Annotated in this window: 59 protein-coding genes, 1 other RNA gene, 1 pseudogene and 1 other annotated feature (2 of these 62 cut by a window edge); of the genes and pseudogenes, 10 read left to right on the plus strand and 51 right to left on the minus strand. The window is 37.0% G+C overall.

From position 1 onward, the window contains the following. Positions 1-7 carry the 5' end (the start) of a YrdB family protein gene (locus tag RV15_RS03845; RefSeq protein ID WP_071876738.1) on the minus strand. It extends 335 nt beyond the left edge of the window, so the window shows 7 of its 342 coding nt (coding positions 1-7); its start codon is at positions 5-7; its stop codon lies beyond the left edge, outside the window. A gap of 531 nt (positions 8-538) precedes the next feature. On the opposite strand from RV15_RS03845, the gene RV15_RS03850 reads away from it, so the two are divergent. Beyond that, positions 539-901: a winged helix-turn-helix transcriptional regulator gene (locus RV15_RS03850; RefSeq protein ID WP_071876739.1), complete on the plus strand. Its 363-nt coding sequence runs from the start codon at positions 539-541 to the stop codon at positions 899-901. A 103-nt stretch (positions 902-1,004) separates the two neighbouring features. Here RV15_RS03850 and RV15_RS03855 read toward each other — a convergent pair whose 3' ends face one another. The 6 genes from RV15_RS03855 to RV15_RS03880 form a co-directional block, all read right to left on the minus strand. After that, positions 1,005-1,253, minus strand: coding sequence for an SHOCT domain-containing protein (locus tag RV15_RS03855; protein WP_245791230.1), 249 nt, complete (start codon positions 1,251-1,253; stop codon positions 1,005-1,007). A gap of 120 nt (positions 1,254-1,373) precedes the next feature. Continuing rightward, complete coding sequence (locus RV15_RS03860) at positions 1,374-2,426, minus strand: hypothetical protein (protein WP_071876741.1); 1,053 nt, start codon at positions 2,424-2,426, stop codon at positions 1,374-1,376. Between the two features lie 24 nt (positions 2,427-2,450). Beyond that, positions 2,451-3,152, minus strand: a complete 702-nt coding sequence (locus RV15_RS03865) for a response regulator transcription factor (RefSeq protein WP_071876742.1) — start codon at positions 3,150-3,152, stop codon at positions 2,451-2,453. 13 nt (positions 3,153-3,165) lie between these two features. Beyond that, positions 3,166-4,629 carry a sensor histidine kinase gene (locus RV15_RS03870; protein ID WP_071876743.1) on the minus strand — a complete coding sequence of 488 codons (1,464 nt, stop codon included), beginning with the start codon at positions 4,627-4,629 and terminating at the stop codon, positions 3,166-3,168. A 55-nt stretch (positions 4,630-4,684) separates the two neighbouring features. Beyond that, the gene (locus RV15_RS03875) at positions 4,685-5,644 is read right to left on the minus strand and encodes a DUF4822 domain-containing protein (protein ID WP_071876744.1); all 960 of its coding nucleotides are present in this window, start codon (positions 5,642-5,644) and stop codon (positions 4,685-4,687) included. 175 nt (positions 5,645-5,819) lie between these two features. Then, the gene (locus RV15_RS03880; RefSeq protein ID WP_071876745.1) at positions 5,820-6,527 is read right to left on the minus strand and encodes a DUF975 family protein; all 708 of its coding nucleotides are present in this window, start codon (positions 6,525-6,527) and stop codon (positions 5,820-5,822) included. Positions 6,528-6,887: 360 nt separating this feature from the next. Between RV15_RS03880 and RV15_RS03885 the strand changes: the two genes are divergently transcribed. Continuing rightward, entirely contained in the window at positions 6,888-7,376 is a 489-nt protein-coding gene (locus RV15_RS03885; protein ID WP_071876746.1) for a DUF3955 domain-containing protein, read from the plus strand. A gap of 64 nt (positions 7,377-7,440) precedes the next feature. On the opposite strand, the gene RV15_RS03890 is transcribed toward RV15_RS03885, so the two are convergent. The 8 genes from RV15_RS03890 to RV15_RS03925 form a co-directional block, all read right to left on the minus strand. Further along, complete coding sequence (locus tag RV15_RS03890; RefSeq protein ID WP_071876747.1) at positions 7,441-8,826, minus strand: aldehyde dehydrogenase family protein; 1,386 nt, start codon at positions 8,824-8,826, stop codon at positions 7,441-7,443. 73 nt (positions 8,827-8,899) lie between these two features. Beyond that, a complete protein-coding gene (locus RV15_RS03895) occupies positions 8,900-9,619 on the minus strand; it encodes a hypothetical protein (protein ID WP_071876748.1) in 720 nt (239 codons plus the stop codon). Positions 9,620-9,794: 175 nt separating this feature from the next. Then, positions 9,795-11,093, minus strand: a complete 1,299-nt coding sequence (gene eno, locus RV15_RS03900; RefSeq protein WP_071876749.1) for a phosphopyruvate hydratase — start codon at positions 11,091-11,093, stop codon at positions 9,795-9,797. A 147-nt stretch (positions 11,094-11,240) separates the two neighbouring features. After that, the gene (gene tpiA / locus RV15_RS03905; RefSeq protein WP_071876750.1) at positions 11,241-11,996 is read right to left on the minus strand and encodes a triose-phosphate isomerase; all 756 of its coding nucleotides are present in this window, start codon (positions 11,994-11,996) and stop codon (positions 11,241-11,243) included. Between the two features lie 171 nt (positions 11,997-12,167). Beyond that, positions 12,168-13,361, minus strand: coding sequence for a phosphoglycerate kinase (locus tag RV15_RS03910; RefSeq protein WP_071876751.1), 1,194 nt, complete (start codon positions 13,359-13,361; stop codon positions 12,168-12,170). 137 nt (positions 13,362-13,498) lie between these two features. Continuing rightward, positions 13,499-14,500, minus strand: a complete 1,002-nt coding sequence (gene gap, locus RV15_RS03915) for a type I glyceraldehyde-3-phosphate dehydrogenase (RefSeq protein ID WP_069646063.1) — start codon at positions 14,498-14,500, stop codon at positions 13,499-13,501. 40 nt (positions 14,501-14,540) lie between these two features. Further along, complete coding sequence (locus tag RV15_RS03920; protein WP_071876752.1) at positions 14,541-15,578, minus strand: sugar-binding transcriptional regulator; 1,038 nt, start codon at positions 15,576-15,578, stop codon at positions 14,541-14,543. A gap of 631 nt (positions 15,579-16,209) precedes the next feature. After that, the gene (locus tag RV15_RS03925) at positions 16,210-17,085 is read right to left on the minus strand and encodes a YitT family protein (RefSeq protein WP_071876753.1); all 876 of its coding nucleotides are present in this window, start codon (positions 17,083-17,085) and stop codon (positions 16,210-16,212) included. 229 nt (positions 17,086-17,314) lie between these two features. Between RV15_RS03925 and RV15_RS03930 the strand changes: the two genes are divergently transcribed. Further along, entirely contained in the window at positions 17,315-18,769 is a 1,455-nt protein-coding gene (locus tag RV15_RS03930) for a glycoside hydrolase family 1 protein (protein ID WP_071876754.1), read from the plus strand. Beyond that, positions 18,769-20,112 (plus strand): PTS sugar transporter subunit IIC, encoded by a 1,344-nt coding sequence (locus tag RV15_RS03935; RefSeq protein WP_071876755.1) that lies wholly within the window; start codon positions 18,769-18,771, stop codon positions 20,110-20,112. Before RV15_RS03930 ends, RV15_RS03935 begins: the two co-directional genes overlap by 1 nt. 22 nt (positions 20,113-20,134) lie before the next feature. Here the strand turns inward: RV15_RS03935 and RV15_RS03940 are convergent, their stop codons facing one another. From RV15_RS03940 to folB, 10 genes are all read right to left on the minus strand, one after another. After that, positions 20,135-20,932 (minus strand): ankyrin repeat domain-containing protein, encoded by a 798-nt coding sequence (locus tag RV15_RS03940; RefSeq protein ID WP_071876756.1) that lies wholly within the window; start codon positions 20,930-20,932, stop codon positions 20,135-20,137. A 91-nt stretch (positions 20,933-21,023) separates the two neighbouring features. Next, on the minus strand, positions 21,024-21,758 hold the full coding sequence (locus tag RV15_RS03945) for a MurR/RpiR family transcriptional regulator (protein ID WP_071876757.1): 735 nt from the start codon (positions 21,756-21,758) through the stop codon (positions 21,024-21,026). A gap of 236 nt (positions 21,759-21,994) precedes the next feature. Next, the gene (gene aspS, locus RV15_RS03950; protein ID WP_071876758.1) at positions 21,995-23,764 is read right to left on the minus strand and encodes an aspartate--tRNA ligase; all 1,770 of its coding nucleotides are present in this window, start codon (positions 23,762-23,764) and stop codon (positions 21,995-21,997) included. A gap of 33 nt (positions 23,765-23,797) precedes the next feature. Then, positions 23,798-25,096: a histidine--tRNA ligase gene (hisS, locus tag RV15_RS03955; RefSeq protein WP_071876759.1), complete on the minus strand. Its 1,299-nt coding sequence runs from the start codon at positions 25,094-25,096 to the stop codon at positions 23,798-23,800. Positions 25,097-25,111: 15 nt separating this feature from the next. After that, the gene (locus tag RV15_RS18850) at positions 25,112-25,276 is read right to left on the minus strand and encodes a hypothetical protein (RefSeq protein WP_217265798.1); all 165 of its coding nucleotides are present in this window, start codon (positions 25,274-25,276) and stop codon (positions 25,112-25,114) included. Positions 25,277-25,762: 486 nt separating this feature from the next. Further along, positions 25,763-25,970, minus strand: a binding site (T-box leader). A gap of 94 nt (positions 25,971-26,064) precedes the next feature. Beyond that, on the minus strand, positions 26,065-26,868 hold the full coding sequence (folP, locus tag RV15_RS03960; RefSeq protein WP_071876760.1) for a dihydropteroate synthase: 804 nt from the start codon (positions 26,866-26,868) through the stop codon (positions 26,065-26,067). After that, a complete protein-coding gene (locus tag RV15_RS03965) occupies positions 26,865-27,461 on the minus strand; it encodes a non-canonical purine NTP pyrophosphatase (RefSeq protein ID WP_071876761.1) in 597 nt (198 codons plus the stop codon). Before RV15_RS03965 ends, folP begins: the two co-directional genes overlap by 4 nt. A 12-nt stretch (positions 27,462-27,473) precedes the next feature. After that, positions 27,474-28,040 carry a GTP cyclohydrolase I FolE gene (gene folE / locus RV15_RS03970; protein WP_071876762.1) on the minus strand — a complete coding sequence of 189 codons (567 nt, stop codon included), beginning with the start codon at positions 28,038-28,040 and terminating at the stop codon, positions 27,474-27,476. A 4-nt stretch (positions 28,041-28,044) separates the two neighbouring features. Then, positions 28,045-28,533 carry a 2-amino-4-hydroxy-6-hydroxymethyldihydropteridine diphosphokinase gene (gene folK, locus RV15_RS03975; RefSeq protein ID WP_071876763.1) on the minus strand — a complete coding sequence of 163 codons (489 nt, stop codon included), beginning with the start codon at positions 28,531-28,533 and terminating at the stop codon, positions 28,045-28,047. Further along, positions 28,530-28,895: a dihydroneopterin aldolase gene (folB, locus tag RV15_RS03980; protein WP_071876764.1), complete on the minus strand. Its 366-nt coding sequence runs from the start codon at positions 28,893-28,895 to the stop codon at positions 28,530-28,532. Before folB ends, folK begins: the two co-directional genes overlap by 4 nt. Before the next feature lie 192 nt (positions 28,896-29,087). Here folB and RV15_RS03985 point away from each other — a divergent pair, with 192 nt between their 5' ends. Beyond that, the gene (locus tag RV15_RS03985) at positions 29,088-30,020 is read left to right on the plus strand and encodes an aldo/keto reductase (RefSeq protein ID WP_071876765.1); all 933 of its coding nucleotides are present in this window, start codon (positions 29,088-29,090) and stop codon (positions 30,018-30,020) included. 96 nt (positions 30,021-30,116) lie between these two features. Here RV15_RS03985 and RV15_RS03990 read toward each other — a convergent pair whose 3' ends face one another. The 9 genes and pseudogenes from RV15_RS03990 to RV15_RS04030 form a co-directional block, all read right to left on the minus strand. Further along, a complete protein-coding gene (locus tag RV15_RS03990) occupies positions 30,117-30,749 on the minus strand; it encodes a metal-binding protein ZinT (protein WP_217265799.1) in 633 nt (210 codons plus the stop codon). Between the two features lie 283 nt (positions 30,750-31,032). After that, on the minus strand, positions 31,033-32,793 hold the full coding sequence (locus tag RV15_RS03995) for a choline/carnitine O-acyltransferase (RefSeq protein ID WP_071876766.1): 1,761 nt from the start codon (positions 32,791-32,793) through the stop codon (positions 31,033-31,035). A 125-nt stretch (positions 32,794-32,918) separates the two neighbouring features. Continuing rightward, positions 32,919-33,365, minus strand: a complete 447-nt coding sequence (dtd, locus tag RV15_RS04000) for a D-aminoacyl-tRNA deacylase (RefSeq protein ID WP_071876767.1) — start codon at positions 33,363-33,365, stop codon at positions 32,919-32,921. A gap of 11 nt (positions 33,366-33,376) precedes the next feature. After that, entirely contained in the window at positions 33,377-35,590 is a 2,214-nt protein-coding gene (locus RV15_RS04005) for a RelA/SpoT family protein (RefSeq protein WP_071876768.1), read from the minus strand. A 231-nt stretch (positions 35,591-35,821) separates the two neighbouring features. Beyond that, the gene (locus RV15_RS04010) at positions 35,822-36,469 is read right to left on the minus strand and encodes a deoxyribose-phosphate aldolase (protein ID WP_071876769.1); all 648 of its coding nucleotides are present in this window, start codon (positions 36,467-36,469) and stop codon (positions 35,822-35,824) included. A 17-nt stretch (positions 36,470-36,486) separates the two neighbouring features. Continuing rightward, positions 36,487-37,236, minus strand: a complete 750-nt coding sequence (locus RV15_RS04015) for a 16S rRNA (uracil(1498)-N(3))-methyltransferase (protein WP_071876770.1) — start codon at positions 37,234-37,236, stop codon at positions 36,487-36,489. A gap of 1 nt (position 37,237) precedes the next feature. Then, positions 37,238-38,185, minus strand: coding sequence for a 50S ribosomal protein L11 methyltransferase (gene prmA / locus RV15_RS04020; RefSeq protein WP_071876771.1), 948 nt, complete (start codon positions 38,183-38,185; stop codon positions 37,238-37,240). 14 nt (positions 38,186-38,199) lie between these two features. Further along, entirely contained in the window at positions 38,200-38,685 is a 486-nt protein-coding gene (locus RV15_RS04025) for a DUF3013 family protein (protein WP_071876772.1), read from the minus strand. Then, a pseudogene (locus RV15_RS04030) lies at positions 38,621-39,320 on the minus strand (DNA-3-methyladenine glycosylase). Before RV15_RS04030 ends, RV15_RS04025 begins: the two are co-directional and overlap by 65 nt. 295 nt (positions 39,321-39,615) lie before the next feature. Here RV15_RS04030 and RV15_RS04035 point away from each other — a divergent pair. The 4 genes from RV15_RS04035 to RV15_RS04050 all read left to right on the plus strand — a co-directional run bounded on the left by RV15_RS04035 (position 39,616) and on the right by RV15_RS04050 (position 42,081). Next, positions 39,616-40,905 carry a replication-associated recombination protein A gene (locus RV15_RS04035; RefSeq protein ID WP_071876773.1) on the plus strand — a complete coding sequence of 430 codons (1,290 nt, stop codon included), beginning with the start codon at positions 39,616-39,618 and terminating at the stop codon, positions 40,903-40,905. Between the two features lie 61 nt (positions 40,906-40,966). Then, a non-coding RNA gene (gene ssrS / locus RV15_RS04040) (6S RNA) lies at positions 40,967-41,160 on the plus strand. Positions 41,161-41,228: 68 nt separating this feature from the next. Next, positions 41,229-41,507: a hypothetical protein gene (locus RV15_RS04045; RefSeq protein WP_071876774.1), complete on the plus strand. Its 279-nt coding sequence runs from the start codon at positions 41,229-41,231 to the stop codon at positions 41,505-41,507. A 97-nt stretch (positions 41,508-41,604) separates the two neighbouring features. Beyond that, positions 41,605-42,081 carry a universal stress protein gene (locus tag RV15_RS04050; RefSeq protein ID WP_071876775.1) on the plus strand — a complete coding sequence of 159 codons (477 nt, stop codon included), beginning with the start codon at positions 41,605-41,607 and terminating at the stop codon, positions 42,079-42,081. A 235-nt stretch (positions 42,082-42,316) separates the two neighbouring features. Here the strand turns inward: RV15_RS04050 and RV15_RS04055 are convergent, their stop codons facing one another. From RV15_RS04055 to ulaG, 17 genes are all read right to left on the minus strand, one after another. Next, positions 42,317-43,504 carry an acetate kinase gene (locus tag RV15_RS04055; protein ID WP_071876776.1) on the minus strand — a complete coding sequence of 396 codons (1,188 nt, stop codon included), beginning with the start codon at positions 43,502-43,504 and terminating at the stop codon, positions 42,317-42,319. 26 nt (positions 43,505-43,530) lie between these two features. Continuing rightward, positions 43,531-44,538 carry a class I SAM-dependent methyltransferase gene (locus RV15_RS04060; protein WP_071876777.1) on the minus strand — a complete coding sequence of 336 codons (1,008 nt, stop codon included), beginning with the start codon at positions 44,536-44,538 and terminating at the stop codon, positions 43,531-43,533. 233 nt (positions 44,539-44,771) lie between these two features. Continuing rightward, positions 44,772-45,149 (minus strand): competence type IV pilus minor pilin ComGG, encoded by a 378-nt coding sequence (comGG, locus tag RV15_RS04065; RefSeq protein WP_245791233.1) that lies wholly within the window; start codon positions 45,147-45,149, stop codon positions 44,772-44,774. Further along, positions 45,127-45,609 (minus strand): competence type IV pilus minor pilin ComGF, encoded by a 483-nt coding sequence (comGF, locus tag RV15_RS04070; protein WP_071876778.1) that lies wholly within the window; start codon positions 45,607-45,609, stop codon positions 45,127-45,129. The genes comGG and comGF overlap by 23 nt, the downstream gene beginning before the upstream one ends. Further along, entirely contained in the window at positions 45,575-45,898 is a 324-nt protein-coding gene (gene comGE, locus RV15_RS04075; RefSeq protein WP_071876779.1) for a competence type IV pilus minor pilin ComGE, read from the minus strand. Before comGE ends, comGF begins: the two co-directional genes overlap by 35 nt. Beyond that, complete coding sequence (comGD, locus tag RV15_RS04080; protein ID WP_139242976.1) at positions 45,873-46,295, minus strand: competence type IV pilus minor pilin ComGD; 423 nt, start codon at positions 46,293-46,295, stop codon at positions 45,873-45,875. Before comGD ends, comGE begins: the two co-directional genes overlap by 26 nt. 11 nt (positions 46,296-46,306) lie before the next feature. Further along, a complete protein-coding gene (gene comGC / locus RV15_RS04085) occupies positions 46,307-46,597 on the minus strand; it encodes a competence type IV pilus major pilin ComGC (RefSeq protein ID WP_071876781.1) in 291 nt (96 codons plus the stop codon). After that, positions 46,594-47,616 carry a competence type IV pilus assembly protein ComGB gene (comGB, locus tag RV15_RS04090; RefSeq protein WP_245791234.1) on the minus strand — a complete coding sequence of 341 codons (1,023 nt, stop codon included), beginning with the start codon at positions 47,614-47,616 and terminating at the stop codon, positions 46,594-46,596. The genes comGC and comGB overlap by 4 nt, the downstream gene beginning before the upstream one ends. Then, on the minus strand, positions 47,594-48,556 hold the full coding sequence (gene comGA / locus RV15_RS04095) for a competence type IV pilus ATPase ComGA (RefSeq protein ID WP_071876782.1): 963 nt from the start codon (positions 48,554-48,556) through the stop codon (positions 47,594-47,596). Before comGA ends, comGB begins: the two co-directional genes overlap by 23 nt. A 544-nt stretch (positions 48,557-49,100) precedes the next feature. Then, a complete protein-coding gene (locus tag RV15_RS04100) occupies positions 49,101-50,432 on the minus strand; it encodes an APC family permease (RefSeq protein WP_071876783.1) in 1,332 nt (443 codons plus the stop codon). Between the two features lie 158 nt (positions 50,433-50,590). Further along, on the minus strand, positions 50,591-51,304 hold the full coding sequence (locus RV15_RS04105; RefSeq protein ID WP_071876870.1) for an L-ribulose-5-phosphate 4-epimerase: 714 nt from the start codon (positions 51,302-51,304) through the stop codon (positions 50,591-50,593). Next, positions 51,294-52,154 (minus strand): L-ribulose-5-phosphate 3-epimerase, encoded by an 861-nt coding sequence (locus tag RV15_RS04110; RefSeq protein ID WP_071876784.1) that lies wholly within the window; start codon positions 52,152-52,154, stop codon positions 51,294-51,296. The genes RV15_RS04105 and RV15_RS04110 overlap by 11 nt, the downstream gene beginning before the upstream one ends. Positions 52,155-52,158: 4 nt before the next feature. Continuing rightward, the gene (locus tag RV15_RS04115; protein WP_071876785.1) at positions 52,159-52,797 is read right to left on the minus strand and encodes a 3-keto-L-gulonate-6-phosphate decarboxylase UlaD; all 639 of its coding nucleotides are present in this window, start codon (positions 52,795-52,797) and stop codon (positions 52,159-52,161) included. Between the two features lie 208 nt (positions 52,798-53,005). Continuing rightward, a complete protein-coding gene (locus RV15_RS04120; protein ID WP_010764215.1) occupies positions 53,006-53,305 on the minus strand; it encodes a PTS sugar transporter subunit IIB in 300 nt (99 codons plus the stop codon). Positions 53,306-53,690: 385 nt separating this feature from the next. Next, positions 53,691-55,169: a PTS ascorbate transporter subunit IIC gene (locus RV15_RS04125; RefSeq protein WP_071876786.1), complete on the minus strand. Its 1,479-nt coding sequence runs from the start codon at positions 55,167-55,169 to the stop codon at positions 53,691-53,693. A gap of 15 nt (positions 55,170-55,184) precedes the next feature. After that, entirely contained in the window at positions 55,185-55,643 is a 459-nt protein-coding gene (locus tag RV15_RS04130; protein WP_071876787.1) for a PTS sugar transporter subunit IIA, read from the minus strand. Between the two features lie 15 nt (positions 55,644-55,658). Next, on the minus strand, positions 55,659-56,723 hold the full coding sequence (gene ulaG / locus RV15_RS04135; RefSeq protein ID WP_071876788.1) for an L-ascorbate 6-phosphate lactonase: 1,065 nt from the start codon (positions 56,721-56,723) through the stop codon (positions 55,659-55,661). Between the two features lie 227 nt (positions 56,724-56,950). Here ulaG and RV15_RS04140 point away from each other — a divergent pair, with 227 nt between their 5' ends. Beyond that, a protein-coding gene (locus tag RV15_RS04140; RefSeq protein WP_245791235.1) for a hypothetical protein crosses the window boundary here: on the plus strand, positions 56,951-57,671 show its 5' portion. It continues 14 nt past the right edge of the window; only the first 721 of its 735 coding nucleotides appear in the window; the start codon lies at positions 56,951-56,953; the stop codon falls past the right edge of the window.

Here is a 57,671-nt window from a genome sequence, read left to right on the forward strand (position 1 = left end):
AATTCATTACGTTCTCCCTTTTAAATGATATATTATATTTCGAGGTCTATCACAAGAAACTACAAGAACAATATTATACAGCTAAGCATAAAAATGACCAGGCTAAATAGCGTCATAACGTTGCGCTGCTTCTCCCTTTTCGTTAAGAAATAGTTAGAAATAACGGCAAAGAAAAGGAAGATAGTGATTAAGGCTATCAAGCTTCTATTGAACTGCTTCAATATTGGATATGGATCAATTGCCTATCGTTAAGATAACTAATACTAACAATCGCCCTAATGAATAAGAGTAAACTACTGATAATCCTCATTTTAATTGGTAGGACAACATTTTTCCGCCAATAACATATTCACCGAAAAGAAGCCTAGATATCAATAGTAGATGCAATAAAGCTTTAAGGAAAAAGCTATTTGCAATAACTACTGTTAGTATTTCTAGCATTATATTCTCCTTCTTTATTAACTGGTTTGAGTATATAATAAAAAGATGAACAGCACAATTACGCACAAAAAAGTAAGTACTTAGTGGAGGATAAGATTTGAAAACAGGAAAAGAAAATAAATGCACTGTTAAAGATTATGGTTTTGAAAATATAGAGCAATTGCTAACTATGATAGGTGGCAAATGGAAAATACAAATTATTTATCACTTGAGTGAAAATCATAACATTAGATATGGGCAACTAAAAAGAAAAATTCCTGAAGTCAGTCATAAAATATTATCAGCTCAATTGAAAGATTTAGAAAAGGACGGGCTTATTTCTAGGACAGAACACGACGAAATTATACCTAGAGTAGAATATTTGCTTACAGAACTTGGAAGGAGTCTTCTGCCTATTTATGAAGTATTTGGAAATTGGTGTGAGGAGAACAGGAACCTTTTAGAACTAAGACAAAAATAAAAAGATGACCTACTTATTATCGTAAGTCATCTTTTACTGAATTTAAATTTTCTATTTACCTGACTTTCAAAAAATTGTTTTATAGAAGTTACTTATATTATTTTTATTTTCGAAGCACTTCTTTTTTATGCACATATTCTTCTTCTGTGATATTCCCCTTAGCATATTCCTCATCCAGCACATCAAATGCTGACGGGCGAGCCGCTTGTTGAGCTGACTCTGTTTGCGTTGGGTTGCTTGTGTTTATCTGTTGATTTGTTCTGTTTTTCATAAAATAAACAGCGCCAATAATCACAACAGCTACCAAGACCCACCACAATAATCCCATACCAAACATCCCACCTCGCATCATGCCACGACCTCCACTGAAAAAATTTGAACAATAACCCATATCTAATCGCTCCTAACTTATTTTTATTTAGTATAAAATGAAAATATGTCAAAAGTGTGTCGAAACATTCGTTGCGTTCGTTTAACGTTCAATATGTTCGATTAATTTTTGATACGAAGCAAATGAAGGATGTTTTGTGAATTCGCTGTTTTCAAACACTAGTGTCTGTTGATCAACGATTGCTTTAGTCAAATGGTCAGAAAATGCTATAAAATCATCTTTTGTTTCTTCATGATATTCTAAAGAGAAATATTTTGATTGCCGATAATATTTTTTCAGATGATCTGCAACAATTTTTTCAGGCTGATCTGCAAAATATTCGTCATAACGTGCGCTGTCGATTGTTCCATCCGTCACAGTCAATTGGATTCTTCCGATTAGGCCATTGCCAAAATCTTCAGCATAACCGATATATTTCGTTTTAGATGGTTGTTTAATTTCTTCTGCTAACTCTGCTGCAATTGCCATCAAGCCTTCTCTTGCAGTAGTTGAGGAGCCTTTGACGGTTTCAAAATTTCCCGTTATGCGATTTTCTTCGCGCATTTGTTTTTCTACAAATGTGATTCCGTTGACGACCGTTACTAAAGTAGTGTCGGTTCTTGGATTTTGGGCTTGAAAGAACGCATAATCAGAAAGACGTTTATTCGCTCCTGCATATTTTGATGCGTAATAATTTTCAGCACCATATTCATTGAATTCAACGTTAATGATTTTCTGCGTATCATCGGTAATAATCTCAACAATGCCTTTATTCCCCACGTCAAAATAACCATCATTGGCAAAATAGTTACCTTCCATCAATCCTAGCGGAGGCTGATTTGACCAAAACATTTTCTTGAGCTTTTCTTCATAAGTGTAAAGAGGTTTTGGGTTTGAACCAAAAGTTGTTTGAGTAGCACCTGTCACCACATCATAGTTATATGAAGTATCTTCAAAAGACAGATCATTGATTCCTGCATTCTTCGTCTCCTCACTTGGCAAAACAGCTTCTGACTCTGAGGATGATTCGTTAACAAGTGGCGGTCTTACTGATGTACTGGAAGCTTCTGTCTCTATTCTTTGATCCGGCTTACAGGCTGAAAGACCAATGATACTGCACAAAATGAAAACAGCAAATAGATAGCTTTTTTTCATAGATTTTCTCCTTTTATTTCTTTTTCAAGCATTAAAGCGATAACCGCTGCCCCAAATAGTCTCTATCGGAATTTCAGATAATTTCCCTTTTTTTAGCTTTTCTCTGATTCGGCCGACATGAACAACAACTGTGTAGATATCACTATCAAGCTCATCCATCTCCCAAACTTGGCGAAATAACTGTTCTTTCATCCACACTCGATTCGGATGTTCCATAAAAAATAGCAATAAATCAAATTCTTTCGTCGTAAAAATAATCTCTTCGCCTAAAACAAACACTCTACGAGCACTTTTATCGATCATAATTTGACCGCTTTCTACCGTATCATTGGCTTGATCTGTTCTAGTCAGTAATTGATAACGTTTGATATGAGCTTCTACGCGAGCCACTAATTCACTTGGGCTAAATGGTTTAGTCATATAATCATCTGCACCTAACCCTAAGCCTCTGACTTTATCGATATCCTCTTTTTTAGCAGAAACGATCATAAGCGGGATATTTTTCTTTTCTCTAATTCGTCGGCAAATTTCAAAGCCATCCATTGAAGGCAACATGATGTCGATTACGATCAAATCAAATGGTTCATTCAGCGCCCGATTTAGACCAACCAGTCCATCACTTGCGATCTCAGCTTCCATATGATTGATTTCTAAATAATCTTTTTGCAGTTCTGCGATACTTGCATCATCTTCGATCAATAAAATACGTGATACTTTGTTTGACATTAGGCTGTCCTCCTCAGGCTTTTTTTAATAGGATCGTGACGATCGTTCCATGATCTAGCGTACTTTCAATCTCGACTTGCCCATCATGCATATCAATAATTTTCTTAACGATTGCAAGACCTAAACCACTGCCACCAGTATTGGTCGGCCGCGCCTCTTCACCTCGATAGAAATGATCAAACACAAACGGCAATTGTTCCGCTGAAATGCCTTGACCGTTGTCAGCTACACGGACTGCTACCATTCCTCGATTTTCAGAAACATCGATTTGAATGAAGAGTGGACGATCAATCGCTTTAAATTTCATACTATTTTCAATCAAATTGATGAAGACTCGATTTAACTGCATGCGATCCGCTAACACATAGCTTGGGCCTGCTTGTTGATTAGATAGTTGAAGCGAAACTTGGTTGTCTTGCAGCTGAAATTCCTCAATGATATGTTTTAAAAATTCCTTGACATCAATACGTTCAAAGTGAAAAGGAATTGCCGCTGCATCTAGTTTAGAATATAAAAACAGTTCTTCGATCAATTCATTCAATGAAAGAGCTTTGGTATGAATCGTCTGTAAATATTTAGCTCTCTTTTCTGGAGAATCTGCCACACCATCCAGCAAGCCTTCCACGTAACCAATGATCGAGGTGATCGGTGTTTTAAGATCGTGAGAAATACTTGCTACAAGTTCTTTGCGGTTATTTTCAAGTTTTGCTTGTTCCTCGGTTGAATCAATCAAAGCTTCTCGCATTTTTTCAAAATCATCCGTCAACTGCTTTACTTCCATTGCCGTTTGTTTGACAGGTTTTGTCATCGACGTTTCTAATTGACCATCACTTATCGCAGACATTCCTGCACCTAGATTTTCCAAAGGAGTAATAACCGTTTTCTTCAATAAATAATTTAAAAAAAGTAATCCACTAAGTGCCACAAGTAAAATCGTTACGATGACCAATACGCCCCATTTCGTCATAAACTCTAAAAAGTTATTTTCTTTTTTCAAGACTAATAGACTACCTGGGACTTGATCACTAAAATAAAAATCAAATTTCATATAGCGATACAAGCGACCTGCATTATCAATGGTTCCTCTTGTTTCGATGTTATTCGCGTCAAATTTAGGAAAATGAACAATCAATGATTTCTCTACTAAATCTTGAGAATAATAGGCGATGTTTTCTTGTTTGCGCACAACTACACCTAATGATTCACGTTCAAACTGATTGATCATTTGCTTTAATTCAGACTCTGGCGTCAATAGTTGATCTGGATCAGATTTCGCTATCCCACGCAGCTTGATATAGGCTAGTTCTTCTTCTGGACTCAATGAACGCTGTTCTGTAAAAGTTTTATACAACGTTGCTGGACTGGGTATTTTCCCTGTCGTTACATAAAATACAATACAAATAATTGAAAAAAGTGAAAGGCAAGCAATTGCAATGCCCCCAATATATGAAATGAGAAATCGTTTTTTTATTGTCATTTTTTTCTCCTTTGGTTCATTTATTAGGGGAACAATTGCTTTTACTCAAAACAGCTTAGAAGCTGAACTCCGGTTGAAAATCACCCGTATAAGGTTCATGCTCTACAAATACTGTGATGTCATTGCCGGATTGATCTTTCCCCATACGTTTGTACGTAAATTTCTTATCATTCAGTTCCGTCAACTCTAAAGCTGCACCATATTTGTTTTGGCCGATCGATACGTGCGCTCTGATTTTATTGTGATTCAAGACATCAAAGTAACCAAAATCGCCACGGCTAACGCCTGTTTCTAAATTGAAAAATTCATATTTATTTGTATCAGCTGCAAATTTAGCTAAACTGATAAAGTTTTGATTAAACGCCGTTACATCGTTACCTGCATCATCCACAACTTTAGTACCATTCCATAACGTTTCCCCTAAAATTTCAGCACCAGATTTTTTTGTTTCAATTTTTCCTGTTGTGGTGTCTAGTGGTTTTTCTTTTTCCGTAAAGGCTAGTTCAGTTTTATTATACGGGATATGTTCAACAAATACATCTACTTCATTTCCAGCTTTGTCTTTGCCTTTTCTTGTGTAGGTGAATTTTTTATTTGTCAGCTCCGTTAGACCGACAACGGCTTGATAATTCATTGTCTCAGAAATCAAAATCCGTTTTGTTCCATCATTTGTAATGAAAAACGTCCCTCGATCCCCACGGCTCTCACTTGTTTTAGCATCGAAAAATTCGTAGCGCCCCGTTTCAGCATCATATTTTGCTAAACCAATAAAATTGGCATTTTCTGCAGTTAAATCATTGTTGTCTTTGTCGTAAACTTTTGTCCCTTGCCAATCGGTTTTGCCTAAAGTTTTCGTTAGTTTATCCCCTTTGTTTTTATCCTTATTACTTTTTGATTGCTCTGTTTGCAGTTGACTGCTGCCTTTGGTACCTACAGACTCTTGTGCTCCAACACTGCAACCTGCTAATAATAAGACTAAACTTGATACTCCTACGATGATTTTTTTATTGTTCATGATTTCTTTCTCCCTCCTATAATTAGGTAACTCTTTCTTATTGCTTACCTTTAGTATAAGAGGTGGATGTAAACAGCTGCTAACAAGAATATAAACAAATTATAAACAATTCGCTCGACATATGATTTTCCCCAAATAAAAAAACCAGAAGCAGAAAACTTCTGGTTTCATCACTTTAAACAGTTGTTGTTTTTGGTAAATTCTCATAGAATGCAGCTTTTGTGGCAGTGATGTATGGTGTTAGCCATAAATAGCCGATTCCTAGTGTTAAAAGGGCTAAGATATGCCAACCGATAAAGCTCAAGTCTAATAAGAATAATTGACCTTTATAGCCTTTCATAAGCTGTCTACTACGAGTGATCGAATTTAGAAACCCTGGACGTACGCCCGTTTCTTCATAGGCATCGTAAAAAACAAAATAGGTTTGTGAATAAGAGTAACCTTTGATGATACCTGGGATAATCAGTAATAATGACCATAGCGTAATGAAAATAGACATTAAGACAAAAATACCGATGATACCTAAAACAACAGGTCCGGCAAAGCCACGGAAAGCGTCTGAGAATGGACGAATTTCTTGTCTTTTTCCTCTATAAAGGTCTAGGAATGTCCAAGAAATTCCAGCACTGAAAATTGCGCCAATGATTCCTCCAACAAAACTACCACCGCCGCCACCAGAGTTTCCTTCGTAGTCTGCAGTACTGTTTAAGATATCTGGATTATTTTGAGTAAAAGTGATAATAGGTATGATTAGTAAAAAGAATAACAAAAGTGCAATTGCAATTGAGACTAATGTTGGAACCAAACACATTAATAAGCTATCTTTCCAGCGGCCACGTAAAATTCCTTTTGCTTCGCTTTTTAGTTCAGCTCTTGTTTTCATAAAATTTTCCTCCTTTCATTTCATTACATTGAGTATAACAAATAATTCTTTTTTTAAAAAAACATATGCGTTTCAAGTCCTTTTTTTCTAACGAAGTTTACACAATACTCTTGCATCAGAAAATACATCGTGTGATTCTCATTTCAATTTTAAAAAAATCGATGCTATAATTTGCTTACAGAAAAAAATTTGCCTCATAAAATAAATCTACTTAGCACAAAAAAACAGTACTTACCTAGGGTAAATCACAACGCAAGGATCGCTTTCCTTCTGTTTTACTAACCTTGCAAGCAATGCTTTCTTGAATAGAACAAAACTTCACTTTATGCTTAAGATACATCAACGAAAGGAACTTACATTATGGAATTTGGAGATAAGATCAAAGACTTAAGATTAAAAAATCAGCTTACGCAGGAAAAATTTGCGATCCGTTTAAATGTAACAAGACAAGCAGTATCTAACTGGGAAAATAATCGTAATCTTCCTGACCTTGAACTGTTGATCCTAATTTCTAGTATTTTTCATATTTCGCTTGATGAATTGATTTTAGGGGGAAACAACGTGAATAATATGACTGAGAAACTAATCAAGGATACCAGCAAAACCAGACGAGCAAAATTAAACATGATCACAACCTTGATTGGCGCCTTTCTGCTGCTCTTTGGCTGTGCCTGTCTGTTTATCAAAGCAAATTCAGTAGAATATATTGATGCCTCAGGGATTTTACATGAAAATTTTTATCTTTTACCGATAGGCTTCTTATTCATTTTCTCTGGACTGGTTGTATTTTTAGTAACAGGTATCCAATTTATCATTGAGGGTATTCGTACAAGAAAAGAAGGAAAATAAAAAAAAGTAAAGTGCACTTTTACAAGTATTGCACTTTACGTTTTTTATCCATTACATTCCCAGTTTATAACAAACGCTTTATCCAATCAAATTTCTTCTGGTCATAGGGAGGGTAAATCAATTTTGCCATAGAGTCTTTTCTACCAAAAACAACTGATTTCTTATGAGAAAATGTTTCAATACTATATTTCCCATGATAATTGCCGATCCCAGATGCGCCTACTCCGCCAAAAGGTAGATCATCATTAGCTACATGAAGAATGGTTTGATTGATTCCACCACCGCCAAAAGAAATCTCACGTAAAATCTGTTTTTGAACAGCTCGATCATCTGAAAATAAATAGAGCGCTAACGGCTTTTCACCTTCTTTAACGAACCTGATTGCATCATCTAATTGTTGATACGTGCAAATCGGTAACAGTGGTCCGAATAGCTCTTCTTGCATCAGACTATTCTCTCGGCTTAAGTCAATATCAAACAAACTAGGTGCAATAAATCTGGTTTTCTGATCATATTCTCCACCATAAATCAGATGTTGTTGATTTTCATCGATTAACTGGATGAATCTAGCCATCGCTGACCCTTGAACAATACGGCCATAATCGGAATTGTCTTGAATATTTTCTCCATAAAATTCGACGATTTTTTCTTTTAAAGCCGTAATCAGCGGCTTTTTAACTTTTTCATCTACCAACACATAATCAGTGGCAATGCATGTTTGACCTGTATTCAATAACTTGCTCCAAATAATTCGTTCAGCCGCCAACTCGATATCCGCTTGTTCTGTAACGATTGCAGGACTCTTTCCGCCAAGCTCTAAGACAACCGGCGTCAAGTGTTTCGCTGCTGCTTCCATTACGATTTTTCCAACTTTAGTACTGCCTGTAAAAAAGATGAAATCCATGCGCTCTTTTAGTACTGAGGCATTATCAATTGAATGAGGTGAGAGCACTTTAACATATTCTTCATCGAATGTTTCACCAAGAACAGCACCAATCACTGAGGCGACATTAGGCGTTCTTGATGATGGTTTTACGACCGCACAATTACCAGCCGCAATCGCACCGATCAAAGGAACCAAGGTCAATTGAAGTGGGTAATTAAACGGACCAATGATGTAAACTGTTCCAAAAGGTTCTAAAAAAACTGTATTTTTGTTTAATAAAGAAGAGATTGCTCTGGGTTTATTGATCGGTTTCGTCCACTTATCAAGGTTCTTCAACATATCTTTGATTGCAGAGAGAACTAACCCTAACTCCGTTGCATAGACTTCTACTTTAGACTTTTTTAGATCTTTTTCAAAGGCCCAGTAGAAATCTTCTTCGTGCTTTTGTATATTTGTTAATAGTTGCTCAAGCTTTTCTTTTCTGAAAGAAATTGATTTTGTTTGGTTTGAATAAAAAAAGGTGCGCTGTTTTTTCATTATTACTTGGAGATCTGATTGCTTCATAGTAGGTCCTCCTTGTTTTCTTTTTAGTATAGCACCGATTTTTTCTTTTTGATAATAGAAGTGTGCCTTTTTGTTAATCAGCGGCTCTTTCTAAAATCCATGGTCGCGCGGTTCCTTCTACGCCTTCCTTATTTGTGGACGAACTAAGAATCATTTGTGTTTCTTTGTAATAAGAAAAGCTGTATCTAATCGTCTTATCTTCATTTAAATAGATCAACTCAGATTTTCCACTTTCAAAGGTCAATGGAATCGTTTCAACATCCTCTAAGTTTTCAGTTTTTGCAATTAGTAAATCCACTTTATTAGGATCAAAAGTAGCTCTTACTTGAAGATACACTGGAAAATCTGTTTCTACTGACTTCCAGCGTCCTAAAATACTTTCTTGAGATATTGTTCGCGCCTTTTTCAATTCGATTGGCGCTAAATCTCCACCTGATAATAGTTCATTTCCACTTTGCTCGACTTCATACCTTGGATAAACAATAACAGCTTCTTCTTTCACTTCAAAAATGTAATGAAATGTTTTGTCGTTTGCTTGGTGTGTAAAAACGCTGCTTCCCTCAGTGTACTCAATTTCTAGTTTCTCTGAATTAAACATCAAACTTTTCTTATCATAAACAATTTCATAGTCGCCATAATCATAACTATTTGCTTTCCATGAGCCAGCTAATATCTGTACTAAACTTTCATCAATTCGCTTTTTTGAATCGTCTACTGTTGCTTCTTTGGAACTACAAGAAGCTAAAAAAATTGAAGCAGAACAGAAGAATACAACCTTTAAAAATTTTCCCACTTTTATCATCTCCTTTAAAATAATCTTATGGTCTATTAATTATAACTGAGTGCACTGATTTGTTAAATATGTAAAAAATCTCCTCTTACTTTCGCAAGAGGAGATTTTACGTATGAGTATAAGGAGAAGAAATCAGATGATCAATTGTCCCTTTTTACTTTATAATCAACTAAAATTATTTGTTTTTTAAGTTGTAGAAAGATTTCAAACCTTTATATTCAGCAACTTCGCCTAATTGGTCTTCAATTCTTAATAATTGGTTATACTTAGCAATACGGTCTGTACGGCTTAGAGAACCAGTTTTGATTTGACCAGCATTTGTTGCAACAGCGATATCAGAGATTGTTGAATCTTCTGTTTCACCAGAACGGTGAGATACAACTGCAGTGTAGCCAGCTTCTTTAGCCATTTCAATAGCTTCAAATGTTTCAGTTAAAGTACCGATTTGGTTTACTTTGATTAGGATTGAGTTAGCAATGCCTTTTTCAATACCTTCAGCTAATTTAGTTGTGTTTGTAACGAATAGATCGTCACCAACTAATTGAACTTTATCGCCCATAACTTCAGTCATTTTCTTGAAGCCATCCCAGTCATTTTCATCTAATCCATCTTCGATAGAGATGATTGGGTATTTAGCAACTAAGTCAGTATAGAATTGGATCATTTCTTCAGTTGTTTTTTCGCCTTCGCCTGAATCAGCTAAAACGTAAACACCTTTTTCTTTATCGTAAAATTCTGAAGCTGCAGCATCCATTGCAAGAACGATATCTTTACCAGGTACATAGCCAGCTTTTTCGATTGCTTCGATGATTACTTCAAAACCTTCTTCGTTTGAACCAAGGTTAGGAGCGAATCCACCTTCGTCACCTACAGAAGTAGCTAAACCGCGAGCTTTTAAGATTCCAGCTAATGCGTGGAATACTTCAGCACCATAACGTAATGCTTCTTTGAATGTAGGAGCGCCTACAGGCATGATCATGAATTCTTGGAAGTCGATACTGTTGTCAGCATGAGATCCGCCATTGATGATGTTCATCATTGGAGTTGGCAATACTTTAGTATTGAATCCGCCTAAGTAGTGGTATAAAGGAATTTCTAGGTAATCAGCAGCAGCACGAGCTACAGCGATTGAAACACCAAGAATAGCGTTTGCACCTAATTTACCTTTGTTAGGAGTTCCATCTAATTCGATCATTGCTTTGTCGATAGCCATTTGGTCACGTACATCGTAGCCAATGATTGCTTCAGCGATGATGTTATTAACGTTGTCAACTGCTTTAACAACCCCTTTACCTAAGTAACGAGATTTGTCGCCATCACGTAATTCAACTGCTTCGTATTCACCAGTTGAAGCTCCAGATGGAACCATTCCACGACCAAAAGCACCGCTTTCAGTGTATACTTCTACTTCGATTGTTGGGTTACCGCGTGAGTCTAAGACTTCGCGTGCGTAAACATCAGTAATAATTGACATGTTTTGTCTCTCCTTTGAGTTTGTTTTATACTAAGGGGATTCGATTCCCTTAATTATGATTGTAGTGAATAAACGCGCGCTATGCAAACATTTTTTGCATAATTCATAGATTATTCTATTGGTTGCGTATATTGTTATAAGCCGTGATTATTTAACTGCATCTAACAAAGCTAAGAATGATTCAGCTTCAAGACTTGCTCCGCCGACTAAAGCACCATCAACGTTTTCTTTTGCCATATATTCAGCAATATTTTCTGGTTTTACAGAACCGCCGTATTGAATACGTACAGCTTCTGATACTTCTTTACCGTATAATTTTTCAACTGTTGAACGTACCACACCACAGATTTCATCAGCGATGTTTGCATCAGCAGATTTACCAGTTCCGATTGCCCAGATTGGTTCATAAGCAATGACCATTGAGGATACTTGCTCATTTGATAAACCAACTAAACCATTTGTGATTTGGCCTTCGATCCATTCAGCAGTTTTGCTTGCTTCGTAGGTTTCCAAAGATTCACCACAACAGAAGATTGGTGTCATGTTGTTTGCAAAGATTGCTTTCGCTTTTTTGTTGATGTCTTCGTCTGTTTCATGGAAATACTCACGACGTTCAGAGTGACCGATAATTACATAGTCAACACCTAAGTCAGCAAGTGCTGCTGGAGATGTTTCACCAGTGAAGGCACCTGAGTTTTCCCAGTAACAGTTTTGTGCAGAGATTTTTAATTCAGTTCCTTTAGCTGCTTCTACTAATTCTTGTAAGAATAAAGCAGGAGAACCGATAACAGAATCTACTGAACTATTTGCAGGAATTTTTGTTTTGACTGCTTCTGCAAAAGCTTTCGCTTCTGAAGCAGTTTTGTTCATTTTCCAGTTACCAGCGATAATTGGTTTACGCATGGAAAAGCACATCCTTTTCTTTTTATAGTGTGGCATAGTTTGGATTGGTTATACCAATCCAGTTTCACAAGCTAAACCTATCGGCATTAATGGACTAAAATTCGCGATGAAAAGCATCGCTATAATTTTTTCTATTAACGCTCAAGGTCTAAACAGCTTGTTCAACTTTTTCTATTTATCATTAATTGCTGCTAACCCAGGTAATTCTTTACCTTCTAACAATTCTAAGCTTGCGCCCCCACCAGTTGAGATGTGCGTGAATTTGTCAGCAAAGCCTAATTGGATTGCAGCTGCAGCAGAGTCTCCACCGCCGATGATTGTTGTTGCGTCTTCTAAGTTAGCGATTGCTTCACAAACACCGATTGTTCCTTTAGCAAAGTTGCTCATTTCAAATACGCCCATTGGTCCGTTCCAAACAACTGTTTTTGCACCTTCTAATGCTTTAGTGAACAATTCAATTGATTTAGGTCCAATGTCTAAGCCCATGTAGCCTTCAGGTACAGCTTCGCCATCAGTGATGACTGTTTCAACATCATTGCTGAATTCATTAGCACATACTGAATCGATTGGTAATACTAGTTTGTCACCAGCTTTTTCGATCAATTCTTTTGCTAAAGCAACTTTATCTTCTTCAACAAGTGAGTTACCGATTTCGATTCCTTTTGCTTTGTAGAATGTATAAGTCATTCCGCCGCCAATAAGGATTTTATCTGCTTTAGAGATCAAGTTTTCGATAACACCGATTTTGTCAGAAACTTTTGCGCCACCTAAAATAGCAACAAATGGACGTTTTGGTGCAGTCACTGCTTCACCTACAAATTTGATTTCTTTTTCCATTAAGAATCCAGCAACGGTTGGAATACCAGTTGACGCAATTCCTACGTTAGAAGCGTGTGCACGGTGAGCCGTACCAAATGCATCATTCACAAATACATCGCCTAAAGAAGCCCAGTATTTACCTAATTCAGCGTCATTTCCGCTTTCTTTTTTACCGTCGATATCTTCAAAACGAGTGTTTTCAAACACTAAAACGTCGCCGTCTTTCATGTTGTTAACAGCTGTTTCTAATTCAGTGCCGCGAGTTTCAGGAACGAATGTTACTGGTTTACCCAATAATTCGCCTAAACGTTCTGCTACTGGTTTTAATGATTTGCCAGCTTTATCTTCTTCTGTTTTCACACGACCTAAATGAGAGAATAAAATTGCTTTCCCACCATTGTCGATCACGTATTGAATTGTTGGAAGTGCAGCTACGATACGGTTATCGTTTGTGATCACGCCATCTTTCAAAGGCACGTTAAAGTCAACACGTACAAGAACTTTTTTGTCTTTTAAGTCTACATCTTTGATAGTCTTTTTAGCCATTAAAAGTTACTCCTATCTATTTTTTAATTTTGAAAAGAATGATTTTTCTTAAACTTATAAAAAAAGCAGGGAAGCGCGTTGCTTCCCCGCTTATTATTTCACAGTTGTTCAAATTTCACTAATGATAAGAGTTACTCTTATAAGTTAGCGAAGTACTCTAAAGTACGAACTAATTGTGCAGTATAAGACATTTCGTTGTCATACCAAGCAACAGTTTTCACTAATTGTTGATCGCCAACAGTCATTACTTTAGTTTGAGTAGCATCGAATAATGAACCGAAAGTCATACCTACGATATCAGAAGAAACGATTTCGTCTGTGTTGTATCCGTAAGATTCGTTAGCAGCTTTAGCCATCACTTCGTTTACTTCTTCAACAGTTACTTTTTTGTCAAGAACTGTTACTAATTCAGTTAATGAACCAGTTGCTACAGGAACACGTTGAGCAGCTCCGTCTAATTTACCATTTAATTCAGGGATAACTAGACCAATTGCTTTAGCAGCACCAGTTGTGTTAGGTACGATGTTTTCTGCTGCAGCGCGTGCACGACGGAAGTCTCCACCTGGGTGAGGTCCATCAAGAGTCATTTGGTCACCTGTGTAAGCGTGGATTGTAGTCATAAGACCTTCAACAACACCAAAGTTATCTTGTAAAGCTTTAGCCATAGGAGCTAAACAGTTAGTTGTACATGAAGCACCTGAGATAACTGTTTCTTTACCTGTTAAGATATCGTGGTTAGTGTTATAAACGATTGTTGGTACGTCATTTCCGCCTGGAGCAGAGATAACAACACGTTTAGCACCAGCTTTTAAGTGCAATTCAGCTTTTTCTTTTGAAGTGAAGAATCCAGTACATTCAAGAACGATATCTACGCCTAAGTCGCCCCATGGTAATTCTTCTGGGTTGCGGTTAGCAAGAACTTTAACTTCTTTACCGTTTACGTTGAAAGATCCATCATGAACTTCAACAGTTCCGTTGAAACGTCCTTGAGTTGTGTCATATTTTAACAAGTGAGCCAACATTTTAGCATCTGTTAAATCGTTGATTGCTACTACTTCGATTCCTGCTACATCTTGGATACGACGGAATGCTAAGCGTCCGATACGTCCAAATCCATTAATACCTACTTTAACTGTCATTAAAGATTTCCTCCTTATGAAAATCAAAAATTTTTTTATTTTAAAGGGTTGCCCCTTTTAAAATCTCATTTGCAGCAGCTTCATCTGTGATGAGCCACGTTTGTTTTGGTGCATTTTTCATGTAAGCGCGAATTGCTTTGGCTTTTGTCTTACCGCCTGCGATCGCAACAACATTTGAAATTTTTTGTACATCTTTTAACTGAAGTCCGATGCGAGGGATTTTGTAAACGACTTCCCCTTCTTCATCAAAGAAATATCCGAAAGATTCTGCCACAGCATTGTTTTGCTTTAACATGACCATTTCATCATCTGACATTTTACGGCGTGCTGCCATATGCAACGCACGACCGATACTATGAACAACACAATTGCTTTGTTCGATCAGTGTCAGTACTTCTTGAATCGATGGTTCTTGCAGCAGCGAGTTATATGTCTCTAAACTTAATTGCTCTGGAACATATAGTGCTCTGTGGTGACCGCCCGTTTTACTTGCCATTACGGCACTTACTGAATTGGCTTGAACCGTCATTGCTTCACCGATTCCGCCTCTAGCCGGAACAAACAAATTATGTCTTTTTTCCGTCTCTAGCGTCCCCATATGTTCTGCGGTCAAGGCCATTGTCGTGCCGCCCATCACTGCGACAATATTATCACCATCAGGCAAGAGTAGATCCAGTGAATCGGTCAAAATATCGCCGAACTCATAAAGTACTTTCTCCTGATTGTCACTATTGCCTGCTACGACGATACAACGCTTGATCCCAAAATATTGGCTGATTTCTTTTTCGACTTGATGCATGCCAAGTAATTGATTCATCACTGTCTCTAATCCTTGGTAAACTTCTAAGCCTTTTTCAGTTAAGGTCATTCCACTTTTTGAAGTCTCTATTAGTTGTAAGTTTTTCAGAAAATCGGTCTCAGTTCTCAAGACCCGTTCTGTAATTCCCATACTATCAGATAGACTTCTACGTCCAATAGGCTGCATCCAGTAAATATTACGAAGAATATGAAACCTTTCCTGCATTACATCGAGCAAATCTGGAGCAACTGCTTCAATCATTTTCAATTCATCTAGCATGATGCGCTCCTTCGTTGGTCTAAAAACGTCCAAGTAAGACTTAAAACGACCTATGAACTTTAAAAAAATAGGATTGACGTTCTTCTTTTTCATTGTTAAATTCTTTAACAGTCTTAAAAGCGTCCCTCAATCTTACAAACATAGTTTAACAGTTTTCATTTCTCTTTTCAAGAAAAAGAGATTATTTTTTTGAAATTGTTCACTTAATTCTTTGAAAACAATTGATTCTTATAATACGGTGAAATTATTTATCAGCTAAATCCTGTAATAACTATAGCCAATCACTTGGAATCCGAATAAACGGTGGAAGCAAAAGCAACCCCTTCGGAAATAAGCTGAAATTGCTGTAAAACACAGCGAGGTACGAGCTGATGTAGAACAGTACCTACTTGGTCACAAAAATTTGAAGAACACCGAGTAGGTACCAATCATCATCAGTTCGTAAACTTACTGTGATTCTTGGCAATTTTCGTGAATCCCCTCTTATTGCTGAGTATGAGTTGATGTTGCACAGTACCTACTACACTGTGTTCCGATCTCATCAATTTCTAAGTGTCAAAGACACTAAGAATTGAAGGACTTGGTTCTCGGGGTTAAAGACTTCTGTCTCATCCTCTTCTCTTTCTCTATTTTACAAATCCTCTTCATAAAAACGGCCAAGGATTTTTACGTTATCCGAAATACTTACAAAAGCAGACGGATCAGACTCTTTCATCGCGGATTCTAATGCTGGTAACTCAAAGCGAGTCACAACTGTTAGTAATAGTGTTTGCTTATCATGGCGATACGCACCTTCTGCTTCATGAATAATCGTGATTCCTCGCCTCATTTTCTGCTGGATCCCATCAATAACCGCATCTGGATTTTTGGTAATGATCATAACTTGCATCTTCTTTTGCTTTGTATAAACAGCATCTGTCACTTTCCCACTCACAAAAATCGAGAGTGCACTATAAAACATATACTGCCAACCAAATAAATAGCCTGCTACAAAAATGATCAAGCCATTAAAATACATTGAAATCGAACCCACGGAGCGGCCGGTTTTCTTCCGGATCGTAATACTAAAAATATCCAACCCACCTGAAGAAAGACCATTCTTCAACGCAAAACCAATTCCAGACCCCATCACCGCTCCACCGAAAATCGCACAAATGATTGGATCATTCGAAAGACTTGTTTGTGGCACGATCTGCATAAAAATCGACGTCAACGTAACGGTCAAAAAGGTAAATATCGTGAATTTTTTCCCGATTTTACGCCAAGCTACGAAAAACAATGGGATATTCAACGCATATAACGTAATGGAAACAGGCACTTTAAACCCTACAACCTGTGTTGATAAGGTTGTTAAAATTTGAGCCAGGCCAGTAATCCCGCTGGAATAAATATTTCCCGGTTGGTAAAAGAAGTTCATCGCGACAGATGCCAAGATCGCATAAACGATCGACACTGAAAGTTTTGTCGTGTAATCATGGACAGGTAAACTTTCAAAGAATTTTTTCATGTAGAAGTAGCCTCACTTTACTTGATTCATTTGATTCTCATTATACGTGCTTTGGGGTAAGAAAAAAAGCACAATCTTTTGAATAGAAGAAAAGTATGGTTATTTTTTCATTTTTATTTTGGTGTTTCATAATCTTGCAACGCGTTGCACATATCTGAAAAACGCTTACAAAAATTTTGTTTTCAGCTATGATCGAGTTACACAAAATTTACTGAAATGAGGAATGATTATGCGTCATACAGAATTAGATCCATTTCCCGAAACATTTTTATGGGGGAGCGCATCCGCCGCCTATCAAGTTGAAGGAGCTTATCAAGACGATGGAAAAGGTCCTTCTGTTTGGGATACGTTTGTCAAACAACCAGGTACTACCTTCAAAGATACGAATGGAGATATTGCGGTAGATCACTATCATCACTTTAAAGAAGATGTTGCTTTAATGGCGGAACTTGGATTAAAAGCTTACCGTTTTTCCATTGCTTGGTCACGTATCTTTCCAAACGGCAAAGGTCAACTCAATCAAGCAGGACTGGATTTTTACAGTCAACTGATCGATGAGCTTTTGAAATACAACATAGAACCCATCGTGACGATTTACCACTGGGATCTCCCCCAAGCACTACAAGATGAGTACGGTGGCTGGGAATCTCGTCAGATCATTGATGATTTTACGAATTATGCCACTGTTTTATTTGATACTTTTTCTGATCGGGTGAAGTATTGGGTAAGTTTGAATGAGCAAAATGTTTTTATCACTCATGGCTACTTACTAGGGACTCATCCACCTGCTGTTCGTAATGTTAAACGAATGTTTGCAGCAAATCATATCGCCAATCTTACTAATGCTTCCGTTATCAAAGCGTTCAAAGATGGTGAGTATAAAGGACAGATCGGTCCTAGTTTCAATTATGGCCCTGCTTATGCTTTTAATAGTGATCCACTGAATGTCTTAGCCAAAATTGATACAGAAGAATTGATGGGCTTTTTCTGGCTAGATGTCTATGCAACAGGTAAATATCCGCGTACTGTGATCAAGCAATTAGAAAAATTACAACTAGCACCTGTTGTAACTGAAGCGGATCAACAATTATTAGCAAGCGGCCTCCCTGATTTTATTGGCTTAAATTATTATCAAACTGCTACCGTCAAAGCTAGCACCACCGATTCTTTATCAGGTGAAATGAGCATGAATAACTCAGGTAAAAAAGGAACCAGTAAGGAATTAGAAATTCCTAGAGTCAGTAAGTTTGTCAAAAACCCTTACCTTGAACAAACAAATTGGGATTGGACAATTGATCCTGTTGGTATTCGGGTTGCATTAAGAACCATCGAAAGCCGGTATCAATTACCCATTCTGATCACAGAAAATGGTTTAGGTGAATATGACAAATTAGAAAATGGTGAAATCCATGATCCTTATCGCATCGAATACCTTCAAAAACATTTACAAGAAATTCAAGAAGCGATCACAGATGGTGTTCAAGTTTTAGGCTATTGCACTTGGAGTTTTACTGATTTACTTAGTTGGCTGAATGGTTATCAAAAACGGTATGGTTTTGTGTATGTCAATCGCGATGAAAACTCAGAACGTACCTTAAATCGTTACAAAAAAGATAGTTTTTATTGGTATCAAAACGTAATCGAAACAAACGGTGAGTATTTAAATGAAATGGGGAATGAATAATGGAAGCGTTAGAAAAATTTCTGAATAAATTTATTGGTCCGATTGCTCAAAAAATGAATGGTAGTAAATTTTTTAGTGCCTTAGCTGAAGCATTTATGCGAACAACACCAATCACGTTAGGTGTTGCCTTACTCATGATCGTCGGAAACTTTCCGATTCCTCAATGGATCGAGTTTTTAGCGAAAACAGGTATGACCGCACATTTTAACGCGGCATTGGGTGCTACGATCAACTTACTTTCAGTTTATGTGACCTTCAATTTTGCTTATATTTATTCTAAAAAAGACGGTCATGATCCACTACCTGCTGGTCTTTTAGCCATTGGTTCATTTTTCATCTTAATGCCGCAAATGATTCAAACGTATACACTTGAAAAAGCTGTTACAGAGTTTCCAGCTCAAACAGTTGTGACTGCAAGCAATAATGTAGAAGCATTTGCTAGTCAATATACTGGTGGCACTGGCTTGTTTGTTGCAATCATTGTTGGCTATTTCACAGCCATTTTGTATGGATTTTTTATCAGAAAAAATCTAACGATCAAAATGCCTGATACGGTGCCATCTAATGTTTCTGAATCATTAAGTCCCGCTATTTTATCTGGCATAATTTTAGCTTTCTTTTTTATTGTTAGAATCCTTTTCTCATTTACACCATTTGGTAATATTTTTGCTTTTATCACAACCTTGATCCAAGCACCATTGCAATCATTGACTGGCTCTCCTATTGCGATCATTCTTATTTTTACTTTAGCAAATATGTTATGGTTTTTCGGAATTCACCCAAACATGGTTTATGGTGTGGTAATGCCGGTGATGACAGCCAATATGCTAGCGAATATGACGGCCTACCAACAACATCAAGAACTACCTTATCTTGCGATGGCTGTTGTTTCTTATGTTTGCGGAAATGCTTTTGGTGGTCAAGGAAGTACTTACGGCTTAGTCATTTCCATGTTTACAGCAAAATCTGAACGCTACAAATCATTATTTAAATTAGCTGGTCCACCAGTTATTTTTAACGTCAATGAACCTTTAATTTTCGGGATGCCATTGATGTTAAATCCATTCTTCTTTGTGCCAATGGTAGCCTCGCCTTTATTGATGGGCGGTATTGCTTGGGGCATGTTATCGATTTTAGATTTTTCTAAATACAATCCGTTAATTGCTTTACCTTGGACAACACCTGCACCGATCGCGATGGCTTTAAAAGGCGGCTTTAATTACTTATTGATCTTTGTCGTTTTATTGATCGTCAATGTGCTCGTGTGGTATCCATTCTTTAAGATGGCAGATAAAAAGGAATATCTGTTAGAACAAGAAAGTGCAAAAATAGCAGAGGCTTAAGCCTCTGCTGTTTTTCTACTATTTAATAAGAGTTAAGTGTATTCAACATTTCAGAATAGCCTAAACTTTTAGCATAATCTTCAGCCGTTCGTCCAGTATTGTCTTTCAAGGTTTTATCGGCTCCACCTTCTAACAAAACTTTGACGATTTGTTGATAGATTTCAGAGCCATCTCTTAACGCCACCGCTTCGATCAAAGCGGTATAGCCATAATTATTTTGATGATCAATATCTGCACGGCCATCCTTTAATAACAGTTTAACGTTTTCAAGATGCCCTTTTTCAGCTGCTGGAATCAGTGCATTCCCGCCAAAACGATTAACTTTTTGCTGATCTGGCACTTGTTTTTCTAAAATATAAGTTAAGATTTCTGTTTTCCCTTGGGCTCCGGCATACAAATAAGGACTATCAGAAATTTGATCTTGTAAATTAATATCAGCACCTGCATCGATCAACATTTTGGCAATCTCAATGAAGTTTTGATGCGTTGCAATCAAGAGCGGTGTTTCACTTTGAGCATTGACTTCATCGATTGTATAATTTTTATCTGTTAGTATCTCTTGTACTTTAGCAGAATCGTTATCTGTAACAGCTTGAAGTAAAGAACCTGCTGGAAAAATTTGATTCGCTGATTCCGTTGTATTCATTGTGTTTCCTTCATTTGATTCACTTGGGTGGTTTGTGCTACTTTTATCAGTCGTCATGCTTGTACTCTCCTTTATCGGTTGTTTTAGGTCCACTTTTTGTGATTGGCAAGCTGAAAAAATAAGGAACAGAGACATCAGTAATGATAGCTTTAACAAATACTTTGTCTTATTCATAGTCATCCTCCTTTAGCGGTATTTATATTCAGTATAAAACATAAATATAAACAAACTATAAACACTAATTGCCCAAAAAAGTTAAGGATGATCATTGCCTGTTAAAACAAAAAGCCACTAAGTATTCAATTAAAGCCACCGTTGGAATTTGTGAGGATAAATCAAAATTATAAGGTAGCCGCTGATTTTCGATATAGTAAGGAATGTTGATCGTAGAAAGTTTGGCTAAGGTATTATCATGCGTATTTGTGATACTGATGATCTGATTATCACTTAACTTCAAAAGTTGGGCCATCTCAATAATCTCTGCCGTTTCACCTGAGCTGGAAAAAATAAGAATAATACTTTTGTCGTCTTTCATTTGAGTAGAAAGAAATGGTGCATATGGTTCATTCGAATACATGGCTTTAAAACCGATCGTGTTAAATTTTCTAGCAGCGTAACTGGCCATAATTCCAGATGAGCCCATGCCTACGCAATAAATAAAGCTTGATTGTTTTAAGAGGGCGCTCACTATCTCTACTTGCTCAATGACATTCTCAGCAAAAACTTGGTTCACAAAGATTTGTTCAAGGGAAATCGTATCCGTTATCCCTTTGCCCGCAAGTTTACTGACTTCATTTTTGACATAGCGCTGAAAATCATGGTAAGAATCAAACCCGCATTTTCTTACGAAACGTGTTACGGTAGAAGGAGAACAAGGAATTTGCGTCGCAATTTCACGAGCAGAAAGAGTAAAAATAGTTTCTAGATTTCTAAAGATGTAATTTTGCAGCACTTCATCGGCATCAGATAAATGCTTGACTGCTGAGATTTTTTCTAGCATTGGCTTAACCTACTTACATTAAAATTTATGTGTATATTATAGTAGAGCTATTGCTATAAGTAAAGGAAGCGAATTCATATTACATAGGTTTAAAAATTAAGGAGATTGATTTCTGATAAAAAAATTCTTGTTTCAAATAAATGTCGCTAACCTGATTAGTGTCAATTACCACTTCATAAGCAAACATCAAAAAAGCACCCAAAATGCGATTGCTCATTTTGGGTGCTTACATGTTTCTACTCGTCGATTGCAGTTACATCGATATTCAATTCAAATAATTGTAACGGTGAAACCACACTAGGGGCACTTGTCATTGGGTCAGATGCTTTCCCATTTTTAGGGAAGGCGATCACTTCACGGATATTATTTTCTCCAGCCAACAACATCACTAAACGGTCTAAACCTAACGCGATTCCGCCATGTGGAGGGAATCCATAATCTAAAGCGTCTAACAAGAAACCAAATTGTTCTTGCGCTGACTCTTGAGTGAAGCCTAGTGTCTCAAACATTTTTTCTTGTAAATCACGTTTGTGAATACGTAGCGAACCGCCACCTAATTCATAACCATTTAAGACGATATCATAGGCTTCAGCATAGACTTTCGCTGGATCTGTTGAAAGTAATTCGATATCAGATTCTTTTGGTTGAGTAAATGGATGATGGGCAGAAACATAACGACCTGCTTCTTCATCGTACTCAAACAATGGCCAGTCAACGACCCATAGGAAGTTGAATTTAGACTCGTCGATCAAGCCTAATTCTTTCCCTAAACGAGAACGTACGGCACCTAATGCTGCGGCAACGATTTCCGGTTTATCTGCACCGAACATCAAGATATCGCCAACTTCAGCATTCGTGGCTTTAATCAAGTCATCAGCAACCTCTGTTAAGAATTTTGCAATCGGTCCTTTTAGACCATCTTCTTCGACTTTTAACCAAGCTAATCCTTTAGCACCAAATTGGCTTACATAAGTTCCTAAGTTGTCCATATCTTTTCTTGAATATTTGTCCGCTGCGCCTTTAGCGTTCAATGCTTTCACATGTCCGCCATTTTCTAGAGCCATTTGGAAGACTTTGAAATCAACATCTTTTACCACATCAGCGATATCGATCAGTTCCATATCGAAACGAGTGTCTGGTTTGTCACTTCCATAACGTGCCATTGCTTCATCGTAACTAATACGTGGAAACGGTAATGTGACTTCAATTCCTTTTGTTTCGCGCATCACTTTCGCTAACATTTCTTCAGTCATTGTTTGAATTTCTTCTGGTGATAAGAATGTTGTTTCCATATCCACTTGAGTAAATTCTGGTTGACGGTCACCACGTAAATCTTCGTCACGGAAGCAGCGAACAATTTGATAATAACGATCAAATCCAGCATTCATCAATAACTGTTTGAAAATCTGCGGTGATTGTGGCAACGCATAGAAATGTCCTGCGTGGACACGTGAAGGAACTAAATAATCACGAGCGCCTTCTGGTGTTGATTTAGCTAAATAAGGTGTTTCAATGTCTAGAAAATCAGTGTCATCCAAATAATGACGAATCGATTTTGTTACTTCATGACGTAATTTTAAGTTTGCTGTCATTTGTGGACGGCGTAAATCCAAATAACGATATTTCATACGAATTTCATCGCCTACATTGTTCTCATCTTCAATTAGAAACGGTGGTGTTTTAGCTGTATTTAAAATTGTGATGTCTGTTGCCATCACTTCAAATTCACCAGTTTTCATTTTAGGGTTGATTGCTTCTGAATCACGGTATGTTAATTCTCCAGTGATTTCAATTACATATTCGCTACGGCATTTATCTGCAATTTCCCAGGCTTCTTTAGAATGTGCTGGATTAAACACGACTTGGGCGATTCCTTCGCGGTCACGTAGGTCGATAAAAATAACTCCGCCTAAGTCACGGCGTTTTTGGACCCAACCTTTTAACGTAATTACCTGTCCTACTAAATCTGCTGAGACTTCTCCGCAGTATACTGTTCTTTTTGTCATTAGTCTTTACTCCTCTTCATTTTTTACGATTTATTAATCAAACATCACTGTCATCATTTCGTCATAGACTTCATCAAATCTTTCATAAATATCTGAGAGTGGAAATGCTTTTTCATTACGATTCGCCATTGATTTTACATTTACAAAACCTTCTGCTAGTTCCGTTTCACCTAAGGTCAATGCAAGTTTTGCATTCAATTTAGCTGCTGTTTTAAATTGCGCTTTCGCTTTGCGGTCCATAAAATCACGGTCTGCTGAGAAACCAAAATTGCGGATTGCTTGAACAAGTTTTAGGGATGCGATATTCGTTTGTTCGCCAATGCCAACGACATAAGCGTCGATTTCATTGATTACTGGAACTACAACACTTTCTGCTTCCATCGTAATCAAGACACGTTCGATTCCCATTGCAAAACCAAAACCAGGAGTTGCTGGTCCACCTAGTTCTTCAACTAAGCCATCATAACGTCCGCCAGCACAAATCGTTGCTTGAGCGCCCATGCCTGGCGCTTCACTCATTACTTCAAAAATCGTATTCGTGTAATAATCTAGCCCACGAACCATATTGCTATCCACTTCAAACGGGATATTCAGTTCGTTCAGCATCATTTGAACTGTTTCAAAGTGCTCTTTTGACTCCGAGCTTAAATAATCCAAAATCGATGGTGCATCGGCTACGATCGCTTGATCTTTTTTATCTTTACTATCTAACACACGTAAAGGATTCTCATGTAAACGACGTTTTGAATCTTCGCTTAGTTCAGCTATTTTTGGTTCTAGATAATCGATCAAAGCTTGACGATAAGCCGTTCTTGTAGCTTTATCGCCTAAAGAGTTGATCACTAAACGAATTTGATTGATGCCTAATTGTTTGAAAAAGTCTAAAGCCATCGCCATACTTTCAACATCCACTGCTGGATTTACACTGCCAAATGCTTCGGCTCCGATTTGATGAAATTGTCTTAAACGCCCAGCCTGAGGACGCTCATAACGAAACATTGGTCCCATGTAGTATGTTTTATAAGGCTTTGTAAATTCTGGTCCAAACAATTTATTTTCAATAAATGAACGAACGATCGGCGCTGTTCCTTCTGGACGTAAGGTTACATGACGATTTCCTTTATCATAAAAGTCATACATTTCTTTTGAAACAATATCTGTCGTATCTCCTACACTGCGGGAAATTACTTCATAATGTTCAAAAATCGGCGTGCGGATTTCTTCATATTGATAATCACGAAAAATCAAACGAGCTGTTTCTTCAACAAATTGCCATTTTTCAGAAGTTCCTGGCAATAAGTCATTGGTTCCTTTTGGTTTTTGATAACTCATTGTTTCATCTCCTATTTATTGTTCATTGTTTGTATTGTATTTTGGTAAAGCTTGGTTTATTTGAATCAGCTTTAGAGCTAGTTGCAAGAGCAAATTGCATTTTTTAGCGATTGCCCCGCTGTTGGTTTGGATCATAGCGTTTGGTGATTCACTAGTATGGTAACTTCTCTCACTTTGCACGCCTTGTATTGTTCATCATCTACTCTGGCGGAGCCAGGCGTGATCCTTCAATTCTTCGTGCTTTAGCTCTTAGAAATTGATGCGATCGAAACGAAGTGGAGTGATTCACTAGTACGGTAACTTCTCTCACTGCGTTCGCCAAGTATTGTTCATCATCTACTCTGGTGGAGCCAGGCGTGATCCTTCAATTCTTAGTGCTTTAGCTCTTAGATTTTGATGTGATCGAAACGAAGTGGAGTGATTCACTAGTACGGTAACTTCTCTCACTGCGTTCGCCAAGTATTGTTCATCATCTACTCTGGCGGAGCCAGGCGTGATCCTTCAATTCTTAGTGCTTTAGCTCTTAGATTTTGATGTGATCGAAACGAAGTGGAGTGATTCACTAGTACGGTAACTTCTCTCACTGCGTTCGCCAAGTATTGTTCATCATCTACTCTGGCGGAGCCAGTCGTAGTGATTCACAACAAAAACTCGCCCCTGTATAAATACAAGGGCGAGTGAATAGACACACGCGGTACCACCTAAGTTCGAAAGATTGCTCTTTCCTCCAACGATTAACGCTCGTAACGGAACGGCTTTTCTTCCGTTCATCTCCAGAATGTCTTTCGATTTCTCTAATGAAGTTGCTTTCAGCCACGGCAACTTTCTCTTCTACGATCAGTTTGAAATCTACTCGTTCTTTCATCGAATTTTTTATAGTATCTATAAATTACTAGAGATTGGAAATAAAGTCAAGCGGAATTTCAATTCGCTCTAAAATAGCCCTCGTAAAGAGTTAAGAACAGTCCTTACTTACTATTCAACGTTTCCCAAACATTCAATGCATCCCGCATTCCTTTAACCTGATGAACTCGAACAATTTCCACACCTTTATTTGCAGCAAATAATGATGCTGCAATTGAACCAAAGTCACGTGCTAAAGGATCAGATTCATTTGTCAAAGCTGCTATCGTTCTTTTCCTTGATACGCCATATAGTAAAGGATAATCTTTGTAACGAAAGGCTTCAGGATGTTTTAGAATCTCAATATTTTCTTCCTGTGTTTTCCCAAAACCAATACCAGGATCAAAACAAATCCGTGTTGAAGCGATCCCGACCTTTTGACACAGTTCTATTTTTTCCTGATAAAATTGTTGGATATCTTCAACTACCGATAATTCGGTTCGTCTTTTACGTGAATGCATGATCACCAAGCCGCTATCAGGATACTTTTGCGCCACTTCGATCATTCCATTTGTATCCAAACCTTTGATATCATTGATGATGTTGGCTCCCGTTGCTAATGCAGCATTCGCAACTTCCGGAAAATACGTATCGATTGAAATAGGTTTATCCGTTTCGTTTCTGATGGCTTCTATTATTGGCAAGACTCGTTCTTTTTCTTCATGAGCTGAAATTTCTTGATAGTTTGGGCGTGTGGATTGTCCCCCGATATCTATAATATCAACATTTACTGCCAACATCTCTTCACAATGTGCTATTGCTTTATCCAGTTCATTAAAATGCCCGCCATCTGAAAAAGAATCTGGTGTCACATTTAAAATCCCCATGATTTGGGTTGCTTTCTTAACAAAGTATCCCGCTTCCGTCATCTTGGTTGCTCCTTTAACTGTTCGATCAATTGCTTCAATGCCGACACTCTTGGACTTAAATCATTTCGTTGCGCTTTTGGTAATTGAGCAAGGGTTGTATGTTTTTTCGGTAAATAAAAAATTTTATCAAAACCATAACCCATTTCCCCTACTTCTTTTGTCGTCAGTTCGCCTTTCAGCTCTTGTCCTGAAATAAGAGACTCACCATTTGGCCAAGCATAAACTAAAACGGCATTCAAACTAATTGCCCGTGTTAACGATGGTTGCCCTTCAAATAGCTCAAAAAGCTGCTGGTTTTTTTCTGAATCATTCATGCCTGCTTTAAAAAAGCGCGCTGTCTCAACTCCTAAGAGGGTAGGAAAAGCTTTAATCTCTAAACCACCATCATCTGCTAACACTGGTTTTCCAACAATTTTTGCGTAAAATCGAGCCTTGAGTAATGCATTTTCAGCATACGTTTTGCCCGTTTCAGCTACCTCATACTCTTTATTTGTATAGTCGACATATGAAACAAACCTAATTTGATCCTTAGGATAAGCAGACTGCATTTCTTGTAGTTTTCCTTGATTATTCGTACCAACGATGATCTCCATTTCTGTCATCCCCTAAGCTTTGATTGCTCTTAAGAAATCATCTTTGCAGTCTCTATCCGTTTTAAAAACCCCTTGATAATGAAACGTTTTCGTTACACTGCTTGGTGATTTTACTCCCCGCATCGTCATACACATATGCTCTGCCTCGATTGCCACGGCCACGCCTTTAACAGGCATATGCTCGACAAGCTTGTTTGCAATCATAATCGTTAAATCTTCTTGCACGCTAGGACGTTTGGCACAATATTCTACTAAACGCGGTAACTTGCTTAAGCCTAAAACTTTGCGCTCATCGGGAATGTAAGCCACATGTACTTTCCCATAAAACGGCAACAGATGATGCTCGCACATAGAATAAAATTGAATGTCTTTGACCAACACCATATCCTCTTCATTCAAGCTATCAAAAAGAGCATAATCATCAAATTCTGGCGCTCTCAATGATGAAAACACTTCGTTATACATTCTTGCTACACGAGCCGGCGTATCCCTAACACCTGCACGCTCTGGGTCTTCACCGATCGCACTTAGAATCTGTTTTATTGCCTGCTCGATCATCGCTAGTTGTTTTTCATCCATCTTCTTACCAACTTTCTTTACTAAGCCAAACTTCTGCTCGATTCCCTGTACTTGCGATCAACTCATCAAAAGCTTGTCCTTGAAATGTTGCTTTAGGATAGATATCTTTTAATGGGATCAATACAAAAGACCGTTTAAACATTTCTTTGTGTGGAATGATCAAACGCTCTGTTACTATTTTTTGATCACCCATCAATAAAATATCAATATCTAAGGTTCTTGGGCCCCAATGAATCAATCGTTTTCGACCTAATTTTTTTTCAATTGCTTGTGTTTTATCTAATAATTGCAGAGGTTCACATGTTGTCTCGATTTGAATCACAGCATTATAATAATTTTCTTGGGGAACATCACCATATGGCAATGTTTCATACAGTTTTGATTTTTTCAATACTTGAATATCGCCATCTTGATCAAGCAATTCAACCGCTTTTTGTAACGTTTCTAAACAATCCCCTAAATTACTACCCAAAGCTAAATAACTAATCGTCATACGAAGTCTCTTTCCATTTCGATTTCGATATTATCAAATATGCCTGGCATCGGTACACTATATTTTCTAACTCGGACAAGAGCACTTTCCAGCTTTTTGCCATGTTCTGCTTCAATATCATCCAAAATAGCTGAGGCTACAGCTTCTATTAAGTTGTAAGAATGAGTGGTTAAACGTTCAGCAATTTGATCATTGACCTCAGCATAACTAACGGTGTCATTCACATCATCGCTTTTACCAGCCTGATCTAATGACAGTCTTAATTCAACATCAACTTCTAATTGTTGCCCTAAAATTCGTTCTTCTGGCAGAACACCATTTTTAGTGTAAAACTTCATATTATTGATTCTAATTTTCCCCAATTTGCTCCCATCCTTCATCCGTTTAGTTACTGATAAACTCAGTTGCAACTATTATACTATAGAAAAGCAAAAAGACTTCCCCTTTCTGCTTTTTAAGACCTTTTGTGATATAAATTCAGATAATAAGCAAAAAAACTTTCATCTTTTCCTTCAATCAACTACACTAAACTAAGAAAGTCAGGAGGAATCATCATGACAGAAAATATTCAAATTGGTACGACAGACGTTTATTCAACGCCTCTCGGTTTAGGAACAAATGCAGTCGGTGGTCATAATTTATTTCCAAACTTAAATGATGATACTGGCAAAGCAATCATTCGAGTTGCTTTAACAAACGGTATCACATTACTAGATACAGCTTTTGCCTATGGAATGGGTCGTTCAGAAGAATTGATCGGTGAAGTGTTGAAGGAGTTTGACCGCAGCAAGGTGGCTATCGCAACGAAAGCCGCTCATGATCCAGCTAGCGGCGGCGCATTTAATAATACACCTGAATTTTTGACGCGTTCTGTTGAAGAAGCGCTAAAACGACTACAAACAGATTATATTGATATTTTTTATATTCACTTTCCCGATGAAACAACCCCTAAAAATGAAGCAATAGCTGCCTTACAAAAATTAAAAGAGGCTGGAAAAATCAAAGCGATAGGGGTTTCTAACTTTAGTTTGGCACAAATCAAAGAAGCGAATCAAGATGGTTTCGTGGATATCGTTGAAGATGAGTACAGCTTGATCCATCGCGACGCTGAAACTGAATTATTCCCTTATCTTAGAGACAATAAAATCTCTTTTGTCCCTTATTTCCCATTAGCATCAGGCTTACTAACTGGAAAATATGAAAGTGATGTAACATTTCCACCTGAAGATATACGCAGTAAAAAAGCAGATTTCCAGGGGGAACGCTTTAAATCAATTATAGAAAAAGTCAATCAGATTAAATTGATTGCAGCTGATTATAATGCTAGTGTGGCAGAAATCGTACTTGCTTGGTATATCAAGAATCCTTTTGTTGCAGTTGTCATTCCTGGTGCGAAAAAACCAGAACAAGTGATCAATAATGCTAAAGCGTTGAATGTTCATTTAACAGAAGAAGACTATCAACGAATCGATGTACTGTTTCGTTGAGGTAACAGAGAAGTTGCCGTTCCCACTGTTTATTCGTAATTAGGTTGTGAAACAAAAGTGACATTCACTTTTGTTTCACAACCTCTTTTTCTATGCCTAATGATGATGTAACATATCGTGGACGATATCAGCACCCGATAAATCACTCTTATAATACGTTGGCCAATGATCTAATTCTTTCAGCAATACTTCTTGGCTTTCATTTCCAAAATATAAATGAAAATGTTCAGGCTTCGTTGGTTCGATGTTATGATCGCTAAATTGAATATTCTTAGGCGCTCCGCTATTGTCGTCGCTCGTACTAAATAAATAGCGCGCTCCTTTTTTACCAGAATCATAGGTCAAAATTCGGTAGCCATCGTATTGATAGTCCGCCTTGTGAGACATATGTCCTTTAAAAAATTCAACTGTATTCCCATTGATAACGATCCGATCAGTGTCTGTTTCATACCCTACAGAATAATACTGTTTATACTCCTCAAAATTTTTCTCTTGCTTTTCTTCAACTTTGTGTTCAAGAACCTTATCCAGAGTGCCATCCAGTAAAAATGGATAAATAGATTGCCAATCACCTGACCAGTCCTCCAGTGTGCGATTTTGTACCTCTTCGTCTGTGAATTCTCCGTCATGGCTATGCTTATGTGTATGGTTATGTGTGTCCTTGGCTTCCGATATCTGACTTGTTGTAGATTTTGTTTCAGCTGTTTCTCTATTTTTTTTGTCCCGCACAGCCACTAACGATTAATGCCCCTAGTATAAGAATCCCCAATCCTTTAAGTAACGTTAAACTGTTCTTTTTCATCTATGAACCTCCACTTTTTTTATTGTCGATTAAATCTAGTTTATTGCTCCTTTCTGTTTTACGATAAACAAAACGTAATGATTACGATTTAATCACGATATTTTATACTATCTTTCAGAAAAAGACAATAGAAATAAAAAAATACTACAAATAACAAGAGCTCATGAAAAGCCTTCTCCTGATTATTTGTAGTATTTTTTATGTTTTTTACTAAATCCCTAAAAGATCTGTTAAAGAAAGCAATGCGCTAGAAATGGCTTCCAGCAACTGGATTGCTTCATTTTCATATATTTTTTTAGCAGAGATAGTTAAAATCACTCGTTCTTCCAGAATACCATAATAAATCCCAAACCCTGTTTTATTAACTGGCCCAAAGCTAAATGATTCTAATAAATCATATGGGATTCCCGTAGTTGATATGAAGTCTTCACCTAATAATCTGAGGGCTTTTACAGAGAAAAATGTCAACCCTTCCTCTGGATTAAGCGCCATTTTTTGCAGACCAAACAAATGACGTTCTACGCCCTTACCATTTTGACATTGGATGATGCGATCAGAATGAGCGGTTGCAGCCGTAACAAATAATTCAATTAATTTCTCCTTAGATGTTGGCTCTGTCTGGTTATAAAATGCTTCTGCGAACTGCTTTTTCTCTTGACTTACTGAACGAGCAGATTCGGTTCGTCCTTCGTAATACATACGCATTGCAACAGGCTCATAAACAGATTTTAGTTGTCCAAATACCTTTTGCTGTGCCATTGTCAACGCAATATGGAAAAAAGCATCTGGACTTACTTTCGCTTTTTTCATCCGTTCTTTACCAACTTCCGAAATCACTTGGTGTTTGAGTATATACGAGCTATTCTCAACTTCTACAAGCTTTTGGGCATCTTCTAAAGTTTTAATCAATTGATTGTCCAATAACCATTCAAATTGTTGGACTAACTCGGAAGAACGTTTTTTAGTATCTTCTTGCTTCAACTCATCAAATGACTCGAAAACTTGTGTCAGTAAGTTTAATGTTGGAACACCATCGATTGCTGTGTGTTCCATATTGAAACCAATACGACCATTTTTCGTGATAACTGCCTGTGTCGTTTTTGCTAGAAACTGATGGCTTGTATTCAATAAAACATCCGTAATTCGTTCTTCTTTTGACTCATCCTCTTCGTCTGAAAAACTCAAAACAAATAATGCTTCTTCGATTTGTTTGAGATTATAGCTGTTCAGCTCATCTTTTTTTAGCTGTTGATAAATTAAATTAGATTGTTCTCTTTCAACGCCCGTTAGATAAGGAAGTAGAGTCTCTCCTTGTTTTGGGACAATCTCAAGAGAAAGAATATAATTCAAGCTTGCCAGTATTTGCTCAAAAGAATAAAGAGTTCCAGAATTATTTGTCACCTCTAGACGAAAGTAGGTACCGTTTACAAAAATCACAATATAATTTTCAGCAGCTTTTATTTCTCCTCTGTAAAAAGAATCTCGCTCATTTCCAGGTATTCGGCAACTTTTGAAGAAATTTAAATAAAAAGACATATCGACAGTTTGATTATTTTTTGTATATTCGATTGGATATGTTCCGTTCGCTAAACTCAGATAAATAGTGGTCATTTGATAGATTAGCTGAGCCGCTCGCATTTCTTTCGATTTCATTTGATCATAATAGCGCTCATCAATGACCAAAGCAAAGTTTGACTCGCTTTGTAAATGACCTCGACTCTCTAAATAGCTTTCTTGCCAAAAGGGGGCTAGCCAACTTCCAGCTCGACTTTCCGCATACTCCACTAAATCTTTTTGCAATAACAGACCATCAGATACACTAAATGTTATGGCTCTTTTTTGAAACTCTTTTAATTCTTCTAATGTAACCAGTGGTCTCAACCAATCAGTCAATGCAACGAGGGTTTCGTGTAATTCTGGTACAGGTAACTTTTTTAAATTTGGTAATAGTTCTTCTTGATATTTTTCCATCTTACACCTCAACAATCACTTTATGCTCATTATACCAAGCATTTGCTTTTCATATGTCTCTTTTTTATAACTTATTTAAAAAACACCATTCTTACTGACACGCATTGTAAGAATGATGCTTTTGATTATTTATCGTTTGTATCAATAATGATCGTGACTGGTCCATCATTGATCAATGAAACGGCCATGTCTGCACCGAATTCACCAGTTTCGACAGGAATATCCAGTTCTTTAAGCTGTTTATTGAACAAATCATATAAAGGAATGGCCACCTCAGGTCGGGCAGCTTCTATAAAACTAGGACGATTGCCTTTTTTAGTATCGGCATACAAGGTAAATTGAGAAACACTTAAAATACTCCCTTGAATGTCTTGGATACTCAGATTCATTTTGCCCTCAGCATCTTCAAATACGCGAAGTTTACTGATTTTACGGACTAAATAGGCAACATCTTCTACACTATCTGATTGATGGATGCCAAGTAAAATCATAAAGCCTTGGTCTATTTTCCCAACACTGTTTTGGTCGATCTTAACTTCAGCTTGGCTGACACGTTGGATGACTGCTCTCATATCTATTCCTCCTAGCCATTGGTTCGACGAACATTATAAACGTCTGGTATGTTCTTGATTTTATCAACGATTGTTTTTAAATGGGCTAGATTTTGGATTTTTACCGTCACATGGATCATCGCCATTTTATTTTTCGTTGGTTTGGCTTCTACGCTGACTAAATTTTTGGTCATTGAACTAATCACTTGTAGGACATCATTCAATAATCCGCTGCGATTATAGCCATAAATTTCTAGATCAGCATCGTATTCTTTATTTGAATTATCGGTATCTTCCCACTCAACTTCAATCAATCGCTGCGCCAGTTCTTCTTGATGCTGAACGTTAGGACAATCTGCTCTATGAATTGACACGCCACGACCTTTCGTGATGTAACCGACGATTTCATCTCCTGGTACCGGATTACAGCAGCGGCTGATGCGAACAAGTAGATTTTCTACGCCTTGAATCACGATCCCGCCTTCATGACGAACTTTCATTTTATCCGATTCTTTTTTGACAGGTTGTGTCATCAATTCGTCAGCCTCTTGTTTTTGACGCTCCATTTCTTGTTCTTTACGTTCTTTTTCTGTTAAACGATTAAAGACCACTTGGGCACTGATTTCACCATACCCAACAGCTGCATACAGATCATCTTCGGTTTGGAAGTTAAAACGATCGAGCGCCTCAGCTAGCTTTGTTTTTCCTAAGAATTCTTTTGGTGCAAAACCATGCTCGATTAAATATTTACTGATTGCATCGTGCCCTTTGATAATATTGACTTCACGGTCTTGGACTTTAAAGAAACGTTTGATTTTGTTTCGTGCCTTACTTGTGGCTACCATTTTTAACCAATCTCGGCTTGGTCCAAAAGAATTCGGTGAGGTCAAGACTTCAATGATATCCCCATTTTTCAATGTATAGTCCAACTGAACCATTTTTCCGTTAACTTTCGCACCTGTCGTCTTATTTCCGATTTCAGTATGCACGCTATACGCAAAATCTAAGGGGCCGGAGCCTTTTGGCAGTTCAGTCACTTCACCTGTTGGTGTGAAAACATAAACCTTATCACTGAAAATATCGCCTTTCACACTTTCCATAAACTCAGAAGCATCATAGCTTTCGTCTTGCAACTCAAGAATCTCACGGAACCAACTTAATTGTTTTGTATCATTATCTTCATCGATTTTTTCCGTTTTACCTTCTTTATACGCCCAGTGAGCTGCTACCCCAAATTCTGCGATTTGATGCATTTCATGAGTTCTGATCTGTACTTCTACTGGATTCCCTTTGGGCCCAATAACTGTTGTATGGATTGATTGATACATATTTGCTTTAGGCATCGCAATATAATCTTTAAAGCGTCCCGGCATTGGTGTCCATTTCGTATGGATCGCACCTAATACAGCATAACAGTCCTTGATTGAATCGACGATGACCCGGATCGCCAGTAAATCATAAATTTCATTAAACTGCTTCTTGTGGTCCTTCATTTTACGATAAATCGAATAAATATGTTTTGGTCGACCGTAGATTTCAGCATAAATATCTAAATCCTCTGTTGCTAAACGTATATCTTCAACAGCTTCTTCAACATATGCTTCGCGCTCGTCTCTTTTACTTTGCATTAGATTCACGATACGATAATACTGATTTGGGTTAATATAGCGTAGAGCTGTATCTTCTAGTTCCCATTTGATGCGGCTGATCCCTAAACGATGAGCAAGCGGCGCATAGATTTCGATCGTCTCTTGGGCAATTCGGCGTTGTTTATCTTCACGTAGATGCTTTAATGTCCGCATGTTATGCAGACGGTCAGCTAATTTTACCATAATCACGCGCAAATCTTGAGCCATTGCTAATAACATTTTTCGATGGTTTTCAGCTAACTGTTCTTCGTGAGATTTATATTTTATTTTTCCAAGCTTAGTCACGCCGTCAACTAACATCGCAACATCAGACCCAAATTCATTGGCTAGATCTTCAAGTGTTACATCTGTATCTTCGACTACATCATGCAAAAAACCTGTTGCAACAGTATGTGGATCCATCCGTAATTCAGCTAAAATCCCTGCAACCTGAATTGGATGAATAAAATAAGGTTCCCCAGATTGTCTCACTTGACCTTCATGCGCTTTTTCCGCATAGTCACACGCTTTTTGAACAAAAGCAACATGTTGTGGCGCCATATATTTCGATACCAGTTTAATAACTCCTGGTCCGGTCATAATTTCCTCTTTTGGCATTATTTATCACTCCTTTGTCCCTAATCGCAATGTTGCTCTGTTATTTACGCTCTAACATTTAAAATAGAGATTATGTAAAAAATATTGGTAGCACCTGATTTATCTAGCTCAACATAGTTTTTCTAATTAGTGTTATGTCCGTTTAAAAAAAGAAAAGCACCACTTGAAACAGTAGCACTTCCAACATCTTTTATTATACTAAATTTCGCCAAATTTTCAATTCCTCACGTTTTAATTCCATTTTGAAATCAATGGCAAAATCTCACGGCCGTTGCTAATCCCAATATAAGAAGCTCCTGCTTGAAACAACAGCTCGATTTCAAGTAAGGTTGGCGCTTTTACATTTACTTGAAAAGTCATTTGTTTTTTTCTGCCGGTTCTAAGAAGGCTCATATCATAGATCGCTTGTTCCATCGTTAAATTTACCCCTAAAGAAATAGCACTAACATTTAACGTAGCAATATCCATTGTTAATACTTGCTTTTGATTACCTGTTAGTTGACTGCTATCTAAAAAGTAGCCTAGAGCATTCCGCCCAAATGACAGCTGCTCCAACGCTTGAAAACTTTGATTTCCATGAAGTGGCAGTTGTTCAGGCGTCATAGTTACAAAAACGTCAGATGCACCGTCTCTATACAATTGTCCTGTTTCAAAGGCTTTTTTTGCTAAAGTTCCGCTACCAAGCGGAAAATCAACGAAACTGCCCACTTGAATCATCGTTCCAGTTAATAGTTGCTTTGCTCTAGCAACATTATAAGGCAAAACAAAAATTGAACGAACAGGAAATTCCTTTAGAAAAAGGATCTCTTCTGTAAACTGTTGATCTGTACACAACGGATCTATTAACATAATTGAAATTTTCTGCAACTCTAACTCCATAAATAGCCCCCTAAACCTTACACTAATTCAAATTGATAACTAATAGCACTCAAAGCATAGAGCGGTGCCGTTTCTGCACGTAAAATGCGCGGACCCAAGCCGCAAATAATTCCCTTGTGCTCTTGAAATTCTGCTATTTCATCTGGTGAAAAACCACCTTCTGGTCCAAATATGATCAAAAGAGAGTCACCAGCAGACAGTTCAGAAAGGACCGTTGCAAAACAGCTGCGTTCCCCAATTTTGGCCGATTCTTCGTAAGCGATCAAGACTTTATCATAACTGGAAAACCTCTCGATCAACGCTTGCTCTTTTTCTAATAATACAATATCTGGCGCAAACTGGCGATGAGATTGCTCAGCTGCTTCTGTCGCTATTTTTTTCAAACGCTCTGTTTTTTTCGCTAACTTTTTGTGATCCCATTTTACTACAGAAGCTTTAGCTGGAAATCCTATAAATTTATGACTGCCTAGTTCGGTTCCTTTTTGAACGATCCATTCTAGTTTATCTCCTTTTGGATAACCACATGCGATCGTCACATTGATCGGCAGCTCTTTTTCTGCTTTTTCTTTACTGACTTCTTTTAAATAAACGGCGTCTTCTGTAATATCTGTGATTTCAGCAATAATTGCTAGACGATCACTAAATGCTAAGAAAACTTTTTGCGTCGGTTCCATCCGCATCACTCGAACAATATGATGATAGTTTTCTCCTGTAATCATATAAAGCTCTTTGGTCTCATAAGGCTCCGTCAAAAAATACCGCTGCATGTTACTCTTCCTCAGTTTTCTTTAAAATAATCGCGTACCAATCGCCTTGTTGAAAAATCTGATCTACAAGAAAACCCATCTCTGTCATTTTCTCTAAGATCATCGCTTTTTTCTCATGTATAATTCCTGAAACAATCAAGGTTCCATCATTTTTTAATAAACGCCAGGCATCCTCGATCATTAAAGTAATGATATCCGCTAAAATATTTGCTACGATTACATCTGCTTCGATTGTTACATTTTTCAATAAATCATTAGCTGAAACATGTACATCACTAGCAATCGGATTCATATCCATATTTTCTTTTGCTGCTGTTACGGCCACTTCATCTAAATCATAAGCATGCACTTCTTTTGCGCCTAAATATTTGCTGGCAATGCTTAACACTCCTGAACCAGTCCCAACATCAAGTAACGTTTCACCGCCACGTAAGACTGTTTCCAGCGCTTGCAACGTTAAACGTGTTGTAGGATGTGTTCCTGTCCCAAAAGCCATTCCAGGATCTAAAGTAATGATCTTTTCAAACTGATCTTGTGCTTCATATTTTTCCCAGCTTGGAACAATCGTTAGAAAACGCGTCACACGAACTGGATGATAATATTTTTTCCAAGCTGTGGCCCAATCACTTTCAGCGACTTCGCTAACGCTCACTTCGTTCTTGCCGATTGCAAGACCAAATTCCGGTAAGCGAGTGATACTTTCTTTGATAAAAGGCAAAATTTCTGGCAAGAAGGTTGTTTCTGGAAAATAGGCCATTACTAAAGCACCATCTTTAATATGTGTAAATTGCTCCTTATCAAGTAATTCTCCGTAAAGATCACTTTGGAAATTTTCAACGTCTAAAGAATCTTCAATAGCTACACCACTAGCTCCTGCTTCCATCATAATATTTGAGATTGCCTCAACCGCTTCACTGGCTGTTTCTACTTTTACTTCTGTCCACTTCATACGATCACCTCTTTTTAATAGCTTGGATAAGCGATATACGTGTCGCCATCTGCCTGTTGATATTTTTTTATCGCGGTTTCAAAAGCCTCTTGCGACCATTTCAGTTCAAACACTTCTTGATTTTCATCTGTTAAAAAGTCTAATAAATCACTTTGACCTTCAGTCAGCACTTCATTTAAATAGTCCACAAAGCCGTCCAAAACAGACTGATTGATGCCTTTTTTACCTTCATAAGGAATGACAGCTAAATATTCTTCCTCATCAACAGATGTTTTTTCAGGATGGTAAAACAACACACCATCTTCAAATTCAATGATCTCCTCTTCTGAGATGGTTCCTTGCCGATCGTCGATTTGTTCATGTTCAGTATTTTCAGCGAATAATCGAAAGACAACTTCGATGGAATGATTTTTTGTATTCCAATCAAGAGCTACATCATATTCTGTAATTTTTTGGGTCATTTGTTGATCTAAATAAGTCAACATGGTTACTTTTTTCATTTATTTTCTTCCTTCCAGCCAAAAGTTTTCTGATTGATATCATTTCTTCGTTGTTTGGATATATACGGATTCCCTGAGACAGCATATCTTAACGGCTGCTCTGTCCAGATACCTTTATTTGGTATCCCAATTCGAGGTAGTGAGATGATTTTCTTTGGTGTTTTTCTTTTTTCAGGAACAATCCTAAGTGTACTGTCAAAAATCGATTGACCGTATAGTTCTCTGTCAATTCCTAAAGCTGCCACTAATTTCCCAGGTCCATTAGATAACTCGATTCCTTTTCGGCCATTACGGTTTTCTTCCATTTTTTTGATCCCTTTAACGGGTTCGATTGCCCGAATCATTACTCCTTGCGGCTTGCCCTTTTCTTGAGTCACCATATTTAAGATCAAATGAGTATGCATGGTGTATAGATAAATGGTTCCTGGTTGCTCATACATCGCCTTTAATCGTGGGGTATTTCTCAATCCAAAACTGTGAGCCGCTTCATCTTCCGGTCCTAAATATGCTTCTGTATCAACAATGTACCCTGCAAGAATGCCAGAATTTGTTTCATGTTCTAAGTACATGCCCAGTAAAAATTGAGCGATTTCTTCAGTCGACTTTGTATTAAAAAAATTTATTGTTTCATTCATTATTTTTCACCACTTCCTATCATACACGAATCGAGGTCTATTATCCATTGAAATAATGGACAACTAATGCGGTAAATGTCTGTTTTTTATGGTTTTTATATGCAAAATCAGCTCAAATACAAACGTACGTTCTTTGTGGTATAATAGATAGAGAATTTATTTTCCAGCTTCACGGGCGAGCTCCTCAGAAAAAGATAAAAATAGATTGTGGCAAAGAGCACCACCTTCCATTTTTCCTATTTTTCTGTCGAGGTTGAACGAGCCCGCTACGCTTTTAAAATAAGGAGGTCCAACGATGCAACAACCATTAGCTTTTCGTATGCGGCCGCGTAATTTAGATGAGGTCGTTGGTCAGCAACAACTTGTTGGTCCAAGCAAAATCATCCGCAGAATGGTGGAAGCGCGCATGCTTTCATCCATGATTCTATATGGTCCCCCAGGAACTGGCAAGACTAGTATCGCAAGCGCAATCGCAGGTTCTACAAACTATGCTTTTCGCCTTTTAAATGCCGCAACAGATACTAAAAAAGATCTGCAAATCGTTGCAGAGGAAGCTAAAATGAGCGGTACTGTGATCTTATTACTGGATGAGGTCCACCGTTTAGATAAGACAAAACAAGATTTTTTACTACCCCATCTTGAAAGTGGTAGAATTATTATGATCGGGGCGACAACCGAGAATCCGTATATTACAATTAATCCAGCGATTCGTAGCCGAACACAAATTTTTGAAGTTAAACCATTAACGGAGTTGGACATTCAAAAAGCGATCAAAGAAGCCTTAGCTGATAAAGAACGTGGTTTGGGTGAGTATCCTGTTGTTTTAGAAGAAAAAGCTCTGCAGCACTTATCCCGTGCCACAAACGGTGACTTACGCAGTGCCTTAAACGGATTAGAATTAGCAGTAAAATCCACACCTGAAAATGAAAATAATCAAATTGAACTTACGCTGTCGATCATTGAAGAATGTGTCCAACGTAAGGCTTTGACCCATGATAAAAATGGTGATGCTCATTATGATGTAATCTCGGCTTTTCAAAAATCGATTCGCGGAAGTGACGTTGACGCAGCGCTTCATTACCTGGCCAGACTTGTTGAGGCTGGCGATTTACCGATTATTTGCCGCCGCTTAATGGTGATTGCTTATGAAGATATCGGTTTAGGAAACCCGCCAGCCGCAGCTCGGACAATCACAGCTGTGCAAGCTGCCGAAAAATTAGGCTTTCCAGAAGCCCGCATCCCTCTAGCTAGTGTGGTTATTGATTTGTGCCTGTCACCAAAATCTAATTCTGCTATTAGTGCCATTGATGCTGCTTTGTCCGATATTCGTGATGGAAAAGCAGGAGATGTCCCTGATCATTTACGAGATAGCCATTACTCAGGTGCGAAAGATTTAAATCGCGGAATCGGTTATCAATATCCGCATAACTTTGAGAATGCTTGGGTTGATCAGCAATATCTTCCAGATAAAATAAAAAATGCACATTATTATGAACCTATTGATACTGGAAAATATGAACAAGCGCTACACCAACAATATCAACGGATTCAAGAGTGGAAAAAAGGGAAAAAAACAAAAAAATAATCGCTTTCAAATTTAGGCACCCTCGTTGCTGTTTGTTCTATATTGTGCTATTATAAAGATGGTAAATCTGTGATGTACGCGTTGTCTTTTTTGTGTGTTGACCGAACATTTTATTGATATCTAGGGATCCTTCTGGTACCTAAGCTGGTAACAAGCCTTTTCATTTGGTAGTTCGAAGCTGTCAGTCGTGGAACCCACCTGCTTTGTTTGCGGGTTCAATACTATAGGACGAATAACGGCATCGACGGATTTTACCATTTTTATTAGACTACCTAACAATTTGCGAAGTGCAAATTGTTTTTTATTTGATGGAGGTTCTTTCAATGGTTCGCGTACTTATTTTTATATCCGTAGCATTATTAGTGATTATTGGGGTTTATTTATTAAAAAAAGCAACAGTTTTTTTACCGCTGATGCATAATGGAGAACCTGATGAAAATAAACAATTTTTACATCAGTTTGGTGTTTTTTATCTGATCTTAGCTGCAATTGGGATTTTAGTTGGGCTCTTTAATTTAAAGTTTTTTTCTCTGTTTTACATTTTTAGTTTACTTGTGATTTCAGCTATATTCAGTGTTATGTTTGCCAAGAAGATTCTATAATAGTATCTTCTTTTTTATTTTCTTTTTTGACGATTTTGTTCTACAATTAAACTATCAAGAACTATGTAATTTCAACTATTTGAAAGGAGTGGTCACAATGTTACAAAATTATCGTAAAATCATGGTTGCAGTTGATGGATCATCTGAAGCAGAATTAGCTTTTCAAAAAGCAATGAACGTTGCCATGAGAAATGATGCAGAATTACTTCTAGCTCATGTTATTGATACACGGGCTTTTCAATCTGTTTCTTCATTTGATGGTGTTTTAGCAGAACAAGCTACAGAAATGGCAAAACAAACGCTTGAAGGTTATAAAAAACAAGCAAAAGAGCATGGTTGTGAGAAAGTGTCCAGTATCATTGAATATGGTTCACCCAAGCCTTTAATTGCAAAACAACTGCCTAAAGATCAAGAAGTGGATCTAATTATGTTAGGTGCCACCGGTCTAAATGCAGTTGAACGATTATTTATCGGCTCTGTTTCTGAATACGTTATCCGCAATGCAGCCTGTGACGTGTTAGTCGTAAGAACAGACTTAGCTAATAAAGTCCCTGTTCAACAAGATGATGAATAGTACTCAACCATAAAAAAAAATTTTTATACTAATTTATTGAACAAAGTTTAGTTCAATTTCAAAGGATTTAGAAATAACTAAAAGAAGTTATTTCTAAATCCTTTAACATGAGTGGAAATTCAATTAATTATCTGCATCACCTAAAAAACGAAGACCGAAAATCTTTTTCATGATTTTCGGTCTTCGTTTCTATTGACTTCGAACTAATACCTAAAGCTCTTCTTTTTTATGTTGATTATTTTCTTAGACGTTCAACATCACGAGCAATCATTAATTCTTCATCTGTTGGAATCAATAATACTTTAACTTTAGAATCGTCTGTAGAAATCACTGATTCTTTTCCACGAACATTATTTTTCTCATCATCTAGTTCACAACCAAACCAAGTCATACCTTTGATTACTTCGCTACGAACATGTGCATCATTTTCACCAATTCCAGCAGTAAAGACAATTGCATCAACACCGTTTAAAACAGTTACGTAACTACCAATGTATTTACGGATACGGTCTGTAAAGATATCATAAGCTACTTGAACTGCTTCTTTATCCATGTTTGCTTCTAAATCACGCATATCACTAGAGATACCAGTCAAACCAAGTAGACCTGATTTTTTATTTAAAATATCAATCATATCTTTGATATCTGTTAATTCAAGTTTTTCCATTAGGTAAGCTAGTAAAGAAGGATCAATATCCCCAGAACGAGTTCCCATTGTTACACCTGCAAGTGGTGTAAAGCCCATTGATGTATCTACAGATTTACCACCATCAACCGCTGTGATTGATGCACCATTACCTAAGTGACAAGTAATGATTTTTAGCTCTTCGATTGGACGACCAAGCATTTCTGCTGCACGCTCAGCAACATATTTATGGCTTGTTCCATGTGCGCCATATTTACGAGCGGCATATTTGTCATAGTATTCAGTTGGAATACTATATAAAAAGTTGTGTTTTGGCATTGTTGTATGGAAAGCCGTATCAAACACAGCAACACTGATAATATTAGGCAAGATTTTTTTGAATGCTTTGATTCCCATTGCATTAGCAGGATTGTGTAATGGCGCAAGATCTGCTAATTTTTCAATTTTTTCTAAAACTTCATCATCAATGACAACAGAATCTTTAAAGTCTTCCCCACCTGCAACCACACGGTGACCAACACCTGTAATTTCATCGAAAGATGCTAAGATGTTCAATTCAGTTAGTTTGTCCAATAACATTTTTACAGCAACATCGTGATCATTGATATCAATAACTTCTTCATATTTTTTGTCATCGCCGTATTTGATTGTAAAGATAGAATCATTTAACCCAATTCGTTCAACGATCCCTTTTGCGATTACTTCTTCATTTGGCATTTGATATAACTGCCATTTTAAACTTGAACTTCCAGCATTGATTGCAATTGTTTTAGACATAATACTCTCCTCTTTTATCAGTTGTTTTATTTTAAATTTGAAGACTTCCAAGCCTCAAATTGTTGAAAAAATTGTGTGATTTTTGCAGGATCTTTCAACGAACCTAATTTTGCAACAAGAACTTCCTTCGCCTGTTCGCTTTGTTCACCTTTATTTTGTACAAATAAAATACTTTTTCTCGACTGAACTGATTGAAAAAGTTCATCTGGTAGTTGGATCATTCCTTGTAGATAAACATTTTTCTGGAGCCAATTTTTAAAGAACGAACTTTGCTCTGTCTCTAAAATATTAGCCGGTATCAAGAATAAACCGTAGCCGTCAGGTTTAACAAATTTCATCGCTTGTTCCATCAATAAATGATGCGCATAACTATGACCTTCTTGCGCTGCTGAGTCAAATTCTTTGACCTTTTCATCATTTGGATAAAATCCGATTGGCAAGTCACTAACTGCTACATCTACAGGATCAACAAGTAAGTCTTGTAATCCATCTTGATGGAATAATTGTATTGCCGCTTTTGTCCATTCATTATTCGTAGCTGAAACAGACAGCAATGTATCATCGATATCGACACCAAAGCCTTGAACAGTGTACTGAGCTATATTCAAGTTAAGAATAATCGTCAATAAAAGATTGCCCATACCAGTTGCAATATCTAAAATTTTAAGCGACTGTTTGGGACTGTATAGCTGTTCGATCAAATAAACAAATAAAAAACCGATGCTATCTGGTGTTAGCTGATGATTTGCTTGTAAGGACTCTATTTTATTCCCTTTAAGTAAAATCAACTGAGACAAACGTCTAATCTCTTCTGGTTCTAATTCGATTGCTTGTAATTGTTGATAAATGGTTTTAAGTTTTTGAACAGTTGGCTCATCCGGCACTCCATCCAGCACACGTACTTGATAATTATCAATGATATTCTCACCGTTTTCAGTGTACGCGTCTAAAAAAGAAGTATCTAAAGAACGTTTTAGTAATTGGATGGCTTGTTCCATTAAACCGAAAGCCTTTTCTATTTTCTCAGGGAACAAAAGAAACACCTCAATTTCCATCTATAATATAACAATTTTCATACCTGTTCTATTTTAACGAAAAACGAGACAATAATCAATCAATTTCCTAATAATATTTATAAATCAATGAACTACTCCTATTTTCACAAAATAAATTAAAAGATTTTAACAGAAATTTTTTCAAAAAAAAGCTCTGTATTAGTTTTTTTTAATATTAGTTTGATACACGCTTCACAAATTTTAAGTAATTGCTATTTTTCACTTTTAATCTGTTCCTTTTGGATTTGTACTTTTTCTTTTTCTCTTTCAAGATATTTTTCTTGAAAAGTATACGTAGTTTGCTTTAACTGAACTGTTAAGTTTAGTGTTGGTTGCTTATATTCGTAATGTAGAGTACCTGTTGAAAAATGTTGATTTCCAGCTTTCTCAAGTGGATACTGCTCTTGCTTAACATCAGAAAGAAACATGCTCACCATGATCTTAGCGCTATAGTAATCTTTCGTCTTTTGCGTAAAACGCTGGGTCAATTGAAAGTCTTCTAAAACGAGTACAAATAAAAAACTAAATAAAAAGACAAATAGTAAAGTCGTGAGTAAAATCCCTCCTTTATAATACTGATTGATTCTCATGCTCCTGCGTGATGATCCATTTTGCTGCAACATTCAAGTTCTCCTCCAAAGTTACTTTTATCAAAATAGCTTTCCCTTCCTCTATAAAATCAGCTTGTTCGACCTCTGTTAGAAGCGGCTGATATCCGCCATTTTCTACTTTTACAATTTTGCCTAGCTTATACTCAATCCAAATCGGCTTATTATTTTTCTGGTTTCTGAGAACGATTTTATTCGCTTGGGTTCTTTCGTAATAGCAGTTTTTCAACTCGTTTTCTAATTGAATCACAAAAATATGCCACTCTTTTTCTTTTACCTTTTTCAACTGTCTGGTCACCGCTGCTGCATTTTTTATTGAAGCTGAAAAAAGTAAACAGATAATCGATAATAGCATCAGTGCGAATAGACATTCTATTAAAGTAAAACCAGCAAATCTTTTTCGTCGATCATTCTCTCTTGAGTGTAAGTGACTCTTTTCCATCTGTAATCTCCACTTCCACTAGCTTATTGTTCGCTTTATAAAAGCGTAGTTGATAATTATTGTTTTCTATACGTACTTCTTGAATTAATTGTCCTCCATGATTTTCATAACGCTTCATTTCCTCATATAAAATCCTATGCAGTAACAATTGCTCAATTGCTTGCTTGTTCTTTTTTAATAAAAATGTGTTTAATGAAACATAGCTCCCGATTATTAAACATAATAATCCCAATGCAAGTAAGCTCTCAAATAAAATATATCCTTTATAAGGATTGAATTTTTTTAACATAGCGACCACTTCCCATTTGAAATTGAAATTCAATCACTTTCTTTTTTTCTTTCCATAAAAAAGAAAATTTTGATAAATTCCCATTATTTCCTGAGTCCTTTTTGAATACAATTTTATTTGGTCCAGTAGCATGCAAGGCTTCCGGAATCAGCAATGATTCATTTTTGGAACTCACAAAACTGATCTGCTGGCTATCCTCAAAAAATACGATCCGTGTATCTATAGTATTTACAACTGCCATCTGTTGGGTAAACAACAGATTTTTTTCAAACGACGATAAAAATTGTTCCACATCCAACACCTGTTTCCACTTATTTATAGCAAGTACCGGAAGCAACATAAAAGTCGTACAAATAAATAACACTACCAAAGATTCCATTAAAGTAAAACCTTTCATGTTATTCACGATCACTTCTTACTCGCTTGATACTTGTCATATTGCTCTTGCGTAATATATTGTTCTTTTAATAACTGTTCTACAGAAGGTGTTTGATTTTTTTCTATTTGGTACAGATCGATCTGTGTTTCAACAATTTTGACGATTGCTTCACTACCTTTTTTGTCTACACTTTCTTTATGCTTTGAAAGGTTTGGAACAAATAATAGAATCAATACAGAAATGATCAACAGCACTACAAGCATTTCTAATAACGTAAAACCAGCAAAATCCATTCGTTTTTTTTTCATATTTCCTTTCATAGAAACTCCTCCATTCCCCCATAAATCGGTAATAACATCGCAGCATAAATACTAACAACCAACAATGCAACAACTAAAAAAATAACAGGTTGAATCCACTGAATTATTCTTTCCATGCGCTTAAAAAAACGCTGCCAGCAAAGTTCACTATACAAAATCAATTCTTTGCCTAAATTCCCTTTGACTTGTCCTTGCTGAATAATCAAAGACAACTCAGGAGAAAAGATAAAAAACTTTGGTAGTTGTTCATAAAACGTTTGTCCTAACATGGATTGCTCTTCTAATGTTTCAGCAAGTTCACTCATCAATGACTGGTGATCCGTTGTTTTCATCACTTGAATGATCATCTTTATTTCTAACCCTTGAGAAAATAATTTGCCCCATTCAAGAGCAAAAAATGCTGAATTATATTCTTTATAAAGTTTTCCTAAAAGAGGTAATTTAGCCATAAAGGCAGCTCTTTGCAAAAAGGTCCTCTTTCTTAAATACCAACGAATCAGAAAAACAAATAATGATAAACTAAAAATAGATGTCAGTATATAATAGGGACTTTGCTGAATAAATTGAACACCTATATTATCTGCTTGAATCGTTCCGTTTGTCATTAATTGAGGCAGCAGAGCTTGGCGAATACTAATCAAAACGACCGTTAAAAAAAGCAAAAGTAAAATCGGATAACTGATTACTTTATAAAAATTTTGCTGTTGCTTATCCAAAACTTTCATATGTTGTTTGATTTTTTCTAGCGTTCCTGCCAAATCTCCGTGTGTTTGAGCAAATTCGATTTGTGTCATGATCGTGGTCTTAAACCCTAATTGAGCCAAGCCACCATGGAGTGAGTCTCCCTGCTCCATAAAACCAATCAAGTAATCAATTGTTGGCCTTGCAATCGAACGAGATTTTTTCATAAATAGTAAACTTTCCTGAATCGTAAATCCATTTTTTAATAAGTCAGCAAGTAACTGGATAAACAGTTGCTGTTGTTGTTTTGATAGCTTAATGCTCTTTTTCTTTTTCAAATGTTTGATTATCGATAAAACCATAGGCCCAAACCTTTCTTAATTCATTTGACCACCTAGAAGTCATTTCTCTAGAAAAGTTATAATCCATAAGCAATCCGCTGACAACCTCATCAGTAGTCGTTCGAAAAGGCAAGAGTCTTTGGTAAATAATGCCCGTTACACATTCAACGATCTCTCTTTGCTGAACGCCTAATTCAATCAAACGCTCAGATACCCCAGTGATACTTCTTGCATGAATCGTTGCAAAAACTGTGTGTCCTGTAAGTGCAGCTCTGATTGCTGCTTGTGCTGTAAGTCCATCTCGAATTTCTCCGATGATTAAAATATCTGGTCGATGGCGTAAACATGCTTTGATCAATACATCATAGGTCAAATCAATTTTAGGATTAGTTTGTAACTGTAAAAAAGATTCTTCCTCGATCTCCACTGGATCTTCTATCGTGATTACTTGCTGAAACTGATCTGTTTCTTTAGCTAGCTTATACATCAGCGTGGTCTTCCCCGACCCAACAGGACCACAAAATAAATGTAACCCGCGATGCTTAATATGATTACGGACAACTGTTAATTGCCGAGGCAAAAAGTAATATTCATGACTGTTTCCAAAAACATGTAAAAAACGGATAACCAAGCTCTCTCTTTGCCTAAAATCTCCAACTGTCGATAACCTTAAACGCAGTTCTTGCTGTTTAAGCTTATACGTTACCGCTCCGACCTGTGCTTTTCTTTTCTCACCAATATCCATACTTCCGATAAACTTAAAATGAAAAATCAACTTCTCTCCTTCACGCTCATTCAATTCTTTAAAAATCACTCGGCTTGCACCTTTCCTAGCAAATATCTGAACGTTATTCTCAATCGGTAACACATAGATGTCCTGTATAGCTTCTTTTATTCCCCATTCAATTAATTCCTGAGAAAGTTCTTTAATATCCATTTCCTTCCCTCCTTACAATAATATACGCAGTTAAAGAGAAAATTATTATTGAAAAGGAAAAATTATAAAAAAATCTGAAACAAAACTTTTGTAGTTTTGTTTCAGATTTTAAGTTTAAATTAATAAATTACATTCAATTCTTTGGTTCGTTAATCCTACTTTGCTAATTTCTATACTTTTACCAGATTACGTCAATAGATGCCCTGATATAGCAGGAATATTCATTTTAAAAAAAAATAAAGCCGTAAATGTTGAAAAATCAACACTTACAGCTTTACCAAGAGTTCTGATGCACTATCTTCCCCAAAATAGTTTATCGTTTTGATATATCTATTATACTAAAAAAATGACTAGAATAACTTTCAGAAATTGTTAATTTTCTTAAAATTTTTGAGAAAAAGTAGCTCCTGCCTAAAAGGGTTAAGCAGGAGCACTGCTTTATCTAGCGACAAAGACTTAGATCAAACTTATTATACCAAATAATTCTTGTTTGTTTTCTCAATCTCTTAGTGCAAAGTAACAACTTTTTGACAATAAACAAAAATCATTTGCTTTTAAATGCTTTTATCTTTTTATTTAATAGATACACAGGGATACCCAACAAGGTAATACCGATACCAATACTCGCCAACAACGTTTGTGTAAATAAAGTGGTGATCAAAATAAATAGTCCCCCTAGAATTGCAATTATAGGAATCACAGGATAAAACGGCACTTTGTAAGGGCGGTTCAATTCAGGTTCTTTTTTCCGCAGAATCAATACCGCACCAAAAATCAATAAGCTAAATAACCACATAACAAAAACTAGCATATCCGTTAAAAGATCAAAACTACCTAATAGCATCATGATTGCGGCGATATTAAATTGAAAAATTCCTGCGACGTAAGGAACAACAAACCGTGTAGACAATTTTTTGAATTGTTGACTAAATGGAATCATCTCTTCAAGTGCCAAAGCATAAGGAACTCGAATACCTGTCATTGTATAGCCATTCAACGCTCCATACACAGAAATCAAAATCCCAATCGTTACTAACTTGCCCCCCATCGCACCAAATATTTGGCTTGACGCTTCTGAAGCCGCATTTAAATTTCCCGAAAGTTGTTCGATCGGTAAAGCTTTAAGAAAAACAAAATTGATCAAAACATAAACAACAGTGATAAAAGATAACCCTAAAAAGATGGCCTTGGGCAGATCTTTTTCTGGCCGTTTCATTTCACCTGCCACAGCACCAACACCCAACCATCCATCGTAAGCAAACATTGTCGCCAATAAAGAGCCACTGAGTGCATGGATAAAACTATTATCTCCGCCAGCTTTAATTGGAAATAGCGAAACTTCAGCAGTTGCCGGCATAAAAAGTCCAACCAACACGATCAAAGCAATAGGAACCATTTTTATAACCAATGTGAATGATTGCAAATTTGCTGCTACTTTAGTTCCTAGTAAATTGACTATAGTCACACTTAATCCCGTTGCCAGTGCTATCGGTATAAGAAGTTCATCAGGTAAATGAAACAAGTGTACAAACTGTGTACTGAAAATAATCGATAACGCAGCAATGTTTGCTGGAAAATAAATCACACTCTGTGCCCAGCCTAATAAAAAGCCAGGCAACTTTCCATATGTATATTCAATATATTTGACTGCTCCACCCGTTTTTGGAATAGCCGTAGCTAGTTCCGCACTCGTCAAGCCTGCACACAAAGTCAGTACTCCACCTAGTATCCAGGCAAAAATCGTTAGACTTGGTGATTGAGCAAAACTGACCACACTCGCTGTTTTAAAAAAAACACCTGCCCCAATAACAGTCCCCATAACTGTTGAAAAAGCACCAAATAAAGAAATTTCACGTTTTAATTGCTTCTCCCCCATGCTCATCCTCTTTCTCTCTTTTAAGTTATTTTTCTAGTATAGCTTTTCTGAATTTAAATTCAAGTATTTTATAATTTATAAAAAGTGTTTCCCTAGAAAAAAAGTACAGAAAAGTCCTGACTAGACTTTTCTGTACAATGAAACATGCTCAATTCTCTTTACTTTTGTCCATAGTACGCATTTATACCATGTTTTCTAAAAAAGTGCTTGTCTAAAAGATATTGTGGAATTGGAAGTACTCTAGTGTTCACAACCTCTGTCACACAAGCCATCTCTGCTATTTCATCTAAAACGACACTATTTTCCACAGCTTTTTGCGGGGTTGTTCCCCATGTAAATGGCCCGTGACCATAGACTAATACACCTGGAACGGCTAACGGATCGATTCCACTATCAATGAATGTCTCTACAATTACCTTTCCAGTCTCCAACTCGTACGCTGAAGCTACCTCTGCTGCTGTTAACTGTCGTGTACAAGGTACCACACCATAAAAAGTATCAGCGTGAGTCGTACCGTAAGCCGGAATTTCTCGACCAGCTTGTGCCCACGTTACTGCGTTTTTTGAATGTGTATGCACTACAGAGTTCATTTCTTTAAACGCCTTATACAACTCAACATGAGTAGCTAGATCAGAGGACGGTCTCAATCCGCCTTCCTCTAGTAACTTTCCAGACAAATCAGTCACGACCATATCCTGAACACGCATCACATTGTAAGGAATTCCACTAGGTTTAATAACGATTACCCCAGCTTCTCGATTGATCTCACTGACATTCCCCCAAGTAAGTTTGACTAGCCCAGCATCAGGTAAAGCCAAGTTAGCAGCAAACACTCGCGCTTTCATCTCTTCGATCAACGTCTTATTCGTCAACATATCCAGCCTCCTTTAAATATGGTAGCAAAAACGCTTTAGCTTGCTTGATTTCTGTTTCAGGTGTTTCGCTATTTTCACTCCACATTTCAATTAGAAAAGGACCATTGTACTCTAAGCGTTTCAATGTTTTTAGTCCCCCTAAAAAATCAACACAACCCGTGCCAAAGGGAACTTCCTTAAATTTTCCAGCATACTGCTTAGTCACAGCCAAAGTATCTTTCAAATGAATCGCAGATATTTGGTCGATCCCGATTTCTAATTGGTAACCAACATCATTTTCAGGCCATGCCGACAGGTTGCCCAGATCAGGGTATACTTGTAAATAAGGGGAGCGAATTTGCTCTTTAATTTTTAAAAATTTAGAAATCGAATTAATAAATGGATCATCCATAATCTCTATCGATAAAACAATTTCTTTTGCCGCTGCCATTGCAACAGCCCTTTTTAAATTTTCAATAAAATATTCTCTTGTCATTACCGTTTTCTTCTCGTAATAAACATCATAGCCTGCTAGTTGGATGGTACGTACGCCTAAATCGGATGCTAAATCAATGGCTTTCTCCATAATCTGCAAAGCTGTTGTCCGCTTATTTCGGTCTTCAGAACCAAAAGGAAACCGCCTATGACCGCTTAGACAAATCGATAATATTTTGACTCCAGTCTCATGAATTGCTTCACGTACTGCTTTTCGCTCTTCAAAGGTCCAATCTAGCCGCTGAAGGCGTTCGTCAGTTTCATCAATTGACATCTCAACAAAATCAAATCCCAATTTTTTTGCAAGTAATAATCGCTCTTTCCAACTAATATTTTTAGGGAGTGCCTTTTCATAAATTCCTAATGTAGTCATAGCTTTACCCCCAAATACGTTTTATTTCATCTTGAAAATCCTGTGCCGCTTTTTGAGGATTTGTTGATGCTGTAATCCCTCTACCAGTGATGAAAGTATATACATCGAGATTTTTGAATAACTTTAATGTTGCCACATCCAAACCACCTGTAACAGACACTCTGAATCCCATCTCGATCAATTTTTTGACTTTGGTCAAGTCTTTTTCTCCCCAAGTTTCACCAGCTAAAAGAGCATCTCGGCTTTGGTGATAAATGGCTTGAGAAATTCCTGCATCCAGCCATTTTTGTGCCTGTTCATAAGTCCAATCTCCGTAAAGCTCTACTTGAACTTCTTCGACTTCTTTTGCTGCCGCTTTCATCGTAGGTATCGTTGCACAACAAATCACCGTCATCCAATCTGCACCGGCTTCTCGACAATTTTTTGCCACAGTTCCTCCTGCATCGGCACATTTAGTATCTGCGACTACTTTTTTGTCGGGGTACAATGCACGAATACAGCGAATAGCTTGTTCCCCTGCTTGTAGACAAAGAATCGTTCCTACCTCCACAATATCAACGATGTCCCCAACTGCCACTACAGCTTTGATTGCACTGGGTAAATCTGAATGATCCAATGCTACTTGCAAATTAGGTTTACTCATTTTTTTCGCTCCTTTTACTTTTTAAATAGTATCGCTAAGACAAAAAAATTAGCTTCGCAGGTCCAAACAACTGAGCTTCATTACGCCGCTTCTACTCAACATCATCCACTCATCTTTATGATATTTAACATAACTTAAAGCAACGCTTGAGCTGTTTTTTCTCACTATTTATTTGGACCTATCGTGCGAAACATAACACTATTGACTATTATTTAAATTTTGCTGCCAATTCTGTTTCTTGGACGCGTTCACTGATTTCTTTTGCTGACATTACATTTTTTACTCCTACAACAGTGATCCCTTTTTTCTTGGCATCATCAAACATATTCAAAAAGTTCATTGGACAAAAGACAACGTCATATTGTCCCGCTGTACTTTTTCCTTCTGAAATCGCACAATGGTGAATATTTGTAATATTAAATCCAAGTTCTTTCAACGCCTTTTCCACACTTTTTTTCATCATTAAACTTGTTCCAGAACCATTCGCACATGATACTAATACTCTCATTTTAATTCCCTCCTAATTTTAAAAGCAGAACAGGCTCATTCAGCCTTAACAGGAAAATAGGAAAAACTGACTGAGATGCTTTTTGTCTCATTCAGGTTTTATCTTTTTCCCGAAAGGCTAGCCCGTGCAGCTAGATAATGTTAAAAGCAGAACAGGCTCATTCAGCCTTAACATGAAAATAGGAAAAACTGACTGGGACGCTTTTTGTCTCATTCAGGTTTTATCTTTTTCCCGAAAGGCTAGCCCGTGCAGCTAGATAATGTTAAAAGCAGAACAGGCTCATTCAGCCTTAACATGAAAATAGGAAAAACTGACTGGGACGCTTTTTGTCTCATTCAGGTTTTATCTTTTTCCCGAAAGGCTAGCCTGTGTAGCTAGATAATAACTAAGCTTTTTTTGCCGCCATTTTTTTGACATACTCATCATAATCTTCAGCAATTAAGAAATAGCCTTCTGGATTTGCTCGATATTGGAATTGCGGGATCGCTAGCAGCAAAATGACCACTAACCCAACACCAATATACCCAAGATATTTCATCATTATCGTCATAATCGGCCAAACGGTTGCCCAATCAAACATACCAATGTAACCGCCGTATTGAGATAGACCGATAAAGGCTGCTATTAAAGCCGATCCCAACACTTGAATTACACCAGAAATAAATGGGAAAATACACGCAGCCTTAAAACCACCACGATTATTCGCATAAACAGCAATCACAGCGTTATCAAAGAATAACGGAATAAACCCTGCTATGACGATCACTGGAGATTTGAATAAAATCAACAAACCGATCGTTATAAATTGGCCTAAAGCTCCAAACAAGAAGCCAATCGTTACAGCATTAGGTGAGCCAAAGCCAAAGGTTGCCGCAACATCAATTCCAGGTACTGCTCCTGGCAATAATGTATTAGAAATTCCTTGGAAAGATTCCGTCAATTCTGAAACGAATGTGCGGACACCTAACTGTAAAATTGCTAGATAAACAGCAAAATATAAAGCTGTCTGTAAGATATAGAAAAAGAAACTTTGTCCTTCAACCATAAAGCCTGCCTCGATCAAGTAAGCTGGTCCTAATACCACTAAAATAATGCCAAAGAAAAAGAGCATTAAAATGGATGTTGCGACCATATTTTCATTAAAAATCGATAAGAAGCCAGGTAGTTGGACATCTTCGAGTTTTCGATTATTCTTATCCTTTTTCATTTTTTCGGCTAATCGAGCAAATATATAAACACCAAACATTTGTTGGTGAGCGATCGCAAAACCAGCTCCTTCCGTTAAGTCTTGTGTAATATCAACAGTTAGATTCGACCCAACTGCCCAATAACAACCTAAAATAAGTCCCATGATCAATAATATTTGAATTTGTCCTAGATCAGGAAAGCAAAATAACAAGATCCAAAATGCTGTTGCAGCTTGTTGGATTTGAACATTTCCAGTCGTAAAAACGGCACGTAGCTTCGTATATTTTTTAAAGCGAACCAATAAAATATTCATAACAAAAGCAATCAATAATAAAATCATCGTATCACTGAACGTTCGTCCAAATGTTTCTTCGATCCCGGCAGTTACCGCATTCTGTCCAAAATAAGGGTCAATCACCATTGCATCCAAGTCAAAACGTTCTTTTAAACCAACCAGAATTGGCCGAAAGTTATTAACTAACCCACCAGATCCAACCGTCAAAATCAGGTAACCAACAGTTGCTTTTAAAAAACCAGCAATACTCTCATATAACGGCTTTTTAAGTAAGACATACCCCAACAGAACGATAAAACCAATTAAAAAAGCAGGCTGTGTCAAAATATTCGCCGCAAAATAATCCCAGATCCCCAGCAGAAAATCTAATACTTGTGTCATTTACTCCCCTTCTTTCTATAGATCAAAAGTCGTCATTACGTTTCGGTAATCCTCCATCGTATCTACTGTCATCAAGGCTTCGATCAACCCGTCAGTCATCAACATTTCTGATAGTTTTGAAATATTCTCAACATGTTCTTCACTATTCTTGGCAGCCAACGTAAAAAATAGACGAGCATTTTTTTCATCATTGCCCTCTTCAAAAACGACATCTTGACTCATTTTTGTAAAAGAAATTGCTGTCCCTAAAACTCCTTGACTCTCTTCTGAAGAATGCGGCATAGCAACTCCTGGAACAATCACGATATAAGGGCCATATTTTTGAACACATTCCACGATTTCATCGATATATTGTTGCGTAATAATGTTTCTTTCCAGTAAGGTCTGGCAACTAAGAATCACAGCATCCTCCCAATTATCAGGAGTTTCATCGCAAAATCGAATCAACTCATTATTATAAAAATACTTTAGCATTCACTTGCTCCTTTCTTATAAAAATGATGGGAACGGCGTATCATTATCTACTGTAAAAACATCATCAAATCCACGATAGAAATTGAACTCAAGCTTGTCTTTATCATTTGGATACGTAAATTTCCCGCCAACTTGCCAAATAAATGGTTTAAATTGATAATTCAAACGGTCTTTTTTGAAATTCCAAATTTCAGTAATCTCTTTAGGATCTGCCATAAAGTTAGCCCAGATATCATAATGAACTGGGATGACCACATTGGCATTCAATGATTCAGCCATTCGCAACATATCAACTGAGGTTACTTTATCTGTGATGCCTCGTGGATTTTCACCATAAGCACCTAGACACACATCGATTTTGTGTTCATTCCCATGTTTGGCAAACAGATTAGAATAATGAGAATCACCAGCATGATAAATATTGCCACCGCTTGTTTCAAACAAGTAATTAACAGCGATTTCATCCATATTTTGAGGGATTTTTCCCTTTAGCGTCACCTCAGGATCTTCACAAGTTATTAATGCGGTTCTATCAAATGCTTCTAACGCAACGATATCCACATCCTTGATCGACACACGGTCACCAGGTTTAACAATTGTTGTTTTTTCTTTTGGAATCCCCCATTTCAACCAAGTATTAACAACTTCTTTTGGTCCAATAAAACGTGCATTCGGGCAATTTTGATGGACTGCTGCTGCAGTGTTGATATCTAGATGATCCGAATGAATATGTGTTACGACTAACGCATCGACATCTTTGATTGCAAATGGATCGATCACAAAAGGCTGTGTCCTAAGATTGGGCTGCATATTCTCGCAACCACTCATTCGCATCATTTGATGTCCTTTTTTCATCTTACCGTTACCATGACTTCTTTTGCCCGTTCCACACCATAAGTCACATAAGATATTGGTTCCTTCATGTGACTTCAGCCAAATGCCAGTGCAGCCTAACCACCACATAGAAACAGTTCCTGCTTGGACTTCTTCTTGCTCAATTTCTTCATTTAAATACGTCCCCCATTCAGGAAAGGTACTTAAAATCCAGCTTTCTTTTGTTACATCATGAATTGTTGCCATATGATCCCTCCATATTATCTCAATCTCGATTACACTTTTCATTCTACAATATTTTTAACCGTTTTCAATCAATTTATAAGATCGTTTAACTACTTTTAAGAACGTTTAAGTGAAATAAAATATATTAAAGATCATAATATCTTTTTTTATGTTCATATTCTTTTTTTTATGATATAGTTTCGATGAGGTGAAGAAAATTGAAAACTTTAGTGTGGAAAAGTATTTACTTGGGAAAAAAAGTTTTTTTATGGATCGTTTATTTACTGTTTGCCGTTTATATCTATTATCTAGTTACTAGTTCTCAAGAATTAGGAGCAAAGCTGATTTTTGGTGGCCTAGGAGGTCTTGTGCTCAGTATTGTGTTACTTTTTGAGTATTTAAAGAACATTTATGAGAAAATGATTTATGCATTGACAGTTGAATGCGATTTAGAAAAAGCAATTGCGCTAAAAGAACTTTTGCAGAAAAAAGATTTGTTTAATGGCTTTAAACAGTCTATTATTATTTTTGATAGCTTGCTTTTGTTAGACGAAGGAAATTATGAATGTTGCTTGGCTCATTTACATAAGAATCAATCGTTTTTTCGCTCTACATTGGATTACCTCTTCATTTATTATCATACGCAAATGTATTGCTATTCTTTTTTAAAAGATGAAGAAAAGTTAGCAACTTGTTTAAAAAGTCTATTTAAATTGAAAAATGTTAAGAAAAAGCAAATGAATGGATTATTCTCATGGCATGAAATTGCAGGAATGAACTATTTCCACCAAAATAGAAATAAGAAATGTTTAAGTGAATTAGATTTAATCGATAAAAAGCGGTTGAATAATCGTGAGCTGACGTATATTTTATACTTAAAAGCACACTGTTTACTAAAACTCAATGAAACATCTGAGGGCCGTCGTATACTAAAAGAGGCAAAAAGCTTAGGGAATACACTTGCAGTGG

This window comes from Enterococcus silesiacus (genome assembly GCF_001886225.1).
In the GTDB taxonomy this organism is placed as follows: Bacteria; Bacillota; Bacilli; order Lactobacillales; family Enterococcaceae; genus Enterococcus_L; species Enterococcus_L silesiacus.

What these genes read in the sequence shown, in the direction of transcription:
- RV15_RS03855 (WP_245791230.1), bottom strand. Translation starts at nt 1,253, where the DNA reads ATGATGCGAGGTGGGATGTTTGGTATGGGATTATTGTGGTGGGTCTTG.
- RV15_RS03860 (WP_071876741.1), bottom strand. Translation starts at nt 2,426, where the DNA reads ATGAAAAAAAGCTATCTATTTGCTGTTTTCATTTTGTGCAGTATCATT.
- RV15_RS03865 (WP_071876742.1), bottom strand. Translation starts at nt 3,152, where the DNA reads ATGTCAAACAAAGTATCACGTATTTTATTGATCGAAGATGATGCAAGT.
- RV15_RS03870 (WP_071876743.1), bottom strand. Translation starts at nt 4,629, where the DNA reads ATGACAATAAAAAAACGATTTCTCATTTCATATATTGGGGGCATTGCA.
- RV15_RS03875 (WP_071876744.1), bottom strand. Translation starts at nt 5,644, where the DNA reads ATGAACAATAAAAAAATCATCGTAGGAGTATCAAGTTTAGTCTTATTA.
- RV15_RS03880 (WP_071876745.1), bottom strand. Translation starts at nt 6,527, where the DNA reads ATGAAAACAAGAGCTGAACTAAAAAGCGAAGCAAAAGGAATTTTACGT.
- RV15_RS03885 (WP_071876746.1), top strand. Translation starts at nt 6,888, where the DNA reads ATGGAATTTGGAGATAAGATCAAAGACTTAAGATTAAAAAATCAGCTT.
- RV15_RS03890 (WP_071876747.1), bottom strand. Translation starts at nt 8,826, where the DNA reads ATGAAGCAATCAGATCTCCAAGTAATAATGAAAAAACAGCGCACCTTT.
- eno (WP_071876749.1), bottom strand. Translation starts at nt 11,093, where the DNA reads ATGTCAATTATTACTGATGTTTACGCACGCGAAGTCTTAGACTCACGC.
- tpiA (WP_071876750.1), bottom strand. Translation starts at nt 11,996, where the DNA reads ATGCGTAAACCAATTATCGCTGGTAACTGGAAAATGAACAAAACTGCT.
- RV15_RS03910 (WP_071876751.1), bottom strand. Translation starts at nt 13,361, where the DNA reads ATGGCTAAAAAGACTATCAAAGATGTAGACTTAAAAGACAAAAAAGTT.
- gap (WP_069646063.1), bottom strand. Translation starts at nt 14,500, where the DNA reads ATGACAGTTAAAGTAGGTATTAATGGATTTGGACGTATCGGACGCTTA.
- RV15_RS03920 (WP_071876752.1), bottom strand. Translation starts at nt 15,578, where the DNA reads ATGCTAGATGAATTGAAAATGATTGAAGCAGTTGCTCCAGATTTGCTC.
- RV15_RS03925 (WP_071876753.1), bottom strand. Translation starts at nt 17,085, where the DNA reads ATGAAAAAATTCTTTGAAAGTTTACCTGTCCATGATTACACGACAAAA.
- RV15_RS03930 (WP_071876754.1), top strand. Translation starts at nt 17,315, where the DNA reads ATGCGTCATACAGAATTAGATCCATTTCCCGAAACATTTTTATGGGGG.
- RV15_RS03935 (WP_071876755.1), top strand. Translation starts at nt 18,769, where the DNA reads ATGGAAGCGTTAGAAAAATTTCTGAATAAATTTATTGGTCCGATTGCT.
- RV15_RS03940 (WP_071876756.1), bottom strand. Translation starts at nt 20,932, where the DNA reads ATGAATAAGACAAAGTATTTGTTAAAGCTATCATTACTGATGTCTCTG.
- RV15_RS03945 (WP_071876757.1), bottom strand. Translation starts at nt 21,758, where the DNA reads ATGCTAGAAAAAATCTCAGCAGTCAAGCATTTATCTGATGCCGATGAA.
- aspS (WP_071876758.1), bottom strand. Translation starts at nt 23,764, where the DNA reads ATGACAAAAAGAACAGTATACTGCGGAGAAGTCTCAGCAGATTTAGTA.
- hisS (WP_071876759.1), bottom strand. Translation starts at nt 25,096, where the DNA reads ATGAGTTATCAAAAACCAAAAGGAACCAATGACTTATTGCCAGGAACT.
- folP (WP_071876760.1), bottom strand. Translation starts at nt 26,868, where the DNA reads ATGACGGAAGCGGGATACTTTGTTAAGAAAGCAACCCAAATCATGGGG.
- RV15_RS03965 (WP_071876761.1), bottom strand. Translation starts at nt 27,461, where the DNA reads ATGGAGATCATCGTTGGTACGAATAATCAAGGAAAACTACAAGAAATG.
- folE (WP_071876762.1), bottom strand. Translation starts at nt 28,040, where the DNA reads ATGGATGAAAAACAACTAGCGATGATCGAGCAGGCAATAAAACAGATT.
- folK (WP_071876763.1), bottom strand. Translation starts at nt 28,533, where the DNA reads ATGACGATTAGTTATTTAGCTTTGGGTAGTAATTTAGGGGATTGTTTA.
- RV15_RS03985 (WP_071876765.1), top strand. Translation starts at nt 29,088, where the DNA reads ATGACAGAAAATATTCAAATTGGTACGACAGACGTTTATTCAACGCCT.
- RV15_RS03995 (WP_071876766.1), bottom strand. Translation starts at nt 32,793, where the DNA reads ATGGAAAAATATCAAGAAGAACTATTACCAAATTTAAAAAAGTTACCT.
- dtd (WP_071876767.1), bottom strand. Translation starts at nt 33,365, where the DNA reads ATGAGAGCAGTCATCCAACGTGTCAGCCAAGCTGAAGTTAAGATCGAC.
- RV15_RS04005 (WP_071876768.1), bottom strand. Translation starts at nt 35,590, where the DNA reads ATGCCAAAAGAGGAAATTATGACCGGACCAGGAGTTATTAAACTGGTA.
- RV15_RS04010 (WP_071876769.1), bottom strand. Translation starts at nt 36,469, where the DNA reads ATGGAGTTAGAGTTGCAGAAAATTTCAATTATGTTAATAGATCCGTTG.
- RV15_RS04015 (WP_071876770.1), bottom strand. Translation starts at nt 37,236, where the DNA reads ATGCAGCGGTATTTTTTGACGGAGCCTTATGAGACCAAAGAGCTTTAT.
- prmA (WP_071876771.1), bottom strand. Translation starts at nt 38,185, where the DNA reads ATGAAGTGGACAGAAGTAAAAGTAGAAACAGCCAGTGAAGCGGTTGAG.
- RV15_RS04025 (WP_071876772.1), bottom strand. Translation starts at nt 38,685, where the DNA reads ATGAAAAAAGTAACCATGTTGACTTATTTAGATCAACAAATGACCCAA.
- RV15_RS04035 (WP_071876773.1), top strand. Translation starts at nt 39,616, where the DNA reads ATGCAACAACCATTAGCTTTTCGTATGCGGCCGCGTAATTTAGATGAG.
- RV15_RS04045 (WP_071876774.1), top strand. Translation starts at nt 41,229, where the DNA reads ATGGTTCGCGTACTTATTTTTATATCCGTAGCATTATTAGTGATTATT.
- RV15_RS04050 (WP_071876775.1), top strand. Translation starts at nt 41,605, where the DNA reads ATGTTACAAAATTATCGTAAAATCATGGTTGCAGTTGATGGATCATCT.
- RV15_RS04055 (WP_071876776.1), bottom strand. Translation starts at nt 43,504, where the DNA reads ATGTCTAAAACAATTGCAATCAATGCTGGAAGTTCAAGTTTAAAATGG.
- comGG (WP_245791233.1), bottom strand. Translation starts at nt 45,149, where the DNA reads ATGAGAATCAATCAGTATTATAAAGGAGGGATTTTACTCACGACTTTA.
- comGF (WP_071876778.1), bottom strand. Translation starts at nt 45,609, where the DNA reads ATGGAAAAGAGTCACTTACACTCAAGAGAGAATGATCGACGAAAAAGA.
- comGE (WP_071876779.1), bottom strand. Translation starts at nt 45,898, where the DNA reads ATGTTAAAAAAATTCAATCCTTATAAAGGATATATTTTATTTGAGAGC.
- comGD (WP_139242976.1), bottom strand. Translation starts at nt 46,295, where the DNA reads ATGAAAGGTTTTACTTTAATGGAATCTTTGGTAGTGTTATTTATTTGT.
- comGC (WP_071876781.1), bottom strand. Translation starts at nt 46,597, where the DNA reads ATGAAAGGAAATATGAAAAAAAAACGAATGGATTTTGCTGGTTTTACG.
- comGA (WP_071876782.1), bottom strand. Translation starts at nt 48,556, where the DNA reads ATGGATATTAAAGAACTTTCTCAGGAATTAATTGAATGGGGAATAAAA.
- RV15_RS04100 (WP_071876783.1), bottom strand. Translation starts at nt 50,432, where the DNA reads ATGGGGGAGAAGCAATTAAAACGTGAAATTTCTTTATTTGGTGCTTTT.
- RV15_RS04110 (WP_071876784.1), bottom strand. Translation starts at nt 52,154, where the DNA reads ATGACTACATTAGGAATTTATGAAAAGGCACTCCCTAAAAATATTAGT.
- RV15_RS04115 (WP_071876785.1), bottom strand. Translation starts at nt 52,797, where the DNA reads ATGAGTAAACCTAATTTGCAAGTAGCATTGGATCATTCAGATTTACCC.
- RV15_RS04120 (WP_010764215.1), bottom strand. Translation starts at nt 53,305, where the DNA reads ATGAGAGTATTAGTATCATGTGCGAATGGTTCTGGAACAAGTTTAATG.
- RV15_RS04125 (WP_071876786.1), bottom strand. Translation starts at nt 55,169, where the DNA reads ATGACACAAGTATTAGATTTTCTGCTGGGGATCTGGGATTATTTTGCG.
- RV15_RS04130 (WP_071876787.1), bottom strand. Translation starts at nt 55,643, where the DNA reads ATGCTAAAGTATTTTTATAATAATGAGTTGATTCGATTTTGCGATGAA.
- ulaG (WP_071876788.1), bottom strand. Translation starts at nt 56,723, where the DNA reads ATGGCAACAATTCATGATGTAACAAAAGAAAGCTGGATTTTAAGTACC.